Below are 56071 nucleotides of genomic sequence, written 5' to 3' on the forward strand. Positions count from 1 at the left end.
CGCAGCGCCTTATGTGGTCGGCGAACACACCGTGATCAGTGGCGCGAGTATTGGACTTGTCAGCAGTGCATCAAGGCTGGCGACGGTGGACGAATACCTGCGCGCCGCAGACACCGCAATGTACCAGGCCAAAAGCCAGTCATCGGGCGTGTGCGTGTTTCAACAAAAGGTGCCAGAGACGACTTCCTGCGCGGCTGATCAGCAGCGACCGAAATACGCACCATAGGGTCACCGCACAGCATTGGCGTGGCAAGCCTTCTCCACATCCAACCAGCCCGGCGGGTCATCGGCTTCGGAGTGCAGGTACTCCTGCCATTTGGAAGGATCGGCCTGGAAGCGCAGAGGGCCTTCAGGGGATACCAAGGCAAACAGGTGGCCATTCCCATGGAGGTTTTTCTTTCCTTTGTTGCATGAAGGCCTGGGCGGGCTTGCAAGCCAGCCCCAGCGCCTGCCCATCATTGTGGCCAAAGCGGCTGCCGTACCCCAACGTTTACGTCACTGTGGTGCTGCAGACGTTGGTGAACACGATTGACTTCGGAATGAACCCGCCGAAGCTGCTGCCGCACCGCGCGTCCACCCCCAGTGGACGCCTGACGAGCTGCGCGTAGAAAAGGGCTTGTCGCCCGACACCCTGGCACTGCTCAAGCAGCGCGGCCACAACATCGCGGTGAAGCCGTCGATGGGGCGGACGCAGACGATCCAGCTGCGGGGTGGAGCGCTGTATGGGTACTCGGATCCACGGAATCCGGATGGGAAGACGTTGGGGTATTGATGCTTAGAGAATGGCCTGCCTCGGCAGGTCACTACCCCGCCAGCAAAGGCCGCGCCCCTCACTGGGAGCGGCCATTTTCTTTGCAGCGCCTGTGCCAGTGTCATCGCCTCAACAGGCCAGCCCAAAAGCCATCACCATAGCGCACTGCGCAGAACGCGAACACCAGGCAAAAGCCCATGGTGATGGCCAGCATCGGCAAAAAGCCGGAGAGCTTCAAGCGAAAGACCATCCAGAAGCCCACGAGTGCACCAGCCAATGCGCCGCAGACGAAGCGCACCACGGTTTCAAGCGGGTCATGTTTTTTCTCGCCGCAGGACATTCGGATCACCCTCGCCCTTTAAAAGCATGGCCGTATTGCGACCACGCCTGAGCGGGTGGACTCGCACAAATCCGAGGAAATCAGGAGCTCATCAGTGCTCAGTTCTCAGCAAGAGGTAGGGACTGCTCTTTTCCTGCTCCAGCGCTTCGATGTAATCACTGCCACTGATCCTCCGTGTACGCAAGTAGTCAATCAGAAAAGGCTTGCTCGCCGCTGCGTCGCTCGCATCACGCAAAATTTTTACAGCAGCCAGCCCTTGGTCGACTGCGGGTCCAAACGACAAGGGGGTCAGATGGGTGAAGAGGTGGTTGTAATCGGTCGATACAGCGTCCGCAACGGCCAACGCGTGACGCAGTTCGTTGGTTCGAATTCTGCAGTCGATTCGCACACTGTTGCAGAGCATCAGCATCTGAGCCAGCTGCCAGAACACCTCGGGACTGATCGGTCCCTCAGCTTTGACCATGAACGCGATTTCACCCTCAAAGTATGCCGCTTGGTCAGCCAGCCCCGCAGCAACTTCAGAATACTCGGGCCGCGGGTCAGAGAGTGCTTGCGCTTGCTGCGCCCGCTGCAACAGGCTTTTCGTGAGATGCAATTGTTTACGCAAATCCCGGTGACTCAGGCTCTCAAACTCAGACCGTAGCGTTTCACCAAGGCGATCCATGCGAATTTCCAATGCATTGAATCGCTTGTGCATGTAGTAGAAGCCCGCTACGCTGACACCCACTCCTGCAAGAGAGACCCCAAGGGTGGCCACTTGCAGCAACTGCAGATTTTCCATCATGGCCTTCAGCTGGCTGATTTGAATGCCGGTATACATGCTGGCTCCAGCATTCACCACATCAGCCACCATTGACAAAGGTGCGAAAGGACCCGCAGCGAGACTGGATAGAACGGATTGCGCGGCCCCAGTCTCCTGAACATGTCGAACGATTTGTCCGGTCACCGAATCCTTCAGAAGAGTTCCATACCGTACCACCTCGCCAGACGCTAGCCGACCCAGCAGTTCTGCGGGTATCTCAAAGGGAATGGTGCTCAGCATGATTCTTTGACCTCCATCAGTTTTCGGGAAAGCTGCGACCCTTGGTCACAAAAGTGCATGGCAAACCCCTCGGGGCCCAACAACAAGGTCTGTACTCGCGCCTCGATCAAGCTCCTGTTGCCAGGCTTGAAGCCGATGCCATAGAGGCTCGCGCATTCTGAGTTCAGCATGCGCATGTGGATAGCCAGATCGGCCTTGCCAAACAAAGCCCACTTCCGTGCGCAGGCATTCAGATTGGCCTCCTCTTTTCGCAGAGCGGTGATCAACGGCATCCGAACTATCCGAACAAAGCTGTCCTGAAGCACCTCATTTGCCGGGCGCGTGATCAGCTTTCGGAACACGCTGGTATCCCTAAGCTCTGCATCCACTTGATAAAAAAATGCCTGTTGCAACTCGGTGATGATGTTCGTAACGTTGGCGTGGAAGTTGTCTCTCCAATCGAGCACTTCGCGCCTGAAGGCCATGTCAGGCAGCTTTCCAAAATCGACAAGGGATTCGATGGGATGCTCGCTCTGACCGAGTGCGTCAGGTGCAGCGGCGGTGTCCGGCAAATTCGCCGTTTCGTCTTTGCCCTCTTCGCTTGGGAAGAACGAACGGATGTCTCTTTGCAGGAAGGCAACTGTCTTGTCCCACCGTCCTTCAGGCTTCGCCAGGTTTTCGGGGGAGCGAGACAACGCCGCTTGGGTTGAAATATTATTCATTTGGGTTCGTCAATTGAGCTATGGTCAGTTCTTACTTCGTTCTGCATTCGCGGCAAGCAGCCAGATATTCCTCAAGTTCTCGCTCAAGGCTCTCTTGCCAAGGTGCGGGATTGACAATCCGAATGTGCGGTAGCCAATATCGAATGATCGGAAGAATTTGCGTTGGGTGTCCAACGGTAGTGCTGATCTGCAAAGACCCATCACTGCTTTCCAATTTGACTATTTGATTCGGCACTAACTGCCTGCGCTTGAAGTAACTGGCCACAGGGGCGGCGACTGAAAGCATGACCTCATGGCTGTCTTCGGAATGCCAAGCCCCCTCCTGTTTCGCGATGGTGATTTCCAAGGCCGGGTCTTTGTGGAAAGAGCTTTCGGTGACCAACACGTGCAGCATCTTGCCGATCCCAAAAGTCTTGTACTTTCCTTGGTCAACGGCTGCGAGGTACCAAATGCCTTTGAGATTGAGCAGGCGGTAGGGCGCAACGGCCTTGTAGGCCTTCGGCACTCCGGCCACCGCCATCTCGAAGTCGAGCAAGCGGGACTCCATCACTGCGGCTTCAAGCTGCCGAAAGATTGGCTGGCTCTCACTCAGATCTTCATAGTGATGGCCTTTGACAAGCCAAGGTACAGCAATCGCCTTGTCAAAGATACTTCTGAGAGATTCTGCCGACAGGGACGGGAAAAGTCCTTTCACCCCAGCCAGGGCCGCGAAGCGCTCGATGTCGTTGTAGTTGAGTTTTCCCAAGTAAGCTGGGCTGAGCTGGTACCGGCCCTGAATCTTGGTGAGAGGCAGGTATGCAAGTCGTACGCGCAGGTCGCGTTGGATGGTCCTTACATGGACACCGAACTCCTGTGCGAGATCCTCAGGATCAAGCTTTTCAGCCTGATTGAGCTTGATCAGTATCTGCGACAAACGATACGCGATCGTGTCATGTTGGCCGTTTGCCATTCCGCCCCATTCCTTGTTTTAGAAGCCACCTGATCCATTGCGGAAATTTTGCCTCGGTCTGCTGCCAACGTGCCGCGCACGATACACGAACAGCGCGTCTACCACCCGAATGAAATTTGCACTCTATGCCTTGCTGCGAAGCCGTGTCCAACTCCAGACCAAGACCGCCCCAACCACCAGAACAAGCAGCAGCTTCAATGCCAAGCTCAGAAAGCCCACAGTTGCTGACATCACGCCGAGTTTGATCAGCATCCAGGAAAGGGTAGCGCCCAAAGCAGCAATCCAAAACATTTGATGTCTCTATTGAAATTAAGGAGACCTCACTTTGAAACATCGTTTGGACAGGTGGTGTCGCAAATCTGGCAAGGCATTCAAATTCAGAAAATTGCTCGGAGTTTGGCAGCAAGATTCCGCTGCACCTCACAGGGGATCAGCTACGGGCATACCCTGATACGCCCAGCTCCCAACTTGCCTACATTTCTTGTATGCAAGATTTGCTTTCAAGACACAACTGAAGGAGACGGGGCATGCTGCGGTTTTTCAAATCCCTTTTTGGCCAGGTGATCCTGGCCCTCATAGCCGGCGTGGTGGTGGGCCTGGTGTGGCCCGATACCGCCGTGGCCCTGAAGCCCCTGGGCGACGGGTTCATCAAGCTGATCAAGATGCTGATCCCACTGATCGTGTTCTGCGTGGTGGTGCATGGCATCGCGGGCACGGGGGACCTGAAGCGGGTGGGCCGGGTGGGCATCAAGGCGCTGGTCTACTTCGAGGTGGTGACCAGCATTGCGCTGGTGCTGGGCCTGGTGCTGGCCTTTGTGTTCGAGCCTGGGGTGGGCATGAACATCGATCCCAAGGCGCTGGACCCCAAGGCCATGGGCGCCTATGTGGAGAACGCGGGCAAGCTCACGGGGGGCGGGTTCACGGACTTTCTGCTCAAGCTGATACCCAACACGGCGGTCAGCGCGTTTGCCAATGGCGACGTGCTGCAGGTGCTGCTGTTCTCCATCGTGTTCGGCTGCGCGCTGGCGATGCTGGGTGAGCGCGGGGCGCGGGTCACGGTGCTGATCGAGGACCTCTCGCACGTACTGTTCAAGACCATGGGCATCATCATCAAGCTGGCGCCGCTGGGCGTGCTGGGTGCGATTGCTTTCACCGTGGGCAAGTACGGCATTGGCTCGCTCAAGCAGTTGGGCATGCTGGTGGTGCTGTTCTATGCGGCGGTGGCGATCTTCGTGGTGGTGGTGCTGGGCACCATCATGCGGGTGTCGGGCTTCAGTCTGTTCAAGCTGCTGCGCTACCTGCGCGAGGAGCTGGCGGTGGTGTTTGCCACCACCTCGTCGGACAGCGTGCTGCCGCAGATCATGGCCAAGCTCAAGCACATGGGCATTCGCGATTCGACGGTGGGGCTGGTGATCCCTACGGGGTATTCGTTCAACCTGGATGCGTTTTCGATCTACATCACGCTGGCGGCGGTGTTCATTGCGCAGGCGACCAACACGCCGATCTCGATGGCGGATCTGCTGACGATTCTGGCGATATCGCTGGTTACCTCGAAGGGCGCGCACGGGGTGCCGGGCTCGGCCATCGTGGTGCTGGCGGCCACGCTGCAGGCGATACCGGCCATCCCGGCCATCGGGCTGGTGCTGGTGCTGTCGGTGGACTGGTTCATGGGCATTGCCCGGGCCCTGGGCAACCTGATCGGCAACTGCGTGGCCACGGTGGCCGTGGCCGCGTGGGAGGGCGATATTGACCGCGAGCGCGCCCATGCGGTGCTGGACGGCAAGGCCGTCGAATCGCTCAAGGAGTGAGCGTGCAGCCGCGCCATCATTCCCTGAACCGCCGCCAGTTGGTGCTGACAGGCGCTGCCGCTACCGGCCTGGGCAGCCTGGGCTGGGGCAGTGCGGCCCTGGCACAGGGCAGCGCCGCACCGGCGGACCAGCTCGACCGCATCTTGCGTAGCAAGGTGCTGCGCGTGGCAGTGCCGCAGGATTTTCCGCCGTTCGGCTTTACGCGCAATGGTGTGCTGGACGGCTTCGACATTGCCGTGGCGCGCATGCTGGCGGCCGACCTGCGGGTGGCCCTGAAGACCTTGCCCGTGGCCAGCGGTGACCGCATGGCGGCACTGCTGGAAGACCGGGTGGACATCATCATCGCCAGCCTGGGCAAGACGGCCGAGCGCGAGCGCGATATCGATTTTTCTGCCGCGTATGCGCCGACCTACATTGGCGTCTTCGGCGAAGCCGCTGCCCCGGGCGCTGCAGATGCCGCCGCTGCGCTCAAGGGCCGGCGCGTGGGCGTGGTGCGCGGCAGCCTGGAGGAAGCCGAGCTCAAGGCCCAGGTGCCGCAGGCCACGCCCGTGCTGTTCGACAGCTCGGCCCCGCTGCTCGATGCCTATGTGCGCCACGCCGTCGACGCCTTTGCAGCCGGCAACGTGGTGGCCGAATCGATACCCGACACGGCCCTGCGCGAGCGCATTCGCCGCCTGGCCGTGCTGCGGCAAAGCCCCTGCCACATAGGGGTGCGCAAGCGCGAGCCGCGCCTGCTGGCCCGGGTGGATGCCTTTTTGGTGCAGGCCAGGTCGTCGCAGGCGCTGATGGTGAATGCCATGCAGTGGTTCAAGCACAGTCTGTCCCCCGACATGTTCCGCGACACCAAGGGCTGATACGGATTTGCCTTCAAACGTATAGCGTCGTTGGGTCGCCTTGCCGTGCCACAGCACTGTCTGCGGCTCCCCGCCTAGCTATCCGATTGAAGGCAAATCCGTATGCGCCCCCTCTTTCACCCGGCCTGAATCAAGGCACGCCTCCCATCCACCGCCAGAAGCACCCCCCATGATCACCTCGCTTCGCACCCGCATCCTGCTCATCACCACGGTCGCCGTCACTGCCGCCCTGGCGTTGACGGGGGCAGCCACCTATTCCATCGTGCGCTCGGCCACGCTGCAGACCATCGAGGACAACCTGGCGGCCATTGCCTCGGGCAACACGCTGGCCATCGAGAAATGGGTGGCCGCCAAGGCCATGGCCGTGCAGGCCACTGCCGCTGCGGTGGAGCCCGGCGACCCGCAGGGCATCGTGCTGCACATGAACAAGGCGGGCGGCTTCCCCGTCACCACGGCGGGCTGGCAGGACAAGCGCTGGGTGTCCAGCAGCGCCACCACGCCTCCCACCTACGACCCCACGGCACGCCCCTGGTACAAAAGCGCAGTGGCGGCCGGCAAGCTGGTGGTCACCAAGCCCTATGGCGATGCCTCAACGGGCGAACCCTTCGTGTCGTTCGCGGCGCCCATCGTGCGCGATGGGGCGGCGCAGGGCGCGGTGAGCGGGGCCGTGCCACTCAAGGGCGTGCAGGAGGTGGTGGCTGCCGTGCACCCCACGCCCAGCAGCCTGGGTATGGTGATCGACAAGGACGGGCTGGTGCTGGCCCACCCCGATGCGCAGCGCATGCTCAAGCCTGCGTCGGAGCTGTCGCCCGCCCTCACCCCCGCAGTGGTGGCGGCGCTGCCGGGCGCCGCCCATGCGCTGGAGGTGGACCTGGGGGGTGCGGCCAAGCTGCTGCGCGCCCTGCCCGTGCCGGGCACGGACTGGTTTTTGGTGGTGGCGCTGGACAAGGCCGAGGCCACGGCGGGGCTGGCCAGCGTGCTGCGCGCATCGGCCATTGCCACGGTGCTGCTGGCGCTGCTGGCGGCCGGGGCGTGCGCGCTGCTCACGGCGCAGTCGTTTCGGCGCCTGTCGCAGGTGCGCGATGCGATGGACGAGATCGGCTCCGGCGGCGGCGACCTGACCCACCGCCTGCCTGTGACCGGGCGCGACGAGGTGGCGCAGATCGCCTCGTCGTTCAACGCCTTCGTGGACAAGATCGGTGCGGTGCTGCTGGACGTGCGCCAGGGCGTGGAGTCGATGAAGACGGCCACCGACGAGATCAAGGCCGGCAACCACGACCTGTCGCACCGAACCGAGACCTCGGCCAGCAACCTGCAGGAGACATCTGCCTCGCTGTCGCAACTGACGGCCACCGTGCAGCAGTCGGCCGATGCCGCCGCGCAGGCGGCGCAGCTGGCGCGCGCGGCCAGTGCCGCCGCCACGCGCGGTGGCGAGGTGGTGGCCGGCGCGGTGAGCACCATGGACGAGATCTCCAGCGCATCCGCCCGCATTGGCGAGATCATCGGCGTGATCGACTCCATCGCCTTTCAGACCAACATTCTGGCGCTGAACGCTGCGGTGGAGGCAGCGCGCGCCGGCGAGAACGGCCGGGGCTTTGCCGTGGTGGCCAGCGAGGTGCGCAGCCTGGCGCACCGCAGCGCCACGGCGGCGCAGGAGGTGCGCGCGCTGATCAACACCTCGGGCGCCAGCGTGGCCACGGGCACGCAGCGTGTGCGCGCGGCAGGCCAGACCATGGACGAGATCGTGCACAGCATCCAGCGCGTGGCGCAGATCGTGGGCGAAATCAATGGATCCATGACCGAGCAGAGTGCCGGCATCGGCCAGATCAACCAGGCGGTTGCAGAGATGGACCGCGCGACACAGCAAAATGCAGCCTTGGTCGAAGAATCCACCGCCGCATCGGCAGTGCTCAACGACCAGGCCCACCACCTGTCGCGCACGGTGGCGGGCTTCACCCTCGAAGCCTCCCCCGCGCCCAACCGGGCCCGCCTGCCGGCCTCGCCCTACTGACGACCACCACGCCCATGAGCATCAGCCAGACCCAGATCGCACAACAGGTGGTGGAATCCATCCTGGCCCAGAAGCTCGCCCCCGGCGAGCGCCTGGGCGAGCAGGAGCTGGCCGACCTGTTCGGCGTGAGCCGCACCCTGGTGCGCGAGGCGCTGATGCAGTTGCAGGCGCGCGGTTTTGTGGAGGTGCGCCCGCGCCGGGGCTGGTACGTGGTGGAGCCCACGGTGGAGGACGCGCGCGACGCGTTCTCGGCTCGGCGCATCATCGAGTCGGGCATATTGGCCGACGCGGGGCGGCCGCTGCAGTCGGTGACGCCGCGGCTGCGCGCCCACATTGCCGAGGAGCAACTGGCCATCGAAGGGGCGGACGCGGCGACGCGCGCCTTTTTGCTGGCCGACTTTCACGTCTGCCTGGCCGAGAGCATGGGCCACCGCAGCCTGAGCGACATACTGCGCGACCTGACGGCTCGCACCACGCTGGCGGCATCGCTCTACCAGTCGCGGCACGAGGCCAGCCAGTCGTGCGCCGAGCACGAGTCCATCGTCGAGGCGCTGGAAGCCGGCGACACGGCCCTGGCGCGCGAGCGGCTGCTGGCGCACATCGGCCATGTGGAAGCGGCCCTGAACCCAGGGCAGCCGCTGGTACGCGACCGGCTGCGCGATTCGCTGACACCGCTGGCGGGCCCTCGGGCTGGCACGGACGGCTGAACCGCCCTCTCGCCTTTTCCCCTTCTCTCATTGCCGCCCCGGCCGTCAAGGCCCGGGCGGCTTTGTTTTGGGCGCTGCGAAACACCCACGGGTAAACCCCAGGCATTTCCCGTTCAGACGGTGTTTTATTGCATCCATTTTTTGTATACAAATATAGGGTGCAACTTTCAACCAGGCCGCAGATGTCTGGAACCCGTCCTTTTCCACACGAGGAGACACCCGTGAACACAGCCGTCAGCAGCACCCCTCTGGCCGGGGGCACAGCGCCCGCCGGGCCGCACCATGACAACGCCCTGATCAAGCCGGGCTACGACCCGCGCCTGACTAATGAAGACCTGGCGCCCCTGAAGCGCCAGACCTGGGGGCAGTACAACATTTTCGCGTTCTGGATGTCCGACGTGCACAGCGTGGGCGGCTACATCACGGCGGGCAGCCTGTTCGCGCTGGGCCTGTCGAGCTGGCAGGTGCTGGTGGCGCTGCTGGTGGGCATCGTCATCGTGCAGTTCTTCTGCAACCTGGTGGCCAAGCCCAGCCAGGTGACGGGCACGCCCTACCCGGTGATCTGCCGGGCATCGTTCGGGGTGCTGGGGGCGAACATACCGGCCATCATCCGAGGGTTGATCGCGGTGGCGTGGTACGGCATACAGACCTATCTGGCGTCGGGGGCCTTCTTGCTGCTGGCGCTGCACTTCTTTCCGAACCTGGCGCCGTATGCCGATGTGGCGCAGCACGGGTTTGCAGGGCTGTCGAGCCTGGGGTGGCTGGCGTTCATGGTGATGTGGGTGCTGCAGGCGCTGGTGTTCTGGCACGGCATGGAGGCGATCCGCAAGTTCATCGACTGGGCGGGCCCGGCGGTGTATGTGGTGATGGCCGTGCTGTGCGGCTGGCTGGTATGGAAGGCGGGTTGGAAGAACATCGACCTGAACCTGGGGGGCGTGAAGTTTCAGGGCTGGGATGCGCTGCCGGTGATGCTCTCGGCGATTGCGCTGGTGGTGAGCTATTTCAGCGGGCCGATGCTCAACTTTGGCGACTTCTCGCGCTACGGCAAGAGCTTTGATGCAGTGAAGAAGGGCAACTTCTGGGGCCTGCCCATCAACTTCGTGTTCTTCTCGCTGCTGACGGTGGTGACCACGGCGGCCACGCTGCCGGTGTTTGGCGAGCTGATCACCGACCCGGTGCACACCGTGAGCAAGATCGACAGCACCACGGCGGTGGTGCTGGGCGCGCTGACCTTCATGATCGCCACGGTGGGCATCAACATCGTGGCCAACTTCGTGTCGCCAGCGTTCGACTTTTCGAACGTGGCGCCGCAGCACATCAGCTGGCGCACGGGCGGCATGATCGCCGCGGTGGGCTCGATCTTCATCACGCCGTGGAACCTGTACGCCAACCCCGAGGTGATCCACTACACGCTGGACGTGCTGGGCTCGTTCATCGGGCCGCTGTTCGGCATCCTGATTGCCGACTACTACTTCGTGCGGCGCCAGCAGGTGCTGGTGGACGAGCTGTACACCATGAACAGCCGCGGCGCCTACTGGTACAGCAAGGGCTACAACCCGCGCGCGATCTGGACGCTGATCCCATCGGCCCTTGTGCCCATCCTGTGCGTGATGGTGCCCGTGCTGCGGCCGGCCGCCAACTACGCCTGGTTCATCGGCATGGGCCTGGGCTTCGTCATCTACCTTGCATTGAACCGAAAGAGCTGAGCCCGTGCGCATCAAGATCATCAACCCCAACACCACCTGGAGCATGACCGAGAAGATCGGTGCCTGCGCGCGCGCCGTGGCGCGGCCGGGCACCGAGGTGGTGGCGGTGAGCCCCGCCATGGGCCCGGCCTCCATCGAGAGCCATTACGACGAGGCGCTGGCCGTGCCCGGCCTGCTGCAGGAGATTGCAGCGGGCGAGCGCGAGGGGATGGACGGCTATGTGATCGCCTGCTTTGGCGACCCGGGCCTGAAGCCCGCGCGCGAGCTGGCGCGCGGCCCGGTGGTGGGCATTGCCGAGGCGGCCATGCACCTGGCCAGCATGGTGGGCTCTCGCTTTTCAGTGGTGACCACGCTGGGCCGCACCATGGGCCAGGCCTGGCACCTGGCCGAGATCTACGGCATGCAGCGCTTTTGCGCCAACGTGCGCGCCTGCGAGCTGCCGGTGCTGGAGCTGGAGGTGCCGGGCTCGAACGCGCGCGAACGCATCACCGACGAATGCCGCCGCGCGCTGGCCGAGGACGGCTGCGACACCCTGGTGCTGGGCTGCGCGGGCATGGCCGATCTGTGCGAGCACATCAGCCACACGCTGGGCGTGCCGGTGATCGACGGCGTGGCGGCTGCCACGTCGATGGTCGAATCATTGGTGCTGCTGGGCCTGCGCACGAGCAAGCACGGCGAGCTGGCGCGGCCGCTGCCCAAGGCCATGGCCGGGGCATTGGCGGGGTTTGCGCTGGCGCCCATGGCGGCGGTGCCGCCAGCCCGCATATCCCGCGCCGCCTGAGGCCTGCTGCACTGCAGCCCGGCCAATCAGGCCACAATCGGCCACCATGCCCCGCGCCCGTACGAGCCCCACAGCCCTTCCCGCCGACCTGACGCCTGCTGCCGAACCAGCGCCCGAAGCGGCAGCGGCGGACGGGCGCCTGGCCTCCACCGAGAGCATTGCGCAGGACCTGGCCACCGCCATCGTCGAAAAGCGCCTGCCCCCGGGCACCTGGCTGCGCGAGGAGGCGCTGGGCCGCGTGTACACCGTGAGCCGCACCAAGATACGTGCGGCGCTGGTGATGCTGTCCAAGGACAAGCTGATCGAGATCATCCCCGACAAGGGCGCCTTTGTGAGCCGGCCCAGCGTGCAGGAGGCGCGCGAGGTGTTCAGCGTGCGCCGCGTGCTCGAGGCCGAGGTGGTGCGCCTGTTCATCGCCAGCGCCACGCCGGCCGACTACCAGATGCTGGAGCAGCACATCCGCTTTGAGCGGGCGGCGCTGCGAGAGAGCACGACCACCGGCCGGGTGCGCGAGAAGCTGCTGGGCGACTTTCACGTGGTGCTGGCCGAGGCGGCCGGCAACCAGACCCTGGCGCAGCTGGTGCGCGACCTGGTAGCCCGCAGCTCGCTGATCGCCATGCTGTACGACTCGTCGAACGACCCGCACTGCTCGTCCGAGGAGCATGCCGACTTTCTGGCGCTGTGCAAAGGCGGCAACGTGCAGGCCGCCGTAGCCAGCATGACGGAGCACCTGCAGCGCATCGAGGCGAATCTGGCGCTGGACACCGGGCGGCCGGACCGGCAGCTCGACCTCGTCAAGGCCTTGCTGGCCTGATCTTCCCCCAACGACTGCAGAGTCTGCGACTTCCTCGGGCAGCGCAAAGCCGAGTCTTTGCGATGGTGCGTGCGCTGATTTGAGATGGGCTGCTAGGCGCAAAGCGCAGCCATAGTGGAGCTATGGCGAGCATTTGCAACAACGCAGACCGCTCAACGCAGCGTGCGCGGTGCGCAATGGGCTTGGCTTTGCGCTGCCCTAGGGTTTACCGGGATAAGGTTGCCGCCATATCGTGTATACACTTTTTGTATGGATGGCTGTACACGTTATGGCGTGCGCCGTCCGCATTCCAACGACACCCGACAGACCGACCCACCCGAAGGAGCTTTGCCATGCAACCGTCCGTGCACCCTGTGGATGAACAACTGCCCATAGCGCGCCTGGGGGCGCTGGGGCTGCAGCATGTGCTGGTGATGTATGCCGGGGCGGTGGCGGTGCCGCTGATCGTGGGCCGGGCGCTGAACCTCACGCCCGACCAGGTGGCCAAGCTGATTTCGGCCGATCTGTTCGTCTGTGGCCTGGTCACGCTGATCCAGGCGCTGGGCGCCACACGCTGGTTCGGCATCCAGCTGCCGGTGATGATGGGGGTGACCTTTGCCTCGGTGGCGCCGATGGTGTCCATGGCGCAGAGCACCAGCGGCACGGCGGGGGCGGGGCTGATCTTTGGCTCGGTGATCGGGGCGGGGGTGATATCGATCCTCATCGCGCCCATGGTCAGCCGCATGCTGCGGTTTTTTCCGCCGGTGGTCACGGGCACCATCATCGCGGTCATCGGCATCAGCCTGATGCGCGTGGGCATCAACTGGATCTTTGGCAACCCCGTGGGGCCCACAGCGCCCAACGTGGTGAACCCCGACCACATCAAATGGCTGACCGAGGCGCAGTCGGCCGCCGGGGCGCCCGGCTCGTCGCTGCCGCCCGTGCCCAAGGGCTTTGCGGTGGTGCCCACGGTGCCCAACCCGCGCTATGCAGACCTGACGGGCGTGGGCATTTCGGCGCTGGTGCTGGTGTCCATCTTGCTGATCGCCAAGTTTGCCAAGGGCTTCATCGCCAACATCTCGGTGCTGCTGGGCATTGTGATCGGGGCGGTGGCCGCTGCCGCCATGGGCATGATGTCGTTCGAGAAGGTGGGCAAGGCCGACTGGTTCGACCTGGTGCTTCCGTTCGAGATCGCGTTGCCGGTGTTCGACCCCATCCTGATTTTGACCATGACGCTGGTGATGGTGGTGGTGATGATCGAGTCGACCGGCATGTTTTTGGCGCTGGGCGAGATGACCGACCGCAAGATCGACCAGGCCGCCCTGACGCGGGGCCTGCGCACCGATGGCCTGGGCACGTTGCTGGGCGGTGTGTTCAACACCTTCCCGTACACCAGCTTCTCGCAGAACGTGGGGCTGGTGGCGGTGACGGGCGTGAAGAGCCGCTTTGTCTGCGTGGCTGGCGGCGTGATCCTGATCATCCTGGGCGTGCTGCCCAAGATGGCGGCGCTGGTGGAGTCGCTGCCCACCATGGTGCTGGGCGGTGCGGGGCTGGTGATGTTCGGCATGGTGGCGGCCACGGGCATCCGCATCCTGGGCGGGGTGGATTTCAAGACCAACCGCTTCAACGCGATGATCGTCGCCGTATCCATCGGCGTGGGCATGATCCCGCTGATCGCGCCGAGCTTTCGACAGTGGATGCCGCATGCCATCCATCCGCTGATCGAATCGGGCATTTTGCTGGCCTCAATCACGGCCGTGGCGCTGAATGTATTTTTCAACGGCGCCAGCAAGGACACCAGCGCTGCCGTGAACGCAGCGCGCCAGGCAGAAGCCCACTGATCCGGCTCGCCCCAATCAACCAAGCCCCCGGCTGACCACCGGGGGCTTTTTTGTTTCCAGGGCCCGGTGTGGACCGCTTTGCAAGAGAAACCCATGCAACACCGATGGAAAAGGGGGACAGTCCGCCGGCGAACATTTTCCCTCTGGGGCGGGTTGTGCTTCGGCCACACAAGTTCGCAACTTGCACCCATGCAACCTGACGTACAGTGCGGTACGTTACATTGATCCTTTGCAAGGAATCCAATGCGCACAAAATTCAGCAAAATGTTGGCGGCCACCGGTCTTGTGACGCTCGACCCGGAGGAGGACACCACCCGGTACACGCCCACCGAGGCCTACCCCGAGCCCGAGGCGGAGCCCGAACCTGCGCCCGCGCCCGCCGCGCAGCAGCAACCCGCGCTGGCGCCCGAGCAGAGTGTGGTGGCCGAGCAAAAGGATTTTGCCGACCTGTACCGAGAGGCCAACGTGCCCACCGTGTCCTACAGCGCCGAAAAGCTGCTCAAGCTGATGGCGGGGCTGGAAAGCATGCCGATGGAGGTGCGCAAGCAGGCCATCAAGGCCATGGACGACGCCGACGAGACCTGGACGGTGGACGATTCCGTGCTGGACGCGCAACGCAAGGTCAAGGCGCTGGCCATCGCCAAGCAAAAGATTGCGCAGCAAGTGGCTTCCGCACTGCAAAATGCGGACCGCGAGATCGCTGCCATCCAGGCCGAAGAACAGGACAAGAGCGCCCAGGTGCGCAAGCAGATTGCCGAGCTGACAGAGCTGCTGGACCGGGGCGTGGCGCGCGCCGCGCAGCAGACGGCCGATGTGCGAGCGGCGGCCAGGACAAATCAGGAGGCCGGGGAGAGGGAATCCGCCCGGCTGGATGCAGAAATGAACCGCCTGGGGCAGATCGTGATCACGTTCTCGGGCCAATCACAGGTTCAAAAATAAAGTAGGAGTTGGCAATGCAATTGACTGGCATGGGTAAGGCGCTGATCGCGGTCATCGTCGTGGGGGCTGCGGGATCCGTCCTGTGGAACATGGGCGGCAAGATGTGGGTGCAGGACAAGCTGGGCAACACCGAGGCGTCGGCCCCGGCCGGCAGCAGCAGCCCGCAGGGCAGCACAACCGCGCCCGCGGTGGTGGCCGGCAACACGCCGTCTGCCCCCGCCGTGGCGGCGCCCAAGGGCGGTGCGCTGGGCTCGGCCGGCAACCCGCTCAAGGTCAGCATCGTGAGCTTTCACGGCTATGCGCCGGCCCTGGTGGCCAACGGCAACAGCCTGAAGACGCAGCCAGGCTCGATCTTCCAGAAGGCCGGGGTGAACGTGGAGTTCATCATCCAGGACGATATCCCGACGCTGACCACCATCTTCGAGAGCAACACGGCGCAGTGCGCCTGGCGCACCTCGGACTTCTGGGCGCAGGAGCAGCCCAACCTGATCAACACCAAGCTCGATGGCCGCGCCATCATGATCGTGGACAACACCCAGGGTGCCGACGCCGTGATCGCCCGCGACCCGGACATCAAGCGCATCGAGGACCTGGTGGGCAAGAAGGTGGCGCTGCTCAAGTACACGCCTTCGCACGGCCTGTTCATCAACGCCATCAACAACTCGAGCCTGAGCGCCAAGCAAAAGGCCAACGTGCTCGACCGCGTGGTCTACATCAACGCCGACGAGGGCACACCCGGCGTGCGCGCCGCGTTCGCTGCCGGCAGCGTGGACGCCGCCGTGCTGTGGGACCCGGACCTGTCGCTGGCCGTCAAGGCCACCCCTGGCGCGCGCGTGGTGTACTCCACCAAGGTGGCCACCAATCTGATCTACGACGTGATGGTCTGCAACCAGAAAATGCTGCAGGACCCTGCCAGCCAGCAGGCCTTCCAGGGCTTCGTCAAGGGCTGGATGGACGGCGTGACCGCCGCCCGCGCCAACCCGGCCGGCGCCGCCGAAGCGCTGGTGCGCACCGAGCCCTTCTTCGACCAACTGGCCAAGAAGGAGGGGATGCCCTTCATCTCGAGCCTGTTCTCCAACCTGGTATGGACGGGGCTGGACGACAACGCCCGCATTCTGGGCCTGGCGGGCGACACCAACCACTACGAGCGCGTGTACCGCGAGTTCGACGCGATCTACCGCGCCGCCGGCTCGCTGGCCAACCCGAATTCGCCCGTGGTCTCGCCGCAGAACTCGTTCGACTACCGCTTCATCAACGCCCTGCTCAAGGACAACCAGGCCGCGCGCGCCGCCGCCGCCAAGCCCGAGTTCACCTTCGACACGGCCGGCATGCAAAAGGCCGAAACTCGCCCCGCCGCGCTGACCAAGCCGGTGAGCGTGAACTTCCCCGTGGGCCAGGCCGAGTTGACCAAGAAGGCGCAGGAAGTGATCGACACCCAGGTGGTGCCCTTCATCAACAGCAATGGCTCGGCGTATTTCGAGATTTCGGGCAACACCGATTCGACCGGCAGTGCGCAGGCCAACCAGCGCCTGTCGAAGGCGCGGGCCGATGCGGTGACCAAGTACGTGGTGACGCAGTGGGAGATTCCGGCCGCGCGCTTCAAGGTGGTGGGCAATGGCTCGAACAACCCCATCTGCAATGAAGGCAACCCCGCCGCGCTGGAAGTGGACCTGGACACCTGCCGCCAGATGAACCGCGCCACCCGCATCGCCGTGCTGGCACGCTGAGGGGCCGGCGATGGCCCAATTCTGGAACCCCAGCCATCCGATCTCGCCCCAGACCCAGCGCATGCTGGGCGTGGGCGCCGTGGTGGTGGTGCTGGTGGCCTGGGCGCTGGTGAGCGCATCGGGCCTGGTCAACTCGAACCGGTTGCCTGCACCGTGGGAGGTGGCCATGGCCTTCTCACGCCTGGCGTGGGACCCCGTGCGCCAGGAGAGCCTGCTGCTGACCTCGGTGCTGTGGTCGGGCGGGCGGCTGGTGGTGGCGGGCATTCTGGTGATCCTGATCGGTTTGCCCATCGGCATTCTGATGGGGGCATCGCCGCGCATCAACGCCACGCTGTCGCCGCTGATCGACCCGTTCCGCTCGGCGCCCATCGTGGCGCTGCTGCCCATCATGGTGATGTGGTTCGGCATTGGCGAGGAGATGAAGATCGTCTTCCTGTTCTCGGGCGCGGTGGTCTACCTGATACCGCTGGTGCGCGACGCGATCCGCTCGGTGCCGCAGTCGTACTGGATCAGCGCACGCGACCTGGGCGCCACGCCGTGGGAATGCATCCGCCGCGCGGTGATCCCGATGGCCATGCCGCGCATCGTGGACGGCATCATCATCGCCATCTCGGTGATGTGGACCTACATCACCGTGGCCGAGTACGTGAACGCCAAGGAGGGCCTGGGCCAGTTGATCCAGAACGCGCGCCGCTTCTCGGCCATGGACCAGGTGTTCGCGGGCATCATCACCATCATTGCGCTGGCGCTGATCACGCACCGCCTGATGACCTGGGCCAAGCGAAAAATGTTCCCCTGGGAACAGAGCGTTTGACGGCCAAGGCATGCACCCCCAATAAGAACTGATACAACAAAGCCAAGCATGACATCGACCCCGAGCGCTGCAAGCATTTCCATCCACATGAGCGGCATCGTGCAGGAGTACCCTGCCGCCAACGGCAAGGGCGTGCTGCGCGTGATTGACGGCATCGACCTGCAACTGGAGAACCCCAGCATCAACATGCTGCTGGGCCCCTCGGGCTGCGGCAAGTCCACGCTGATGCGCATGATGGGCGGGGTGCGCCCGTTCAACGTGAAGACGCCGACCCAGGGCCGGGTGGATATCGACGGCCAGGAGTGCCTGGACCAGCACGACGATGCGGTGACGGTGTTCCAGCAGTACGCCAACCGCCCCGACCTGACGGTGTGGGACAACGTGGCCTTTCCGTTCACGCTCAAGCTGTGGAAAGGGCGCATCAGCCAGGCCGAGGTGAAGGAGCGGGTGGACACCATGCTCGCCGCCGTGGGCCTGGCCGACAAGAAGGCCATGCGCCCGGCGCAACTGTCTGGCGGGCAGAACCAGCGCGTGGCGCTGGCGCGTGCCCTGGTGCTGCGCCCGCGCATCTTGCTGATGGACGAGCCCTTTGGCGCGCTGGACCCGCAGACCCGCGAGGAGATGCAGCGCCTGCTGCTGTCGCTGTGCAAGGCCAACCCGTGCCTGGTGGTCTTCGTCACGCACGACGTGAGCGAGGCCCTGGCCCTGGGCGACCGGGTGATCGTGCTCTCGCCCCAGCCCGCGAAGATTGCCGATGACTTTGCCATCCACGCCGAGCACCCGCGCTCGGAGGCCTGGTCACGCTCCACCGAGACCCTGCGCATGCAGGACCGCATCCTCACGTCGCTGCGCGACGCGAAGGGCCATGGCCAGATCACGCTGAGCGTATGAAATTCGACCCGGGCGAACGGGAAGAACCCCCGTACATCCAGGAGTTTTTGACCAGCAAGTGGAACGTCACGGCATCGCTGGGCGCTGCTGCGCTGGCGGTGCTGATGTCCTTCCCCTACGGGCTGCCTGGCTTCGTCTTCGTGGGCACGGCGTATGCGGCCGTCGAAGGCCTGGCCCTGCTGTACGTGCCGGGCATGTCGACCTTCCGCTACGCGGTGCGCCGCAAGTACGCCACGCTGCGCTACCAGGCGCAGGTGGACAGCCTGCTCAAGGAACTGGGCGACCGCAATGAATGCGACCCCAGCTCCAAGCGCATGCGCGTGTACCTGCAGACGCTGGACCGCATTGACGCGCTGGAGCGCATGGTCAAGAGCCAGACCTGCGCGCTGAGCGTGGAGGACATCGACCGCCTGAAGGACGTGACGCGCGACTACCTGGCGCGCTGGCTGGCCATCGTGAGCGCCAACGAGCGCCAGAGCCAGCTGAGCAAGAAGGAGATCGCCGACCGCCTGCGCAGCGTGGAAGAGCAGCTGGAAGCGACCACCGGCGAGCGCGAACGCCGCCAGTTGCTGCAGGCACGCAAGGACTACCAGCGGCTGATGGAAAGCAGCAGCCGCCTGAGCAGCCGCATGTTCGCCATCGAGGCGGCCATGGTCTCCATGCCAGACATCATCGAGGAGGTCTTCCAGCAAGCCGTGTCGATGCCCATGGCCACCGATGCATCGGCCCGGCTGCGCGAGAGCGTGGACCGCCTGGCGATCGAAGAGAACCTGGAGGCCGACATCAGCGAAGAGCTGGACACCATCGGCGTCCATGTGCCGAGCCCCGCCGTGGCAAAAGCCGCTGCCGCTCCCCTGCCCCGCCCCACGGCACAAGCCATGAAATGACCCCTTCCATGACGACCACCACCGTACAGAAATCGCACCTGCAGACCCTCGTCGATTTCGACGAGTACACGCGCCTGATGGAGGCCACGCTCAAGGCCGCCATCGTCTCCGGCGAGCCGGGCCGGCTGGTGCGCTTCTTCGCGCGCTACATCGCCTGGAACGGCTACTTCGGCTGCAGCGTGGCGTCGCTGGCGGGCAAGATCGGCTGCGCGCGCCATTTGTTCACCGACCCGGCCGAGCCCTTTTTGCCGGCGGCCGACCGCAACGTGCTGGTGGCCAGCTACATCTTCGACGCGGCGCGCGACGAGTTCGACGACCACTCCACCCGCGCGCGCGACCCGCACCGCAGCCTGGCGCAGGCCTTCCTCAAGGGCATCGTGCAGACCACCATGCCGGGGGCCGACATGGCCACGCTGAACGCGCTGGCAGCCGAGCCGGCCTGGCTCAAGGCGCTCAACCAGGGCGTGATGCGTGGCTACGGCGGCGGGCAGGACGATTCGCTCGCATCCATCTTCCACGCCATGGGCTACCACCTGGGCAGCGAGCTGCTGGCCGACCGCGAGTTCACCGTGATCGGCGCCACCTTGCGCGAGGCCGGCGGCGGCCTGGCCGAGCGCCTGTTCCACGCCGAGGTGGACATCGGCGGCACGAAGCACAAGGCCCTGTCCTGGGTGGGCATCCACTCGGGCGAGGGCGGCGCCGTGGAGGCCGACCACTTCGAGTGGGCCACCCAGGGCGTGAACGCCGCCTTCGACTTCATCGACCCCGCGCAGCGCGCGGCCATGCTGGCACAGGTCGAGCAGGGCTTTGCCGCGTTCGCCCAGGACCACCGCATCTTCTTCGACAACGTCAACAACAGCTAAGCAAGGAACCTGCACCATGGCTTCTTCCAACTTCCTCGGCCGCCTGAGCAACCTGTTCACGGGCTTTCTCTCGCTGTTCGTCTCGGGCATCGAGAAAAACAACCCCGAGATCGCGTACGAGAACTCGATCAACAGCATGAAGGCCAACTACGACCGCCTGAAGAAGGCGGCGGGCGCCATCATTCGCCAGCGTGACGACGTGACCACACGCCTGCACAACGCCAAGCAAAAGCAGGCCCAGCTCGAAGCCAACCTGCAGCAGGCCATGGACACCAACCAGGACGACCTGGCGGTGAGCATCCTGCAGATGAAGAACGACAACGACCAGTCGGTGACCGAGCTCACGGCCGAGGCCGAGACGGCCATGGCCGAGGCCGAGAAGATCAAGGACGCCCTCCTCGAGATGAAGAGCGAGATCAAGCGCGTGGAGGACGAGCGCGACCGCAACCTGGCCAAGTTGGCCGGCGCCAAGGCCAAGATCCAGATCCACAGCCAGCTCGAAGGCCTGTCGGTGGACGCCGAGATCCGCGCGCTGGACAACGTGCGCGGCCACATCGCCAACGTCATCTCCGAAGCCAACCTGGGCGACGAGCTGCGCGGCGCCGACCTGGACGTGCGCATGAAGGGCCTGCAAAAGGGTGCCTCGCGCGCCACGGCCGAAGCGCAGCTGGCGCAGCTCAAGGCCGCCCGCGCCCAAGGCGCTGGCGCCAAGCAGATGTAAAGCGCTCTTCAGCCGCCACCGCAGTCCACCGCGCGCTGCCCTGGGGCGGCGCGCCCGCCACGCCCAAGGAATCCTGTGAGCACACCCTCCTCCCCCGCCACGACCGCGACGCCCGCCACGCCGGCCTGGGTCGACACCGTGCGCCGGCGCTACCTGAGTGGCGATGCCTCGGTCTTCGTGCTGTACCGCAACATCTACGACCGCATCCTGCTCGATGGCAAGTTCGTCGAACTGGAGCAGTACCTGTTCCGCTCGCTGCTGGAGGGCAAGAAAAAACGCGTGCTCTCGCACAGCATCGCCTCGGGCACGCAGGCGCTGGCGGGCCGTGCGTTCGACGCCGAGGCCGAGCCGCTGGAAGGCATCGAGGCCGCGCTGATGCATGAGAGCGGTACGGCGGTGGTGATCCACTACGCGGGCTCGCTGTTCCCGGCGGGCGACCCGTCGATGATGACCATGCAGGACCGGCAGGCGATTGCCAAGCTGCACCGCTGGTCACTCAACCCACAGATCGGCGACAGCGACAACGTGGTGTTTTTGCTGGTGGAATCGCTGGCCGAGCTGAACGCGCAGATCCTGTCGAACCCGCGCATCGCCACCGTCGAGATACCGATGCCCGGCCAGGCCGAGCGCGAAACCACCATCCGCATGGCCGACAGCTCGCTCGATGCCGGTCAGGTCACGCGGCTGGCGCAGCAGGCCTCGGGCCTGCGCCTGGTACAGCTGTTCGGCCTGCTGGGCAACGACGCCAATGCGCAAGCCCCCAACGATGCCGAGCGCGAGGCCCTGATCAAGGAGCTGATCGCTGGCACTGAGGACGCCGAGGCGCGCGCCAAGCAGTTGACCAAGCTGACCAGCGGGCAGACCAACGAGCAGATACGCCACCTGCTGCAGCCGGGCAGCAAGGCGCCAGCCAAGGGCAACGCCTTCGAGGAGATCGCGGCGCTGCTGCGCACGCGCAAGCGCGAGCTGGTGACGCAGGAGTGCTTTGGCCTGATCGAGTTCGTCGAGCCGAAATTCGGTCTCGAAGGCGTGGGCGGCATGACCATGGTGAAGGCCGAGCTGGCGGCCATTGCCGCCGCCATCCGCTCGGGCAACGTGGCGCGCATCCCCATGGGCATTCTGGTGGTGGGGCCCATGGGCTCGGGCAAGACCTTCGTGACCAAGGCCTTCGTGCGCGAGGCCGGCATACCGGCGGTGATGCTCAAGAACATCCGCTCCAAGTGGGTGGGCGCGACCGAGAGCAACCTGGAGAAGGTGCTGGCCATGGTGAAGGCCATGGGGCCCATCGCGCTGATCATCGACGAGGGCGACCGCAGCCTGGGCGGCGAAGGCGACGAGGACGGCGGCACCTCGTCGCGCGTCACGGCGCGGCTCAAGGAGTTCATGTCGGACACCGACAACCGGGGCCAGGTGCTGTTCATCATGATGACCAACCGGCCCGACAAGCTTGATGCCGACATGAAGCGGCCCGGCCGCTTCGACACCAAGATACCGCTGTTCTTCCCCGAGAACGGGGCCGAGCGCGCGAACATCGTGCGCGTGATCCTGAAGCGCTTTGGCAAGGCGATCGAAGAGCCGCCGCAGGACGATGACGAAGATGATGGCGCCGGCGCAGGCTGGATGGAGGCCGCGCTGGAAGACACCGAGTTCTCGAACGCCGAACTCGAAGCGCTGACGCTGCTGTCCATCGACTTGGCCGAGCGCGCCGATGGCCGACTGACGCGCGAGGTGTTTTTGCAGGCTGCGGTGGACTACATGCCCACGCGCGACACGCTGATGATCGAGTACATGGAGCTTTTGGCCATCTCCGAGGCATCGCGCCGCAGCCTGCTGCCCGAGAAGTTCAAGCACCGCACCACCGACGAACTGCACGCCGAAATGAAGCGCGTGCGCAGCCAGTTGCGCCTATGAGCAGCGACAGCGACCATGTCCACACCCTCGCCAAGGAGCAGGTGCGCAAGGCCCTGACCGCCGCGAAGAACGACAAGCGCTGGGGCTGGCAGGAGGTGTCGGAGCTGCTCACCGAGCTGGGCATCGAGCAAACCCCGAACAACCTCACCACGCGCCAGAGCCGGGGTGCGTTCAAGGCGTCTGACTTTCTGCTGCTGCTGCGCAGCATGGGCGTGACGCACCTGGACCTGAGCACCCTGGAAATCCCCGGCCTGGCGCCGGCCACCCGCAAGGTGGAGGCCAACAAAAAGGCACGGCTGTCCAAACCTGGATAAGCCTATTGGCTTTCTGAAAAGGAAGACAATCCGATTTTTGCCATGCACCGGGGCCCACCGCCCCCGCCTCGCCTCATCTGCCCCACCCGGGCAAGGTCAGGCTCCTCCCCGAAGCCATCGCACCCATGGAATCAGGGTTGGAACCCATGCAATCAACGCATTAACCCTCACTCCCATAGCTCCCGCCATGGAGTAAGCTTATTTTTGGCATTTGCTGAGAATCTCCTGCAGGATTTCCGTATGACACAGAACCTTTCCGCTGCTGAAGCGGCACTGCGCGACGCCGCTCGCGAATACCACCGCAACCCCAGCCGGGGCAAGATCGCGGTCACCCCCACCAAGCCCCTGTCCAACCAGCGCGACCTGTCGCTGGCTTACTCGCCGGGCGTGGCCTACCCCTGCCTCGACATCGAGGCCGACCCGTCCAAGGCCTTCGACTACACCTCGCGCGGCAACCTGGTGGGCGTGATCACCAACGGCACGGCCGTGCTGGGCCTCGGGGACATCGGCCCGCTGGCGAGCAAGCCGGTGATGGAGGGCAAGGGCTGCCTGTTCAAGAAGTTCGCTGGCGTGGACGTGTTCGACATCGAGCTGGCCGAGCGCGACCCGGACAAGCTGGTCGAGATCATCGCGGCGCTGGAGCCCACGCTGGGCGGCATCAACCTCGAGGACATCAAGGCGCCCGAGTGCTTCTACATCGAAAAGAAGCTGTCGGACCGGCTGAACATCCCGGTCTTCCACGACGACCAGCATGGCACGGCCATCATCTCCAGCGCTGCGCTGCTCAACGGCCTGGAGCTGGTGGGCAAGGAGATCGGCGCGGTGAAGATCGCCGTGTCGGGCGCGGGTGCTGCTGCCATTGCCTGCGTGGACGTGATGGTGGGCCTGGGTGTGAAGCGCGAGAACGTCTTCATGGTGGACTCCAAGGGCGTGATCTACGAAGGCCGCCCCGGCGGGCTCGACGCCTCCAAGCAGCGCTATGCGCAAAAGACCGAGGCCCGCACCCTGGCCGACGTGGTCGACGGTGCCGACGTGTTCCTGGGCTGCTCGGCCCCTGGCGTGCTGACGGCCGAGATGGTCAAGACCATGGGCAGCAAGCCCATCATCCTGGCGCTGGCCAACCCCGAGCCCGAGATCCGCCCCGAGCTGGCCAAGGCCGTGCGCCCCGACTGCATCATCGCCACGGGCCGCTCGGACTACCCCAACCAGGTCAACAACGTCCTGTGCTTCCCCTACATCTTCCGCGGCGCGCTGGACTGCGGCGCCACCAAGATCACCGAGGCCATGAAGCTGGCCTGCGTGCGCGAGATCGCCGACCTGGCCAAGGCCGAAATGAGCGACGAGGTGGCCGCCGCCTATGCGGGCAAGGAGCTGTCTTTCGGGCCTGACTACCTGATCCCCACGCCGTTCGACGCACGCCTGATCCTGCGCATCGCACCTGCCGTGGCCAAGGCTGCCGAAGAATCGGGTGTGGCCGCGCGCCCCATCACCGACTACGCGGCTTACCGCGAGAGCCTGACGCGCTTCGTCTACCAGACCAGCATGTTCATGCGCCCCGTGTTCGCGGCCGCCAAGGCCAACCCGCAGCGCGTGGCCTATGCCGAAGGCGAAGACGACCGCGTGCTGCGCGCCGCCCAGGTGGCCGTGGACGAAGGCCTGGCCAAGCCCATCCTGATCGGGCGCCCGGCCGTGATCGCCACGCGCATCGCCAAGGCCGGCCTGCGCCTGCAGCCAGGCAAGGACGTGGAGATCTGCGACCCCGAGGACGACCCGCGCTTTCGCCAATACTGGGAGACCTACCACCAGCTCATGGGCCGCCGTGGCGCCACGCCCGAGGCGTCCAAGGCCGCCGTGCGCCGCTCCAACACGCTGATCGCGGCGCTGATGGTCAAGCTCGGCGATGCCGACGCGATGATCTGCGGCATGGTGGGCAAGTTCGACAGCCACCTGGAGCACATCCGCGACATCATCGGCGTGAAGAAGGGCGCACCCGGCTTTGCCACGGTGAACGCGCTGATGCTGCCCGAGCACACGCTGTTCATCGCCGACACCTACATCAACGAAGACCCTGACGCCGAGCACCTGGCCGCGATTGCCCAGATGGCCGCAGACGAGGTGCAGCGCTTTGGCCTGCCACCCAAGGTGGCCTTTCTGTCGCACTCCAACTACGGCTCGTCCAACCGCCCGTCGGCGCGCAAGATGCGCCTGGCGCGCGACCTGTTCGCGCAGGCCGCGCCGCACATCGAGTGCGATGGCGAGATGCACGGTGATGCCGCTCTGTCCGAAAGCGTGCGCCACAGCAGCCTGCTGGAGACCACGCTGCAGGGTTCGGCCAACGTGCTGATCTGCCCCAACCTGGACGCCGCGAACATTCTGTTCAACGTGCTCAAGACCACCAGCGGCCAGGGCACGACCATCGGCCCCATCCTGCTGGGTGCGGCGGCTTCGGCCCATGTACTGACCCCCTCGGCCACCGTGCGCCGCGTGGTCAACATGACCGCGCTGGCTGCGGCCAACGCGGGCTCGCGCACGGCGAAGTAGACGACGGTCCCCCGCGCGAAGCAGCCCCAAGGCCCAGGCCCTGGGGCTTTTTTTTGGCTAACGGATGGACACGTCCACGTAGCCGGCGACGGGCGGCAGGTGCTCCACCAGCCAGTCGGGGTCGAGCTGCAGGGCCTTGGTCACCTCGGCCGGCAGGCTGGCGATGGTGTCGGCGGGCGACTTGGGTTCTTCCAGCCCGATCTCGGCCAGCAAGGTGGCCACGTGCAGGATGCCGCCCAGGCGGCAGAAGGGTACGGAGGCCACGGGGTCTTCGGCCGTCTCCAGCGCCCGCACGATGGTGTCCGGAAAGCGCCAGCGGCGCGCCAGCTCTCCCGTCACCTGCGCCTCGGTGAAGCCCAGCAGCGAGCGCTCACGCTCCCAGCGCCCGCCCGCATGGTGCGGCAACTGCTCGATGGCGGGAATCTGCTCGGGCATCTTCTGCGCGATGATGAGCTCGCCCAGGCGCACCAGAAAGCCGGCCAGCCACGACTCCTGCACGTCCGAGCCCAGGGTGCGCGCCAGCCACTGCGCGTAGCCGGCGGTAGCCATGCTCTCCTTCCAGAACGCTTCGGCGTCCACGCCCGAAGCGTCCTTGAACACGCCGGACATGCACGACGCCAGGGCCAGGGTGCGCACCTGGTTCAGGCCCACCATGGTGATGGCATCGTCGAGCGATGCCACCTGGCGCGGCAGGCCGAAACGCGCGCTGTTGGCCAGGCGGATCAGCTTGGCCGTGAGGGCCGGGTCCTTGGAGATCGCCGCGCGCACCTTCTCGAAGGGGATGTCGTCATCCTTCATGGTGGCGATCAGCTCGCGCGCCACGTCAGGCATGGTGGGCAGTTGTACGTTCTCGAAGAAATCCTGGATATTTGCCATGAGGGGCCTCCCAAAGCCGTTCGCTAAGAATGGACTTTCGTTGTACCACTGGCGCGCCCATGTGGCGTGCGCGTTTGCACCAATGCGCGCGCTGGCGCGGGCTGCCGACGATGCCCGCTGCCGGCGTGCACCATTTCGGGAAAGCCTGTAGGGCCACATGCACCAATCTGGCGAACAATAGGCCACACCCCGGCCCCGCGCCCCTGAAAGCGGGCATCGTTTTTGCTGTTTGCTCTGCATCGCACACCAGCGGTGCACACCGGCCGCCAGCGCGTTTCGCCTATTTTTATTTCTCTGCCACTCTCGACAGGAACCCTCCCCATGAACAAACGCTCCCTCCTGCAAGCCGCCGTGCTGCTGGTCGCCGCCGGCAGCTTCTCCCTGGCCCATGCGCAGGCCACCACGCCCATCAAGTTCCAGCTCGACTGGCGCTTCGAGGGCCCGGCCGCCCTGTTCCTGCAGCCCGTGGCCAAGGGCTACTTCAAGGCGGCGGGCCTGGATGTGGCGGTGGATGCCGGCAACGGTTCGGGCGGCGCCGTGCAGCGCGTGGCCTCGGGCACCTACGACATGGGCTTTGCCGACCTGGCTGCGGTGATGGAGTTCCACGCCAACAACCCCGACGCGCAGAACAAGCCCGTGGCGGTGATGATGGTCTACAACAACACCCCGGCCTCGGTCATGGCGCTCAAGAAGAGCGGCATCACCAAGCCGGCCGACCTGGCGGGCAAGAAGCTCGGTGCCCCGGTGTTCGACGCCGGCCGCCGCGCCTTCCCGATCTTCCAGAAGGCCAACAGCGTGGGCAACGTGCAGTGGACGGCCATGGACCCGCCGTTGCGCGAGACCATGCTGGTGCGCGGCGACGTGGACGCCATCACCGGCTTCACCTTCACCTCGCTGCTGAACCTGGAGGCGCGCGGCGCCAAGGCCGCCGACGTGGTGGTGCTGCCCTATGCCGACTTCGGCGTGAAGCTCTACGGCAACGTGATCATCGCCTCGCCCAAGCTCATCAAGGAGAACCCCGGGGCGATCAAGGCTTTCCTCAAGGCCTTCACCAAGGGCGCCAAGGAAGTCATGGCCAACCCGGCCGCCGCCATCGAGCACGTGAAGGCCCGCGACGGCATCGTCAACGTGCCGCTGGAAACGCGCCGCCTGCAGCTGGCAATCGACACCGTGATCAACAGCCCCGACGCACGCAGCGAAGGCTTCGGCAAGGCCGTTCCCGGCCGCCTGTCGCTGATGGCCTCGCAGGTGTCCGATGCCTTCAACACCAAGACCCGCGTGAAGGCCGACGATGTGTGGAACGACAGCTTCCTGCCCCCTGCAGCCGAGCTGAACATCCTTCCCAAGAAGTGACCCCGCGGCCAGCGGCGAGCCGCTGGCCGATGCATTCCCTCCGACCCGCCCGCCCTGCCGCCTTTGACGGGCTGGCGGGCCCAGCCCTACAAGAACACCATCCAATGACGGCTGCCGATTCCTATTTCGTGGACTTCCGTGACGTCTGGCTCGCCTACAACGACGAGCTGCGCGCGCAGAACCACTTTGCCGTCGAGGCCATCGACCTGCAGATCCGCCAGGGCGAGTTCATCGCCATCGTCGGGCCTTCGGGTTGCGGCAAGTCGACCTTCATGAAACTGGCCACGGGCCTGAAGATGCCGTCGATGGGCAAGATCCTGATCGACGGCAAGCCCGTGACCGGGCCGCTGAAGATCTCGGGCATGGCCTTCCAGGCGCCTTCGCTGCTGCCCTGGCGCACCACGGTGGACAACGTGCTGCTGCCGCTGGAGATCGTGGAGCCCTACCGCAGCCACTTCAAGCAAAAGCGCAAGGAATACGAAGAGCGTGCGCGCAAGCTGCTGCAGAAGGTGGGCCTGGGCGGCTACGAGGACAAATTCCCCTGGCAGCTGTCAGGCGGCATGCAGCAGCGCGCCAGCATCTGCCGCGCGCTGATCCACGAACCCAAGATGCTGCTGCTGGACGAGCCCTTCGGCGCGCTCGACGCGTTCACGCGCGAAGAGCTGTGGTGCATTCTGCGCGACCTGTGGACCGAGCAGAAATTCAACGTCATCCTGGTGACGCACGACCTGCGTGAATCGGTCTTCCTGGCCGACACGGTGTACGTGATGAGCAAGAGCCCCGGCCGCTTCGTGGTGCGCCGCGAGATCGAGCTGCCGCGCCCGCGCGACCTGGAGCTGACCTACACCAAGGAGTTCAGCGACATCGTGCACGAGCTGCGCGGCCATATCGGCGCCATACGCCAGGGTGCAGGCAAGCCTGCCGCCCCCATCCCGCAATAGGCCCCCTTCCCCATGCACAACAAGAACCTCGAACGCTGGTCGCCCTGGATCCTGCTGGCGGCCACCATCATCCTGTGGCAGATCATCTGCTCGGCCTTCAACGTCTCGGAATTCATCTTCCCCAGCCCCTGGGCCATCGCCACGCAGCTGGTGGAGTTCGCCAGCGTCATCGCCGGCCATGCCTGGCGCACCTACTGGGTCACCATGGCGGGCTTTGGCATCGCCATCGTGGTGGGCGTGCTGCTGGGCTTCGTGATTGGCTCCTCGCGCCTGGCGTATGCCGCCGTGTACCCGTTGATGACGGCCTTCAACGCCCTGCCCAAGGCAGCCTTCGTGCCCATCCTGGTGGTGTGGTTCGGCATCGGCGTGGGGCCTGCCATCCTCACGGCCTTTCTGATCAGCTTCTTTCCGATCATGGTGAACATCGCCACCGGCCTGGCCACGCTGGAGCCCGAACTGGAAGACGTGCTGCGCGTGCTGGGCGCCAAGCGGTGGGACGTGCTCACCAAGGTGGGCCTGCCGCGCTCCATGCCCTACTTCTTCGGCTCGCTCAAGGTGGCCATCACCCTGGCCTTCGTGGGCACCACCGTCTCGGAGATGACCGCTGCCAACGAGGGCATTGGCTACCTGCTGATCAGCGCCGGCTCGTCCATGCAAATGGGCTTGGCCTTCGCCGGCCTGATGGTGGTGGGCGCCATGGCCATGGTGATGTACGAACTGTTCAGCTGGATCGAAAAGCGCACCACCGGCTGGGCCCACCGGGGCTCGCAGGGTGAGTAACCTGACTGCGTTGGGTGAAGCCCAGGCGGCCACACTGCTGCGCCGGGCCAACGCCGTGGCGCAGCGCGCCATGGACATGGGCCGCCACCCCTTCGGCGCCCTGCTGGTTGCGCCCGATGGCCAGACCGTGCTGGCCGAGCAGGGCAACATCGATACCGTGAACCATGCCGAGAGCACGCTGGCGCGCACGGCAGCGGCCAACTACCCCGGCGCCTACCTGGCGCAGTGCATGCTGGTCACGACTTTCGAGCCCTGCGCCATGTGCGCCGGCACCATCTACTGGGCCGGCATCGGCCGCGTGCTCTACGGTGCCGAGGAATCCGCCCTCAAGGCGCTGACCGGCGACCACCCCGAGAACCCGACACTGGACCTGCCCTGCCGCTCGGTCTTCGCCGCCGGCCAGCGCGCCACCGAGGTAGTGGGGCCGGTGCCTGCGCTTGAAGAAGAGATCACGGCGCTGCACCGGGACTTCTGGCGCTGACAATCGTGCGACCCTGACGGCGACTGCGAAAAGACGCTGTCGCTATACTCGCCGCCCTGTCGACCACAGGATCTTTCGCATGCGCCTGGACTTCTTTTTCCGCCCCCTGGCGCTCGCTCTGGCCGTGGCCGGCCTGACCGCATGCGGCGGCGGTACCGCCCCGAGCCAGCCGGCAGCTGCCGCGCCAGCGCCTGCCATCCAGGCCACCGGCCCGGCCCCCATCAAGGTCGGCATCGCCCTGGGCGGTGGCGCGGCCAAGGGCTTTGCCCACATTGGCGTGATCAAGATGCTGGAGGCCAATGGCTTCGCGCCCGCCTACATTGCCGGCACCAGCGCGGGCGCCGTGGTGGGCGCGCTGTATGCCAGCGGCATGAACGCCTTCGAGATGCAGGAGAAGGCCGTGGCCCTCGACGAGGCCAAGATCCGCGACCTGCAGTTCTCCACCGGCGGGCTGGTGCTGGGCAAGAAGCTCGAGGATTACGTGAACGAGCAGGTCGGCCGCAAGAGCCTGGAGCAGATGGCCAAGCCCTTCGTGGTGGTCGCCACGCGCCTGGAAGACGGCGAACGCACCGTGTTCTCCCGCGGCAACACCGGCCAGGCGGTGCGCGCATCGAGCAGCGTGCCCGGCGTGTTCCAGCCCGTGACCATCGGCAAGTACCACTTCGTGGACGGCGGCATCGTCAGCCCCGTGCCTGTGGATGCGGCGCGCCAGCTGGGCGCCGACGTGGTGGTGGCGGTGGACATATCGAACAAGGCGCGCGGCAAGTCGCCCGGCGACATGCTGGGCACGCTGGGCCAGTCCATTGCCATCATGGGCCAGAAGCTGGGCGAGGCCGAGCTGGCTCGCGCCGACGTGGTCATCCGCCCGCTGGTGCTGGACATCGGCGCGGCGGACTTCAGCCAGCGCGCCAGCGCCATTCTCGAAGGCGAAAAGGCCGCGCTGGCCGCCATGCCGCAGCTGCGCGAACGCATCGCCCAGCTGCAGGCCGAGCGCGCCCGCGCCGCGCAGCAGGCCCGCCAGCAGGTGATCGAGGCCGAGCACAAGGCCTGCCTGGACAACCGCTCGCGCCTGCAGCGGCTGGCCGGCATGGCGGGGATGGGCGAGGGCTGCACAGCGCCCAAATAGGCCAGCCCGCCCTCCGCCACCGCACATGCCGTGGCACAGAAGTTGCACTTCACTCCGCAAGAGTAGAAGCGTTCACCGCCATGGGCCGCGCCTGCACCGCCACGGTGCCGCGCACGGCCCGGGCGTCCGGAAATTGCTCTTGAAGACCGCTGCCCATGCCCCGCATGGGCGCCGGCTGTGTCTTCAAGCGCGCGGGTGCACCGGCTTCGTTCATCGCTCTCCTGCACCCGCCTTGCTGGCACCGCCGGTGGTTCCGACCCACCTGTGACGGAGTGCCCTCATGATGAAACGTCGTTCCCTGCTTCAAGCCGCTGGCGCCGCCGCCTTTGTCGGCGCCGCTTCTCCCCTGGCCTTTGCCCAGGGCAACCTGCAGAAGTTCAAGTTCAACCTGGGCTGGAAGATCGAGGCCTCGGGTGCGGGCTTTCTGCTCGCGCACCAGCGCGGCTACTACAAGGATGCGGGGCTGGACGTGGCCATCGACACCGGCAACGGGTCGGCGTCGGCCATCAGCCTGGTGGCGGGCGGGGCGTACGACGTGGCATCGGCCGACCTGTCGACCATGATCGAGTTCAACACCGCCAACCCGAGCGCCAAGCTGGCCGCCGTGGCGATCCAGTACGACCTGAACCCCAACGCGGTGATGGTGCGCAAGGACGGCCCCATCAAGAAGCCCACCGACCTGGCGGGCAAGACCATCCTCGGGCAGCCGTTCAATGCGTCGCGCAAGCTGTTTCCGGTGTTCGCCAAGGCCCAGGGCTTCGACACGGGCGGCGTGAAGTGGGAGAACGTGGCGCCCGACATCGGCGACACGCGCTTCGTCAAGGGCGACTTCGACGCGGCGGCCTATTTCTTCTTCACCGGGCTGCTCAACCTCAAGGCGCGCGGCATGGGGCCCGAGCAGCTCACGGTGTTCCGCTTCTCGGACTTCGGCATGCAGTCGTACGGCAACGGCCTGGTGGCCAGCCCCAGGACCATGCAGGAGTCGCCCGATGCGATGAAGGCCTTTGTGAAGGCCACCACGCGCGGCTGGATCGAGGCGATTGCCGACCCGAAAGCGGGGGCCGCTGCCATCAAGGCGCGCGAGCCGCTGGCCAACGAGGCCATCGAGCTCGAACGCCTGCAGCTCATCGTGGACGGCACCATGAAGACGGCCGAGACCCGCGCCAACGGCTGGGGCGCCGCCACCCCGGCGCGCCTGCAGGCCACCATCGACGAGACGGTGGCTGCCTTCGGCCTCAAATCGAGCCTGGCCGTGGCCGACATCTGGACCGAGCGCTTTTTGCCCACGGCGGCAGACCGCAAGCTCAAGGGCTGACCGAGGCATTGCCATGGGCATCCCCCTCATCGACCTCACCGGGGCGCTGCACACCGGCGCCCCGCGCGGCGCCGAAGTGGCTGCCGAGCTGCGCCAGGCCTGCATAGGCCCCGGCTTCTTCTACGTAGTGAACCACGGCGTGCCGCAGGAACTCATCGCACGCCAGTTCGCGCTGGTGCAGCAGTTTTTCGACCTGCCCCTGGCCGAGAAGGAAGCCATCTCACTGCACCGCTCGCCATCGATGCGTGGCTACGAAAGCCTGGGCGGGCAGACGCTGGATGCCGGTGCGCGCCCCGACCTCAAGGAGAGCTTCTACTGCGGGCTCGACTACGCGGCCGACCACCCCTACGTGCAGCGCGGCTACCACTCGTACGGCAGCAACCAGTGGCCCGCGCAGTTGCCTGCACTCGGCGACCAGTGCCGCAGCTACATCGCCGCCATGCAGCAACTGGCGCTGCGGCTCATGCAGCTGATGGCGCTGTCGCTGGACCTGCCCGAGGACTACTTCGACCATACGCACGCCAACCCCATGCTCACGCTGCGGCTGCTGCGCTACCCGCCGCACCCCGAGAGAGCGGATGCGCTGACCTTTGGCGCTGGCGAGCACACCGACTGGGGCGCCATCACATTGCTCGCGCAGGACCGCCATGGCGGGCTGGAAGTGAAGCTGCCCGGCGGCGAGTGGGCGGCTGCCACGCCGGTCGAGGGTGCGCTGGTCGTCAACCTGGGCGACATGATTCCGCGATGGACCAATGGGCTGTACCGCTCCAACCCGCACCGCGTGCGCAACATGCACAGCGGCGGTGCGCCGCGCCATTCCATCCCCTTTTTCTACACGCCCGACTACGAAGCGCGCGTGGCCCCGGTCGCCACCTGTGTGCCCGAGGGCGAGGCACCGCGTTTCGAGCCCTGCACGGTGGGCGAGCACCTGCAGGCCATGTACCGCAAGACCTATGGCCTGGCGGACAGCAAGGCTGCGGCGGTGATGGCATGAAGCTCTGGTTCAACCTGTTCTGCCGCGACATCGAGACCCAGTTGCAGTTCTACCAGGCGCTGCTGCACCTGCCCGAGGCCGCGGGCACGCGCTCGCCCATCTACCGTGCGGTGGAGACGGAGCACTTCCAGCTCGGTTTCAACGCGCACGGGGCCTATGCCCTGCTCGGGCTGGCCGATCGCGAGCGGTCCGCTGGGTCGGCCGACCCGGTCACGGGCTATGCCACCTTCATGCTTGACTCGCCCGATGCCGTCACTGCGGCCAGCGCCATGGCCGTGCAACTGGGTGGGCGCATGGTCAAGCCCCCCTATGCCACCTACTACGGCCAGTGGCAGGCGGTGCTGGCCGACCCTGAGGACCATGTGTTCCGGCTCAGCGCCTTCGGCCTGCCCGACGGCACGCTCGCACGGGCACCTTGAAGCACGCCTGCACGGGGCTTGCACAGTGGGCGTGGTACAACGGTCCGAGTGCCACGGACTGGAGCCCCCATGCCTTCGACTGGATTCCTTCTACCGCCCGATGTGCAGGCCCTGCTCGACGCGGGCCGTACCATCGACGCCATCAAGCAACTGCGCGTGGTGCAAGGCCTGGGGCTCAAGGAAGCCAAGGACCTCATCGACGCGCACCAGCAGGGGCACCATGCGGCGCCCCCGGCGCATTCCACGGGCTTTGCATCGGACGCGAGCAGCCACGTTCCCGACTCCGTTCGCCAGGCACTGGCCGCCGGCAACAAAATCGAAGCCATTCGCCTGCTGCGCGCGCATGCAGGCATTGGCCTCAAGGAGGCCAAGGACCGGGTCGATGCACTGGCCGCATCCACCGGCAGCGGCAACCCGCACGGCTTGTCCCCCGGGGAACAGCCGCGCGGCGGCAGCCAGGGCGTTGTCTGGATCGTGGCGGCGCTGGTGGTCGCCGTGGCCGCCTTTTACCTGCTGCGCCCCTGAGACTGGCCGACCCGCTCAATACGCCTTGAAGTTCGCGGCCACGCGCTGGTTCAAATAGTCGCCGGCCGCAATCGCCGGGTACTTGCGGCCCGGGCCTTCGATGGTGGCGTCGCGGTTGGCCTGCGCGAAGAAGGCAATGCTGTAGCGCGGCCCCATGTACTCGCCGGGCAGCGGGTTCTTCACGCGGTGGAAGTTCGATGGCAACTGGTCATCGCTCCAGCGCATCAGCATGTCGCCGATGTTGCAGGTGATGGCCTCTTCGTCGGGCGTCACCGAGGTCCAGGCCTGGCTGTCCATCTCCTTGCCGGGGCACACCTGCAGGCCGCCCTGCCCCTGGCGCTGGAACAGCAAGGTCAGGCAGTCGAAGTCGGTGTGCGCGCCGGCGCGCCACAGGCCCAGGTGGGCCTGCTGCTCGGGTGGCGTGGCAAAGTAGTGCAGCAGGCGCAGCGTGCTCTGGTAGCTGGCTTTCGAGGGGTCGTGCGCGTGGGCGAAGAAGTCCGGCGCGAAGCCGAGCTTGCGCGCAAAGCACGACAGCACCTGCATCGCCACCTGCCAGCACTGCCCCTCGAAGGCCAGCATGGTGGCCTGAAAGCCCGCCAGCTCCTCATCGGTGGGCCACAGGCCCTCCATGTGCGGGCGCGTGATCTGGTACGACTCCTTCTGGTCCGGCGTGCCGGTGGAGGGGCGCACCTGGGCGCGGCTCTCCCAGCCCACGTTGAGCGCCTTGCGCAGCGGGTACTGGGCTTTCACACTCTCGGGCAGGGCGAAGAAGCGCTCGGTCATTGCGAAAGCCTTGCGCACCTCGGCCAGGTCGATGCCGTGGCCCACCACCTGAAAGAAGCCGACATCGACCGCAGCGTCCCACAGTTCATCGGCGATGGCGTCCTGGCGGTGGGCGAAGTTGGAAAGGTCGATGCGGCGGATCTCGCGCGCGCCGGTCTCGGAGCCCAGGGCGCCCATGCGGGTTTCCTTGTCCAGCTCGGCGAGGGCGTAGGTGTCGGTGGCCGTAGTGCCAGTGGTGGCAGTGGTGGCAGTCGTCGTCATGGCAGTTCTCCTGAAGTGGGATGGATAGAAAAATCCACCCGCCCCCACGGCATCGAAAGACTGGCCTGCGCGCGCGGCACAACCGGTCTCTTGAAGCCTTGGCACGCCATACGCTGGCATGCCACTGGGGCGGGCTTCAAGAGCAATTTCCGGCCGCTGGCATGGCGGGACAACATCCCGACCCGCCGCGCAGTGAACGCTTCTACTCTTGCCCGCACAGTATGCAATAACGATGCCTGCGGGCATACGCCAAATGGGGGATCACCCCTGCCAAACGCCCGCTGCACGGGGCCTGGCGAAGCAATGCATGCTTGTCACACAATGTTCTTGGCATGCCAAATGCATAGCGGTGGCAACCCCCTGATGGAGACAACCCATGCATGCCCTGATGTCCGCCGCCCCCCATGAGCTCGACGACCCTGCGGTGATCGATGCCACTGACGGCACCTACCTGCGCCAGGCCATCGCCTGGTCGTGCACCGCACGCGCACGCGGCAACCGGCCCTTCGGCGCGGTGGTGATCGGTGCCGACGGCACCTTGCTGGCCGAGGCCTACTGCAACACCACCGAAACCGGCGATTGCACCGGCCATGCCGAGACCAACGCCGTGCGCCAGTTGAGCCCGCGCTTCAGCCGCGAGATGCTGGCCCAGGCCACCATCTACTCCTCGGCAGAGCCCTGCGTGATGTGCGCGGGCGCCATCTTCTGGTCGGGCATCGGCCGCGTGGTGTTCGGCATCGACGCGGTGCGCCTGCGCGAGTTTCGCGGCGAGCGGGCCGAGCAGCGCGACGCCGAGCTCTCGTGCCGCGACGTGTTCGCCGCCTCGCCACATTCCATCGAGTGCATCGGTCCGGCATTGATCGAAGAGGCCAGCGCACCCCATGTGGGCTTCTGGAAGTCGTGACCAGCGACAATCGCCCACCATGCCGACCAACGCCCCGCCCGTGAACGAAGCCGACATCGAGACCAGCAGCAATGTCGTCTCGGGCACCCTGCTCAGCCGCTCCAAGCAGGGGCGCGAGCGCATCATGGGCGCCATCCGCGAGGCGGCGATCGCCGAGTTCAGCCGCCACGGGTTCAAGGGTGCGTCCACCAAGGCGATTGCCGAGCGCGCGGGCCTGACCAAGCCGCAGCTGCACTACTACATCGCCAGCAAGGAAGAGCTGTACGAAGAGCTGCTGTACTCGGTGCTCAACGGCTGGTCGGGCGCCTTCCAGTTCGACAGCCAAAGCGACAACCCCAAGAAGGTGCTGAGCAGCTATGTGCGCAAGAAGCTCGACTACGCGCTGGACAACCCCGGCCTGTCGCGTATCTTCACCACCGAGGTGCTGGGCGGCGGCCGCAACCTGGGCAAGTACTGGCCCGTGGCCGTCAAATCGACCCAGCAGAAGGTGGAGCTGATCGACCGCTGGATCGCCGAGGGCCGCATGCGCCCGCTGGACGCGCGCCTCTTGCTCATGCAGATCTGGGGCATGACCCAGCACTACGCCGACTACGGCGTGCAGGTGCACATCATGCTGGGCCTGGCGCCCGACGAAGCCATCGACCGCGAGCCCATCGTGCGCCAGCTCACCACATTTGTGCTGCTGGGCTGCGGCCTCGCACCAGACTAAGGCAAGGCTGCACAGGTCCCTTGCGCGCGGCACACCTCGCTTTGGGCGGTCTGCGACGTTGCAAATGCTCGCCATAGCACGGGCTATGGCTGTGCTTTGCGCCTAGCAGCCCATCCCAAATCAAGGCGCGCCGCATCGCAAAGACCTGCGCAGCCTTGCCTCGCACACCCTGCATAGGCAAGCAGCAGAAGCCCCACAACAGTGCCTTGATCCAGGTCACCCTCTTGGCACAGCACTTGCAATAGTTTGACCAATCGATCAAATCAAGTGGTCAAACATGCAAAACCTAGCCACGGCAGCGCCGCTGCCCGCCACGGAACCGGCTTTTGAACTGGTGCTCGCGCGCAGCCACCTGCGGCTGCCCGTGCAGCCCGGCGAGAGCATGGCCGATGTGCTGCAGCTCGCCGGCATCGCCATCGACACGCTGTGCGAGCAGGGCGTGTGCGGCACCTGCGCCACCCGCTGGCTCGATGGCACACCCGACCACCGCGACAGCTGCCTGAGCCCCGAAGAACAAAGCACCCATGTGGCGGTGTGCTGCGCGCGCAGCCACGGCCCCACGCTCACGCTCGACCTCTGAAGAAGGACACCCTGCCATGCGCATCCTCGTGATCTATTGCCACCCGGTAGAGACCAGCTACAACGCCGCCTTGCACGACGAGGTGGTGCGCAACCTGCGCGCGGCCGGCCATGAGGTGGACGACTGCGACCTGTATGCCGAGGACTTCAACCCCGTGCTCAGCCGCGAGGAGCGCCTGGGCTACCACGAGGTGCCGAGCAACCGCCTGCCCGTGCAGGGCTATGTGGACCGGCTGCTCCAGGCCGAGGCCGTGGTGTTCTGCTTTCCCACCTGGTGCTTCGGCATGCCGGCCATGCTCAAGGGCTTTTTCGACCGGGTGCTGATGCCCGGCGTGGCCTTCGACATCAGCGACCCGCACAACGTCAAGCCCTCGCTCACGCACATCAAGCGCATCTCGGCCGTGGTGACCTATGGCCGCCCACGCTGGACGGCGCTGCTGATGGGCGACCCGCCGCGCAAGTCCGTCACGCGCTACATGCGCCTGCTCACGGGCGGCAAGGCGCGGGTGGACTACCACGCCTACTACCACATGAACGTGGCCACGCCGCCGCGGCTGGAGGCCTTCAAGGCCCGCGTGGGCCAGGCCATGGCGCGCTTTGCATAAGGGGAACAGCATGCACGCATCCAACGCCCCCGACCACATCCTCAACGCCCGCCTGCCGCGCTGGCTGCTGCCCCAAGCCTGGCCCGCCAGCGCCGGCCAGCCCGCCCTGGCCGACCTGCACCTGGCCCAGGGCCGCATCCAGGCCATGGTGCCGCACGACCCCGCGCGCCCCCTGCCTGCAGGCACCACCTGGGACCTGGCCGGCGCGCTGGTGCTGCCCGGCCTGGTGGACGCGCACACCCATCTGGACAAGGCCTTCACCCTGCCGCGCATGGGCACCGTCAAGCCCGGCCTGCTGGGCGCCATCGAGGCCATGATGGTCGACCGCCAGGGCTGGAGCGAGGCCGACATACGCCAGCGCGCCAGCCGCGCCCTGCAATGGGCCTACGAGGCCGGCACGGTGCAGGTGCGCACCCACTGCGACTGGTGGGAGCCCGAGGCCCAGCCCCTGGCCTGGGGTGTGCTGCGCGAGCTGGCGCAGGAATGGGCCGGCCGCATCACGCTGGAGCGCGTGGGCCTGATCCCCCTGCACCTGTATACCGAGCGCACCACTGCCATGCAGCTGGCCGCCACCGTGGCCGCCAGCGGCCCGGGCGCACTGCTGGGCGGCTTCGTGCACTCGACCAACTGGAACCCGCAGGCCCTGCGTCACCTGTTCGAGGCCGCGCAGCACCACGGCCTGAACGTGGACCTGCATGTGGACGAAGAGCTGCACCCCGGCGCCCTGGGCCTGGCAACCACGGCCGCGCTGCTCAAGGAGTTGCGCTTCGAAGGCCATGTGGTCTGCGGCCACACCTGCGCCCTGGCCGCGCAGGACGAGGCGACCGCGCTGGCCACGCTCGACGCCGTGGCGGCGAGCCCCATCACCCTGGTCACCTTGCCCATCACCAACCTGCTGCTGCAGGACGCCACCACCGGCCGTACGCCGCGCCAGCGCGGCCTGACGCTGGTGAAGGAGGCGCATGCGCGCGGCATCCCCGTGCTGGTGGCCAGCGACAACGTGCAGGACCCGTTCTGCCCCGTGGGCAGCTTCGACCCGCTGGAGGCCCTGGCCACCGGCGTGCTGGCCGCGCAGCTCGACGCGCCGTTCGACCGCTGGTCCGAAGCGCTGTGCCGCGCCGACTGGCTGCGCCGCGGGCAGGATGCGCTGCCGCTGCAAACGGGCAGCGCCGCCGACCTGATCGTCTTTCAGCAGGCCGACCGCTGGGGCTTTCCCTCGCGCACCCAGCCCCGCGTAGTGCTGCGCAACGGCTGCGTCACCAGCGGCCACGCCAGCGCCGCCTGGCACGTTGCGGATACCACCCCAGCCCTTTCGGCCGGCGCCAGCCCCGCCCCATCCACCCCCATCCCTGCACGGAGCCTTGCATGAGCGACAACGCACCCAACACCCCAGGCATCGCCCAGCCCCTGGCCCGCTACGCCGCCTGGCGCCGCGCGGGCGACCTGGTGTTCCTCTCCGGGATCATCGCCGTCGACCCCGCGGCCAGCCGCATCGTGCGCGGCTATGCCGACATCCCCGACGAGGCGGCCACGCTGGTCGGCCGCACGGGCGAGTTCAGCAGCGACACCAAGGAGGGCCCCATCCTCGCGCAGAGCTGGTATGTGCTCGACCGCATCCGCCAGACCATCGAGGCCGCGGGTGGGCAGATGTCGGACGTGTTCAAACTGGTGCAGTACTTCAAGAACCTGGACCACTTTCCCCAGTACAGCCGCGTGCGCAAGCTGTTCTTCCCGGGCGAGCCCCCGGCCTCCACCGTGGTCGAGGTCAGCGGCATGCTGCCGACCCCGGACATCCTGATCGAGGTGGAAGCCACGGCGTACCTGCCGCTGCGCTAACCCCTCGCCCCCCAACACCCTCCTCACGAAAGCCCACCCATGCTGCACGGCTACAACCCGCCCCACCGCTACCTGCCCTACCTGAGCTGGACCGAAATCGTCGACCTGCCGGACAAGGAGAACACCGTCATCGTGCTGCCCACGGGCGCCACCGAGCAGCACGGCCCGCACCTGCCCTGCGCGGTGGACACGGTGATCAGCGCGGGCGTGGTGGGCCATGCCCTGGCGCGCCTGCCGGCCGAGGTGCCGGCCTTTGCCATGGCGCCCATCACCTACGGCAAATCGGAGGAGCACCTGCACTTCCCCGGCACCATCACCTTGAGCGGCGAGACCCTGCTGGCCACCATGAACGAGGTGGGCGAGTCGGTCTACCGCGCGGGCTTTCGCAAGCTGCTGTTCGTCAACGGCCACGGCGGCCAGCCGCAGGTGATGGAGATGTGCGCGCGCGAGCTGCGCCTGCGCCATGGCGACTTCATCGTGGTGCCCAGCTTCACCTGGCGCGTGCCGCACGTGGCGGGCAAGTACCTGTCGGACAAGGAAAAGCGCCTGGCCATGCACGCCGGCCATGCCGAAACGGCGCTGATGCTGGCCCTGGCCCCCGACACCGTGCACATGGAGCGCGCGGTGGTGAACTACCCGCCCGTGTTCGACTCGCCCCTGCTCTCGCCCGACGGCCGCCCCGCCTGTGCCTGGAGCGCGCGCGACTTCGGGCCCAGCGGCATCATCGGCGACCCGCTGCCCGCCACGGCCGAGCAGGGCCACGCCATCCTCGATTCGCTGGCCGTGAGCTGGGCCGCCGCCATCACCGAGCTGCACCACCTGCAGTGGGCCGCGCGCCCCGAGCCCACCTGGGGCCGCGCCAACCACACGGGCCATGTGGAGAACTCCACCGCTCTGGCCTGAAAACTGCGACGCAGCCGCACCCCCACACCACTTTTCGCCACCTGTTTCGTCCCTTCTCCCCACCTAACGGAGTACTGCCATGATGAAGACCGCCCCCCGCCTTTCCAAACTTGGTGCAGCCGCCCTGCTCGCTGTTGGTGCCGTCGGCACCATGTCGGGCACTGCGCACGCGCAGGAAAAGTTCACCTACATGACCAACTGGTACGCGCAGGCCGAGCACGGCGGCTTCTACCAAGCGGTGGCCACGGGCCTGTACAAAAAGTACGGCCTGGACGTGAGCATCAAGATGGGTGGCCCGCAGGTCAACATCGTGCAGATGATGGCGGCCGGCCAGGCCGAGTGCGTGATGGGATCGAGCGACCTGCAGATGATCCAGATGCGCGAGGGCGGCGTGCCCGTGACCACGGTGGCAGCGGTGTTCCAGAAAGACCCGCAGGTGCTCATCGCGCATGACGACGTGAAGAAGTTCGAGGACCTGAAGGGCAAGACCATCCTCATCGCCTCGTCGGCCCAGCGCGGCTACTGGCCCTGGCTGAAGGCCAAGTATGGCTTCACCGATTCGCAGACGCGGCCCTACACCTTCAACATCCAGCCCTTCGTGGCCGACAAGAACACCGCGCAGCAGGGCTACCTGACGTCGGAGCCGTTTGCCATCGCCAAGGCCGGCGTCAAGGCCAACACGCTGATGTTCAGCGACCAGGGCTACCCCGCCTACGCCACCACCGTGAGCTGCATGGACAAGACGCTCAAGGAGCGCAGCGCCGCCGTGGCCTCGTTCGTGAAGGCGTCGATGGAAGGCTGGAAGAGCTACCTGGCCGACCCCGCCCCCGGCAACGCCCTGATCAAGAAGGACAACCCCAACATGACCGACGAGCAACTGGCCTACAGCGTGGCCAAGCTCAAGGAGATGGGCATGGTCACGGGCGGTGACGCGGCCAGCATGGGCATCGGCACCATGACCGACGCACGCGCCAAGGCGAGCTACGACTTCCTGGTCGAGTCCAAGCTGATCGACCCCGCCAAGGTGAAGCTGGCCGACACGTACAGCACCAGCTTCGTCAAGGACCTCAAGGTTCTGCCCTAAGCCCACCCTGCCCTGAAACAGCGGCCGCGCCCTGATCCATGTGACAGGCCGGCCGCATCCATCGAAAGGCCACCCCATGCATTCCGCCGAGTCCACCCCTTCTGCCCCGACAACAGCCCACCGCCCCACGCCCGCCGTGCAGGTGCTGTCGGCCGAGAAGACCTACCCCAACGGCACGCAGGCCCTGCTGCCGGTGGACCTGACCATCGAAGAGGGCGAGTTCGTCACCTTGCTGGGCCCCTCGGGCTGCGGCAAGAGCACGCTGCTGAAGATGGTGGCCGGCCTGCTGGAGCCCACCGACGGACGCCTGCAGCTGTGGCACAAGCCCGTGGCGCAGCTCGACGAAAGCGGCAAGAAGATGGCCTTCGTCTTCCAGTCGCCCACGCTCATGCCCTGGGCCAGCGTGCAGACCAATGTGCGCCTGCCGCTGGACCTGGCCGGCGTGCCGCGCCAGGAGGCCGATGGCCGCGTGGCCGAGGCATTGGCGCTGGTGGGCCTGTCGAAGTTTGCGACCGCGCTGCCGCGGGCCCTGTCGGGCGGCATGCAGATGCGCGTGTCGATCGCGCGCGGCCTGGTGACCCAACCTGATTTGCTGCTGATGGACGAGCCCTTTGGCGCGCTGGACGAGATCACGCGCCACAAGCTCGACGCCGACCTGCTGGACCTGTGGCGCAAGAAGAAGCTCACCGTGATCTTCGTGACGCACTCGATCCACGAGGCGGTCTTTTTGTCGAGCCGCGTGGTGATGATGGCCGCGCGCCCCGGCCGCGTGGTGGAGGAGTTCACCATCGACGCGCCCTACCCGCGCACGGCCGACTTCATGGTGTCGCCCGAATTCAGCCGCTACGCCAAGCAGTTGCAGGACAGCCTGCTGCGTGCCAGCGCCAGTACCGAAGACGTCGAGGAGACCGCAGCATGAGCACGCCCTACCCTACTGCACCTGCAGCGCCCATCGCGGCGCCCGCCACCACAGAGCGCAGCACACCCACGCGAGCCCTAGCCAAGCCCGCCAAGCCGCGCATTCCCCTCATGGCCCAGCCGCGCGTGCAGCGCGTGGTCTACCCGCTGCTGGTGGGCCTGGTGCTCATCGCGCTGTGGCAGGGCCTGGTCACGGCGCTGGAGCTGCCGCCCTACCTGGTGCCGTCGCCCCTGCTCATGCTCAAGACGCTGTTCACCGACTGGGCGGCCCTGGGCGGCTCGCTCTGGGTCACCGTCAAAATCACGGTGCTGGCCTTTGGCGTGGCCACCGTGGCGGGCGTGCTGATCTCGTTTCTGTTCGTGCAGAGCAAGCGCATCGAGACGGCCCTGTTCCCCTACGCCGTGCTGCTGCAGGTCACGCCCATCGTGGCCGTGGCGCCGCTGATCATCATCTGGGTGAAGGACCCGACTGCGTCGATGGTGATCTGCGCCGCATTGGTGGCGCTGTTCCCCATCATCAGCAACACCACGCTGGGCCTGCGCAGCGTGGAGCCTGACCTGCAAAGCTACTTCCAGCTCAACCGCGCCACGCGCATGCAGACCCTGCTGCGCCTGCGCATACCGAGCGCGCTGCCCTACTTCTTCGGCGGGCTACGCATCTCCAGCGGGCTGGCGCTGATCGGCGCCGTGGTGGCCGAGTTCGTGGCCGGCACCGGCGGCCAGGGTGCGGGTTTGGCGTACCAGATTTTGCAGGCAGGGTTTCAGCTCAACATACCGCGCATGTTCGCCGCGCTGCTGCTGATATCGCTGACTGGCGTGGCGCTTTTCGCGCTGATGGCCTGGGGCACCCGCTTGGCCCTGGGCAGCTGGCACGCCAGCGAAAACTCGCACGACTGACCCCAGAACTCACTCGGACTGCATCCATTTTTTGACACCGCGCACGCGTGGTGGGGGCCGCGCTTTGCCCTCCACCCGCGACACCGACAGGAGAGACAGACATGACCACCACCACCGCCCACCAACTGCCCGAACAACTGCCCGGCCTGGACTGGATTGCCGACCCGCTGCGCGTGGGCCGCCTGTCGCAGGACTTTGCCTGGTTCAGCCCCGTGCTCAAGCGCGACCTGGCCGGCAAGCGCGGCGACGTGGCCGTGCGCCCGCGCACCGAGGACGAGATACGCCAGGTGGTGGCGGCCTGTGCCAAGGCGCAGATCCCCCTCACCGTGCGCGGCAGCGGCACCGGCAACTACGGGCAGAGCACGCCGCTGCATGGCGGGGTGATTTTGGACCTGTCGGGCTACAACGGCTTTGGCTGGGTGCGCGGCGGCGTGGGCCGGGCGCAGGCGGGCATCCGCCTGTCGGAGTTCGACGCGCAGGCCAAGCCCCAGGGGCAGGAACTGCGCTGGCTGCCGTCCACCTACCGCAGCGCGACGCTGGGCGGGCTGTTCGGCGGCGGGTTTGGCGGCGCAGGCTCCATCAACCACGGCCCGCTGGCCGCGCCTGGCAACGTGCTGGCCGTGCGCGCCATGACGGTGGAGCCCGAGCCCCAGGTCATCGAGCTGCGCGGCCCCGAGGCCATGCTGCTGCACCACACCTACGGCACCAACGGCATCGTGCTGGAGCTGGAGGTGGCGCTGACGCCCACGGTGGCGTGGACGGAGTGCATCGTCACCTTCACCGAATTCGATGCTGCGCTGGAGTTTGCCGACCGCTTTGGCGCCGCACCGGGGCTGGAGAAAAAGGAGGTGTGCTTTCTGGCCGCGCCCATACCCGACTACTTCACCAGTCTGGCCGAGCACCTGCCCAAGGGTTGCCACGCGGTGATGCTGCTGGTGGCCCCGCACTCCGAAGACGGCATGCGCGACATGGCCGCCAAATACGGCGGCAGCGTCAGCTACCGCAAGACCGCCGACGAGGTGGACAAGAGCCACAAGACCCTGCTCGAATACACCTGGAACCACACCACCCTGCACGCGCTGAAGGTGGACAAATCGCTCACCTACATCCAGAGCGGCTTTACCCCCGCCACGCGCATCGAGCAGGTGAAGGCGCTGGAAAAGGCCCTGGGCGGCGAGGTGATGATGCACCTGGAGTTCCTGCGCACCAAGGAAGGCGCCTTCAACTGCAGCGGGCTGCAGCTGATTCGCTACAGCACCGAAGAGCGGCTGAACCAGATCATGCAGATCTACCGCGACCATGGCGTGCAAATCAACAACCCGCATGTGTACATCGTGGAAGACGGCAAGCAGAACAACCTGGACCCTGCGGTGGTGGGCATCAAGCAGCGCTTTGATCCCCAGGGCCTGCTCAACCCCGGCAAGCTGCGCAGTTGGGTGCCACCGGTGGCCAAAGCCGCATAGCCCCTGGCGCAGCGGCTGCAGGCGGGGCAAAGGCATAATCAGCTATTCATTTAATAGCAGTTCCCATCCATGTCCTGGCACGCGCGCCTGCAGCTCGACTACACCGTTGAAGGCCCCACCACCCGCACCGTGGCGCGCTACCAGCACGACGGGCCGCTGCGCATTCTGCAAAGCCTGTACCCCGAGGGCGACGGCATCTGCCACAACGTGCTGGTGCATCCGCCCGGCGGCCTGGTGGGCGGCGATACGCTGGACATCACGGCCACCGTGGGCCCGGGCGCGCATGGCCTGGTCACCACACCGGGGGCCACGCGCTTTTACCGCTCCACCGGCCCGCTGGCTTTGCAGCGCAGCCACCTCACGCTGGCCGAAGGCGCGCGCCTGGAATGGCTGCCGCTGGAAGCCCTGTGCTACAGCGCCTGCAATGCCGAGAACCACCTCACCCTGAACCTGGCCCCCGGTGCCGAATGCATGGGCTGGGACGTGACCGCCCTGGGCCTGCCCCATGCCGACCAGCCTTTTGTGCAGGGCCGCTTCGTGCAGCACCTCACCGTGCCCGGCCTGTGGCTGGAGCGCGGCGTGATCGACGCGGCCGACGAGCGCCTGCTGCAAAGCCCCCTGGGCCTGGCCGGCCAGCGCTGCATGGCCAGCATGTTCTTTGCGGCTGGCACCGCGCTGGAGCGCAATCGGCGCGATGCGGCGCTGGACGCGGCGCGCGCGGTGATGGATGCGCACCCGACACTGACTGCGATGGCGGGCGCCACCAGCCCCAACGCGCAGATGGTGGTGGTGCGCGTACTGGCCCCGCAGGTGGAGCCGGCGATGGAGTTGCTAAAGGCCGTGCGCATGGCCTGGCGCCAGCAGATGTGGGCACTGCAAGGGGAGGCGCCGCGGATCTGGGCGATGTAGCCAGCAGCCCCCTCGCGATGGGCTGCGAAGCGGAGGCCGTACTTCCCCCGTTCCTGCTTGCAAGCCATGGAGAACGCGGCAGAATGCAGCCCACAGAGGGACGCGCATTGGCGGAGCCACGAATGCGCGAGGACTGCATACAACAACAGGGAAGAAGTCATGTTCATCGTCTGGGGGCGGAAGATTGTCCGTCGCAAATTGGGCTACGTCGCGGATTTTTGCCCCATATGCCGCAAGCCGGCGACTTTCGAGTTGCAGCGCATCGGTTCTGCCGGCCACATCTACTACATCAGCGCCGGGCAAGGCGCACTGGTGGGTTTCGAAAAGCAGTGCGCCAAATGCCACACCTCGCTCAACGCAGAACCCACCCACTACACCTCGGTCGCCGATAAAAAGCTGGCATTCCCGGAGCTCGTTGCCCAGACGTTTCCCAAGCTCCATGAGGCACTGAAGGCCCGGCTCGATCTGGAAGAGCAGATCCGGCTGGCACCTGCCACGATCTCGCCAGAGGACAGGCAGGCACTCATCCGCCACCCGTTTTTGCTGCTGTCGCCCAAAGTAGAGCAGCGTTATGCGGCCACCCACCTTGATCTTGAAACAGTGCTGGCTTTTGTCGGCGCGATCTTCCTGATGATCATTGGAGTGGCAGTCGCAAAGAAGGTGGCCTTGGATTACGAAGGGCCTGCCCTTCTGGTCTTTATCGTGGTCGGAATAGTGATGGTCGGCTGGCAACTGGCTCTGTCTGGTCGCCGCTACATGCGCAAGCACATCATTCCTGTGCTGGCGGGCTCACTCAAGCCGCTCAAACCCACCAGCAGGGAACTGCAGACGACCATCGATGAACTCAATCGGCTGGGGCACAAGATGGGGAGCAAGCTCAAGGCAGCCGATCTGTCCCGGCATTTGAGCCAACCGGCTCCTTGAGAAGCCCACGCACGCCACCAGCCGCGCCTTGTGCGGCAAGGCATGGCGCGTCACCACACAACACCAGTTTGCGCGATGGCCAACCTGCCTGAGGCTACTCCGGCAGCGGCAGCCCAGACCGCGGTTTGATTTCTTCCAGGCACACGCTCGACTTGACGAAGTTGACGCCTGGCAACGCCACCAGCCGCTCGGTGAGGAAGACGTTGAGCCCGTCCAGATCCCGCGCAATGACCTTGAGCACATAGTCAACATCGCCGGTGACCGAATGGCATTCGAGCACCTCGGGCATGCCAGCCAGTGTTTGCCGGAACAGCTTGAGGTCGCGCATGTGGCCTCGCTCCATGCCTATGTGCACAAACGCCGTCACATGCAGGCCCAGTGCGGCGGGTCGCAGGCGGGCTTCGTACCGGGCGATCACTCCGCCCTCTTCCAGCCGATGGTGGCGCCGGCTGCACTGCGCTGGCGACAGCCCTATCGCCTCGGCCAGCTCAAGGTTGGACATGCGCCCGTGCTCTTGCAGCAGGGCCAGGATGCGCACGTCGATGCGGTCGAGTTTGAGCATATGCAACAGGTTCTCATTGATGCGGTAAATCGTACAACAATCCCTCATTTTCCAAAGGCGCGCTCACGAATACGCAAACCCATTCCCTGCCAATACAAGAACAATTTGATCGTTGTTCGCAACAAAAAACTCTTGCGTCGCTTATCGGCGCAATGAGCTTTCCCTGCACCTTCTGCCCCTTTTGTGGAATCAACGATCATGAAACGCATACCCGAGCCCTTTCGCATCAAGACCATCGAGCGCATCGCGATGACGACGCGCGAGCACCGCGAACAGGCGCTGCTGCACGCAGGGCTCAACCCCTTTTTGCTGCGCAGCGACGACGTGTACATCGACCTGCTCACCGACAGCGGCAGCGGCGCCATGAGCGACCGCCAGTGGAGCGCGATGATGGCCGCCGACGAGGCCTATGCGGGCAGCCGCAGCTACTACCGGCTGGTGGACACCATCGACAAGGTCATCGGCTACCCGTACCTGGTGCCCGCGCACCAGGGGCGCGGAGCGGAGCAACTGCTCTACCCCGAGCTCGTGAAGCGGCGCGGCTCCGCGAAGCCGGTGTTCCTGTCGAACTTCCACTTCGACACCACCAAGGTGCATATCGAGCTGGCCGGGGCGCGCGCGCTCAATGCGCTCAACAAGGAAGCGCTCGATACCCGGGAGTACCACGACTGGAAGGGCAACTTCGACCTGGCCGAGCTGGCCCGGTTGATCGAGACCGAAGGGGCTGCCAATGTGGCGGCCCTCGTGGCCACCGTAACCTGCAACACCACCGGCGGCCAGCCCGTGGCGCTGGCCAACCTGCGGGCGGCCTCGCACATGGCGCGGCATGCGGGCATCCCCGTGGTGATCGACGCGACCCGCTTCGCCGAGAACGCCTGGTTCATCCAGCAACGCGAGGCGGAATACGCGCAGCACAGCATCCCGGACATCGTGCGCGAGATGATGGCCTGCGCCGACATCGCGGTCATGTCGTCCAAGAAGGACGGGCTGGTCAACATCGGAGGGTTCTGCGCGTTCCGCGACGACCAGGACCTGTTCCGCGCCGTGCAGGAGCGCTGCGTGGTGAGCGAAGGCTTCATCACCTATGGCGGCCTGGCGGGCCGCGACATGGAGGCGCTGGCGGTGGGCCTGGAAGAGGCGATGGACCCGGACTACCTGGCCTACCGCATCGGGCAGGTGGCGTACCTGGGCGAGCGACTGCGGGCAGAGGGCGTGCCCATCCAGTACCCCACCGGGGGGCATGCCGTGTTCGTGGATGCCGCCGCGCTGCTGCCGCACATACCCTCCGGACAGTTTCCCGCGCATGCACTGGCGTGTGAGCTGTACATCGAGTCCGGCGTGCGGGCCGTGGAAATCGGGTCGCTGCTGCTGGGGCGCGATCCGCTCACCGGCAAGCAGGAAAAAGCCCCGCTCGAATCGATGCGGCTGACCATCCCGCGCAGGGTCTATACCAACGACCACATGGACTACGTGGCAGACGCACTGGCCGCCGTGGCCCGGCGCGCGCACGCCATCCGAGGGATGGACTTCACCTACGAGCCTGAACTGCTGCGCAACTTCACCGCACGTTTTCGCTGGGCGCCCGAGAGCACAGGCTGAGGCTCGCTGCAACGCAGCACCAGCCTGGTGAAGGCTGCAGACAGCAAGCCCGTGCAAGCCTGGTGGGATGGCGTTAATCTTGCTGCTCGGATTGCACCCGCCGTGCCCCTGTGCCGGCCACAACATCCATCCGACGTGCGCATGCAAATACGCCACGGGTTGATCACAATCCTTTTGTTCAAGACCGTCTTCTTCAAAGCCCAGGCCCCACGCACCATGCCCACACAACCCAGCGCCGCCACGCGGTATTTCTCGGGCACGTATGCCGAAGCCCGCGCCAAGTTCCTCGATGCCGCCGCCCAGAGCGGCGCGGCCGTCGAATCCTTCGTGCACCCGGATCACCGCGGCGCGCTGGGCGAAGAGCTGGCCACCGACATGGCGCTGATCGGCGCCATCGATGCAAAAAAGATCCTGCTCGTCACCTCGGGCACGCACGGGCCCGAAGGCTTTTGCGGGTCGGGCACGCAAGTGGCCACGCTGCACGATGCCGACCTGCTGACGCGGCTGCAGCAAGCCGGCGTGGCGCTGCTGCTGGTGCATGCGGTCAACCCGCACGGGTTTTCGCACCTGCACCGCACGAACGAAGACAACATCGACCTGAACCGCAACCACATCGACTTCAGCGCGCCGCTGCCGTTGAACGCGGCGTATGCCGATGTGGAGCCGCTGATGCTGCCCGCCGCCTGGCCGCCCACGCCCGCCGACGACGCGGCTGTGGACGCCTACATTGCCCAGCACGGCATGGCCGCTTTTCGCAATGCCGTGTTCAAGGGCCAGTACACCTCACCCGACGGCTTGTTCTACGGCGGCACCGCGCCGTCGTGGAGCAACAAGACCATTCGCGCCATATTGCGCAAGTACGCTGCTGCCGCCACGCACCTGGGCTGGATCGACGTGCACACGGGCCTGGGCCCCTACGGCCACGGCGAAAAGATCTACCCCGGCCGCAACACGCCCGAAGACCTGGCCCTGGCCCAGTCATGGTGGGGCGCCGACGTGTTCTCGCCCTTCTCCGGCGACTCTGCCTCCGCAGACGTGTCGGGCCCGGTGGTCACCACCGCCTTCGACGAATGCCCGAACGCCCGCATCGCACCCATGGGCCTGGAGTTCGGCACCCTGCCCGAGGCGGACATGCTGCTGCGCCTGAGGGCGGACACCTGGCTGCGCAGCCACCCCGACGCACCGGCGGCGCAGCAGCGCGAGATCCGCACCCAACTGCGTGATGCGTTCTACTGCGACAACGAGGAATGGAAGGGCATGGTGCTGGGGCAGACACGGGTGGTGCTGTTGCAGACGATGCAGGGGTTGCGCAAAGGGTGACTGGGCTGGGCAATGTAGAACTCGGTTTCGCCTTGGCAGCCGTTTCACGACATTCAAGGCCGGTATCGCAGGCACTCATGCTCAGCCTGCGCACAAAGATTGATGAGCCTACCGACGTAGCCACGTCCGCCAGCACAGCCGACTTGGCGGCGTAAGGCGCACAATCACTTTCCCCTGGCCGTAGAAATTCTCTTCTTTACTCCAGTGTCACCAGTTGGATGTACTACGCCACTTGCAGTCGAGAACTTCTTCCGCGCGGTGCCAGAAGGCTTACGAGGCATCACCTGGACTATTTCCTGTTGCCACGCGTCCAAGAGCGCCAGAACAGCGTTATTGAGAACAACCAAGACGCCAATCAACGCCAGCAAAAAAAAGAGACGCCAAAATCCTGAAGGATAGTTTTCAGCAGCCTGAAGGATGGGTGGAATGGCAAAAGCTGCTGCGCTACCTGCGATCGTCACTGCATCAGTAGGAGTTTTAAAGAAGTTTGCCATCTCTAGTCCCTTGAACATGAGGCCAGATTGCAAAGCATCTACTTCAGGCTGAATAGGACTAAGGTTCGGACGAAATCCTCAGTAGGTTTTCATGTAGCTACACCTTTGGCCTACCCCCAGTACGTTGCCAGTTTGCAATCTGCGCAATCAGCTCCCTTGTCGTGGGACGCAGGGACGGGTAGCGCTGCTTGAGGAAGCGCTCGATTCGCTGCTTGGGAGTTCCCTCACCACCTGCCCTCGTTTCCTCCCACGCTCGCAAAGCGATGTGTAGGAGCTCTGGATAGTCCTCGCTATCGGGGTCAAAGTAGGGTGCTCGATAGACAGCCTCGTGATCATCTAGCAGACGATTCGAACGTGCCCACTCATACCACTCTGGTTGATACCCACGCGCGAGCGCCCAAGATATGAAGTGCTCGGGCGAGTACCGCTTTTCGGGATCATGGTCGCCTGAAAACCATTGGTCTGATAGAGCGCCAAGAATGTTGCTCCGATGTCGAAGCTCAATCGCTCTTCGCACCGTTGATGGTTCGTCACGCGATGCCTCGTAGGACCTTAGCTCCTGCTCCAACTTTTTCCGCTTCTCCTGATTCGCTTCTTCTTTAAGTTGAATTTTTATCTCTTCAATGTCCTCTGCCCAATCGCTCGGACTTGGAACGCTATAACGGTCATATATGCCGTTCAGATCAGATGCGGTTCGGATTGTGGGCTTGTCGATCTCAGCCCCCATTAAATTCTGGTACGTCCAGTCCACCAGTGCTGCGGTAGGGGACACTCCAGCAAGCAGAAGCAATGCGTCCCTGGGCAACCAAGTCTCAAACCCTAACCAGCGCGGCAAGTCAGAGTAGCTATATGGATTCTCGGCTGCCGCTTTCGTACCCAGCAAAGACAACTGTAAAGAGACTTCAAGCGGCAGTTCGTGGACACTGGCCTGAGCAGCCTCTATAGACAGCGCTTGAAACTTTTCGAGTTGAAGTTGATGCTCAGGTGATAGAACTGGTAGCGGGCTCAGTTCCACACGTCGCCTCTCATCTTCAGCAAGCTTTCTAAGAGCTGCCAAATCTGCATCTAACTTAAATTGTCTTCTTGGTGCCATATTTGGTCATTCCTTCAGTCCTCCTTCGGCTGGGACAAGGATATGACCTAGAACGACCTTTTGAAATATGGCAATTGCAGTCTATCGAGACAGGGGAGTTCGGTATTGACAACGATGAGGGTCGACTATCCCGCAAAGACCATTCGGTTAGCCCGCCGACTCTACAGGCTTCGGAGACAACTTCTCCGACAGCAGGTTCGCCGTATAACGCAGCCGGTCGATGTCGGCATCTGCCTGCACACCCCGGCTGAAGCAGCACAGGGTGCCGTAGACCTGGCCGTCAGCCAGGCGCACAGGGGTGCTCAGGTGAGTGCCGATGGTGAAGCCGGGGTCGGGCATCTTGCCCGCAGCGACCAGGGGCGCTGCGTCGTCGATCTTCTCGGGCAAGCGGCCTTCGACCACGTACTGGCACCAGCTTTCTTCGGCCGGGTCGGACATGCCGGGTTGCAGCAAGGGGAAGTCGGGCGAGTTGTCCACGGCCTTGAAAGTGCGGCGGCCATCGGCGATCTGGGAGACGAAAGCCACGTCCATGCCCAGGCGTTTGCGCAGCAGCTTCAACACCGCTGGAACCACTTCGGGAAGTTCGTGGTCGGCGGAGTCGCTGGTGGCGACCAGCATCTCGGAAATGGTGACGTCCAGGTCGTCGGGGTTGTAGTCGAGCATGTGCATACCAGCCAGTCTAAACCGCGACCGGGCAGGCGGCAGTAAGCGAACGTCTATTGCGTATCGAATCACATGTAACCCACACGATGGCGTTGGGTATGGGAAGAAGGCGGCCTGTTTGCCCGCCCTTCCCCTTGCGCCCGCTCGCCTGCCAACCCCGATCAGGCCCCAGTCATTGCAGCATCAAGCCGTCGTCGTCGCCACCGCAGGCACCTTCAACAACCCATCGGCCTTGAACATCGCCCGTATCCCGCGCACGGCCTGGCGGATGCGGGCCTCATTCTCGATGAGGGCGAAGCGCACGTACTCATCTCCCTGGTCCCCAAAGCCGATGCCTGGCGACACGCAGACCTTGGCCTTGTCGAGCAACTGGCGGGCGAACTCGAGCGAGCCCAGAGCGCGATACGGTTCGGGGAGGCGGGCCCAGATGTACATGCTGGCATTGGGGCAGTCCACGGCCCAGCCCGATTCGGTGAGGCCTTTGTACAGCACGTCGCGGCGGCGCTGGTACTGGGCGGCGATGTCTTTCACGCACTGCTGGTCGCCCTCCAGCGCGGCGATGGCCGCGACCTGCAGGGGGGTGAAGGTGCCGTAGTCGTGGTAGCTCTTGATGCGGGCGAGCGCGGCCACGAGGTCGGGGTTGCCGACCATGAAGCCCACGCGCCAGCCGGCCATGTTGTAGCTTTTGGAGAGGGTGAAGAACTCCACGGCCACGTCCTTGGCGCCGGGCACTTCCATGATGCTGGGAGCCCGGTAGCCGTCGTAGACGATGTCGGCGTAGGCCAGGTCGTGCACCACCAGGATGTCGTGCTTCTTGGCCAGGGCGATGACGCGCTCGAAGAACGACAGCTCCACGCACTGCGCAGTGGGGTTGCTGGGGAAGCCGAAGATCATCATCTTGGGCTTGGGGTAGCTGCCGCGGATGGCCTTTTCGAGCTCGGCAAAGAAGTCAACATCGGGCGCCACGGGCACGCTGCGGATGTCGGCGCCGGCAATAACCGCGCCGTAGATGTGGATGGGGTAGCTCGGGTCGGGCACGAGCACGGTGTCGCCCCGGTCCAGCGTGGCCAGCATGAGGTGGGCCAGCCCTTCCTTGGAGCCGATGGTGACGATGGCCTCGGTGTCGGGGTCGATGTCGACCGCATAGCGGTCCTTGTACCAGTGGCTGATGGCGCGGCGCAGGCGGGGTATGCCCTTGCTGGCGGAGTAGCCGTGGGTGTCGGGCCGCTGGGCCACTTCGGTGAGCTTGGCAACGATGTGCGGCGGGGTGGCGCCATCGGGGTTGCCCATGCTCATGTCGATGATGTCTTCGCCACGGCGGCGGGCAGCCAGCTTGAGCTCGGCCGTGATGTTGAAGACGTAGGGGGGTAGGCGATCGATGCGCGCAAAGCGGCGCTTGCCCTGAGAAGCAGACATGCTGGTGAACTTTCACGTAAGCGCCCGAAACCGTCCGAGCGACGTGGCTGGCAGAAAGGCCGGCCCGCATTCAATGTACATCAAACGCGGTGTTCGTTCCTCACATTGGGGCGGTGTCGCACCGCCGCTACGCTCAGGCTTTCAGGCCTGCGCTGGCGCGTGTGGTGGCCTTTTCGCTCGACATGGACCACGCGAAGATGCCCACGCCAAAGATGCCCAGCACCACGCCGACCCAGCCGGTGGAGGTCCACCCCAGGCCGGCCGCGATGGACATGCCGCCCAGCCACGCGCCCAGGGCGTTGGCGGCGTTGAAGGCCGAGTGGTTGAGCGCGGCGGCCAGGGTCTGCGCATGGCCCGCCACATCCATCAGGCGGATCTGCAGTGCGGGGCCGATGGCGACCAGCGTGCCCAGGAAGAAGGTGGAGAGCGCAGCCGTGACGGGATGGTGGGCTGCAGGCACGGACAGCGCCAGCACCACGATGGACCACAGCAGCACCTTGCCCACGGTGGGCATGAGGGCCTTGTCGGCCATGCGCGAGCCGACGATGTTGCCCACCACCATGCCCAGGCCGAACAGCGCGAGCACAAAGGGCATGAGCGCGGGCGGCATGCCGGCCACTTCGAGCAGGGTGGGCTTGATGTAGCTGAACACGGCGAACATGCCGCCGAAGCCGATGGCGCCGATGCCCAGGGTGAACCAGACCTGCTTGCGCGCCAGGGCGCCCAGCTCGCGCAGCGGGCTGGCGCCGTGCGATGCGGGCATGTCGGGCACCCACAGGCGCACCATGACCACGGCAGCCACGGCGATGAGCCCCACGAAGACAAAGGCCGCGCGCCAGCCGAAATGCTCGCCCAGCGCGGCGGCAATGGGCACGCCCACCAGCGTGGCGGTGGTCAGCCCCAGCATGACCCAGCCCACGGCGCGCGCGCGGCGCCCCGGGGGTGCCAGGGCGGCGGCCACGAGGGCCGCCACGCCGAAATAGGTGCCGTGTGGCAGGCCGGTGAACAGGCGCATTGCGCTGAGCGAGCCGTAGCCCGGCGCCAGGGCCGATGCGAAGTTGCCCAGCGCATACACCACCATCAGCGCCATGAGCAGCGCGCGCCGGCCCCAGTTGGCGCACAGCACGGCCAGCACGGGCGCACCCACCACCACGCCCAGCGCATAGGCGCTGATGACGTGGCCGGCCTGCGGAATGCTCACGTTGATGTCGCGCGCCACTTCGGGCAGCAGGCCCATGATGACGAATTCACCCGTGCCGATGGAAAAGCCGCCCACCCCCAGGGCCAGCACGGCGCGCACCAGGGTGCGGTCGTCGGTGGGGGTGTGGGCGATGGGCGACGACGTGGGGGACAGGGGCGCGGTCATGGCGGCAACAACTACAGGGCAGCACTGCACCGCACTCCATGGTGCAACGCAGGACATACGGGGGTGGAGAAGAAACTGAGT

Annotated in this window: 58 protein-coding genes and 1 pseudogene (1 of these 59 only partly in view); 44 read left to right on the forward strand and 15 right to left on the reverse strand. The window is 65.6% G+C overall.

The features are described 5' to 3' along the window. On the forward strand, positions 1-226 hold the end of the coding sequence (locus ASE28_RS03910; RefSeq protein WP_057264822.1) for a sensor domain-containing diguanylate cyclase. 1457 nt of this gene lie to the left of the window's left edge; the window shows 226 of its 1683 coding nt (coding positions 1458-1683); the start codon falls outside the window, past its left edge; the stop codon is at positions 224-226. A gap of 268 nt (positions 227-494) precedes the next feature. After that, positions 495-772: pseudogene (locus tag ASE28_RS31835) on the forward strand (gamma-glutamyltransferase); the annotation flags it as partial. Positions 773-872: 100 nt separating this feature from the next. On the opposite strand, the gene ASE28_RS32445 reads toward ASE28_RS31835, so the two are convergent. The 5 genes from ASE28_RS32445 to ASE28_RS31845 all read right to left on the reverse strand — a co-directional run bounded on the left by ASE28_RS32445 (position 873) and on the right by ASE28_RS31845 (position 4189). Further along, the gene (locus ASE28_RS32445) at positions 873-1091 is read right to left on the reverse strand and encodes a hypothetical protein (RefSeq protein WP_162262234.1); all 219 of its coding nucleotides are present in this window, start codon (positions 1089-1091) and stop codon (positions 873-875) included. A gap of 91 nt (positions 1092-1182) precedes the next feature. After that, entirely contained in the window at positions 1183-2133 is a 951-nt protein-coding gene (locus tag ASE28_RS03920; RefSeq protein ID WP_157421851.1) for a hypothetical protein, read from the reverse strand. Continuing rightward, a complete protein-coding gene (locus ASE28_RS03925) occupies positions 2127-2834 on the reverse strand; it encodes a hypothetical protein (protein WP_157421852.1) in 708 nt (235 codons plus the stop codon). The genes ASE28_RS03920 and ASE28_RS03925 overlap by 7 nt, the downstream gene beginning before the upstream one ends. Before the next feature lie 31 nt (positions 2835-2865). Continuing rightward, positions 2866-3783, reverse strand: a complete 918-nt coding sequence (locus ASE28_RS03930; RefSeq protein ID WP_057264829.1) for a YafY family protein — start codon at positions 3781-3783, stop codon at positions 2866-2868. Continuing rightward, entirely contained in the window at positions 3764-4189 is a 426-nt protein-coding gene (locus ASE28_RS31845) for a hypothetical protein (protein ID WP_157421853.1), read from the reverse strand. The genes ASE28_RS03930 and ASE28_RS31845 overlap by 20 nt, the downstream gene beginning before the upstream one ends. A gap of 121 nt (positions 4190-4310) precedes the next feature. Between ASE28_RS31845 and ASE28_RS03935 the strand changes: the two genes are divergently transcribed. From ASE28_RS03935 to ASE28_RS04020, 18 genes are all read left to right on the forward strand, one after another. Next, positions 4311-5591 (forward strand): C4-dicarboxylate transporter DctA, encoded by a 1281-nt coding sequence (locus ASE28_RS03935; RefSeq protein WP_057264830.1) that lies wholly within the window; start codon positions 4311-4313, stop codon positions 5589-5591. Positions 5592-5593: 2 nt separating this feature from the next. Further along, the gene (locus ASE28_RS03940) at positions 5594-6445 is read left to right on the forward strand and encodes a transporter substrate-binding domain-containing protein (RefSeq protein WP_057264832.1); all 852 of its coding nucleotides are present in this window, start codon (positions 5594-5596) and stop codon (positions 6443-6445) included. 169 nt (positions 6446-6614) lie between these two features. Further along, a complete protein-coding gene (locus ASE28_RS03945; RefSeq protein WP_057264834.1) occupies positions 6615-8456 on the forward strand; it encodes a methyl-accepting chemotaxis protein in 1842 nt (613 codons plus the stop codon). Between the two features lie 14 nt (positions 8457-8470). Then, the gene (locus tag ASE28_RS03950) at positions 8471-9163 is read left to right on the forward strand and encodes a GntR family transcriptional regulator (protein WP_057201440.1); all 693 of its coding nucleotides are present in this window, start codon (positions 8471-8473) and stop codon (positions 9161-9163) included. 221 nt (positions 9164-9384) lie between these two features. Then, complete coding sequence (locus tag ASE28_RS03955; protein ID WP_057201441.1) at positions 9385-10869, forward strand: NCS1 family nucleobase:cation symporter-1; 1485 nt, start codon at positions 9385-9387, stop codon at positions 10867-10869. Positions 10870-10873: 4 nt separating this feature from the next. Then, positions 10874-11650, forward strand: coding sequence for an aspartate/glutamate racemase family protein (locus ASE28_RS03960; protein WP_057201442.1), 777 nt, complete (start codon positions 10874-10876; stop codon positions 11648-11650). A 46-nt stretch (positions 11651-11696) separates the two neighbouring features. Then, the gene (locus ASE28_RS03965) at positions 11697-12464 is read left to right on the forward strand and encodes a GntR family transcriptional regulator (protein WP_057201443.1); all 768 of its coding nucleotides are present in this window, start codon (positions 11697-11699) and stop codon (positions 12462-12464) included. Between the two features lie 332 nt (positions 12465-12796). Further along, positions 12797-14284 carry a nucleobase:cation symporter-2 family protein gene (locus tag ASE28_RS03970; RefSeq protein WP_057201444.1) on the forward strand — a complete coding sequence of 496 codons (1488 nt, stop codon included), beginning with the start codon at positions 12797-12799 and terminating at the stop codon, positions 14282-14284. A 264-nt stretch (positions 14285-14548) separates the two neighbouring features. Continuing rightward, on the forward strand, positions 14549-15223 hold the full coding sequence (locus ASE28_RS03975) for a hypothetical protein (RefSeq protein ID WP_157421854.1): 675 nt from the start codon (positions 14549-14551) through the stop codon (positions 15221-15223). A 14-nt stretch (positions 15224-15237) separates the two neighbouring features. Further along, positions 15238-16950 (forward strand): phosphate ABC transporter substrate-binding/OmpA family protein, encoded by a 1713-nt coding sequence (locus ASE28_RS03980; RefSeq protein WP_057264838.1) that lies wholly within the window; start codon positions 15238-15240, stop codon positions 16948-16950. A 10-nt stretch (positions 16951-16960) separates the two neighbouring features. Next, a complete protein-coding gene (locus tag ASE28_RS03985; protein WP_057201447.1) occupies positions 16961-17764 on the forward strand; it encodes an ABC transporter permease in 804 nt (267 codons plus the stop codon). A gap of 48 nt (positions 17765-17812) precedes the next feature. Beyond that, entirely contained in the window at positions 17813-18655 is an 843-nt protein-coding gene (locus tag ASE28_RS03990; RefSeq protein WP_057264840.1) for an ABC transporter ATP-binding protein, read from the forward strand. Continuing rightward, a complete protein-coding gene (locus ASE28_RS03995) occupies positions 18652-19542 on the forward strand; it encodes a hypothetical protein (RefSeq protein WP_057264842.1) in 891 nt (296 codons plus the stop codon). The genes ASE28_RS03990 and ASE28_RS03995 overlap by 4 nt, the downstream gene beginning before the upstream one ends. A gap of 8 nt (positions 19543-19550) precedes the next feature. Continuing rightward, positions 19551-20405, forward strand: a complete 855-nt coding sequence (locus ASE28_RS04000; RefSeq protein WP_057264844.1) for a hypothetical protein — start codon at positions 19551-19553, stop codon at positions 20403-20405. Positions 20406-20421: 16 nt separating this feature from the next. After that, positions 20422-21126, forward strand: a complete 705-nt coding sequence (locus tag ASE28_RS04005) for a PspA/IM30 family protein (protein WP_007861927.1) — start codon at positions 20422-20424, stop codon at positions 21124-21126. Between the two features lie 75 nt (positions 21127-21201). Then, positions 21202-23037: an ATP-binding protein gene (locus ASE28_RS04010; protein ID WP_057264846.1), complete on the forward strand. Its 1836-nt coding sequence runs from the start codon at positions 21202-21204 to the stop codon at positions 23035-23037. Then, positions 23034-23351 carry a DUF6471 domain-containing protein gene (locus ASE28_RS04015; RefSeq protein WP_057201453.1) on the forward strand — a complete coding sequence of 106 codons (318 nt, stop codon included), beginning with the start codon at positions 23034-23036 and terminating at the stop codon, positions 23349-23351. The genes ASE28_RS04010 and ASE28_RS04015 overlap by 4 nt, the downstream gene beginning before the upstream one ends. Before the next feature lie 240 nt (positions 23352-23591). Continuing rightward, the gene (locus ASE28_RS04020; protein ID WP_057264848.1) at positions 23592-25892 is read left to right on the forward strand and encodes an NADP-dependent malic enzyme; all 2301 of its coding nucleotides are present in this window, start codon (positions 23592-23594) and stop codon (positions 25890-25892) included. Positions 25893-25949: 57 nt separating this feature from the next. Here the strand turns inward: ASE28_RS04020 and ASE28_RS04025 are convergent, their stop codons facing one another. Next, positions 25950-26768, reverse strand: coding sequence for an HDOD domain-containing protein (locus ASE28_RS04025; protein ID WP_057201455.1), 819 nt, complete (start codon positions 26766-26768; stop codon positions 25950-25952). A gap of 321 nt (positions 26769-27089) precedes the next feature. Here ASE28_RS04025 and ASE28_RS04030 point away from each other — a divergent pair, with 321 nt between their 5' ends. From ASE28_RS04030 to ASE28_RS04050, 5 genes are all read left to right on the forward strand, one after another. Further along, entirely contained in the window at positions 27090-28121 is a 1032-nt protein-coding gene (locus ASE28_RS04030) for an ABC transporter substrate-binding protein (RefSeq protein WP_057264850.1), read from the forward strand. A gap of 104 nt (positions 28122-28225) precedes the next feature. Next, positions 28226-29062, forward strand: a complete 837-nt coding sequence (locus ASE28_RS04035) for an ABC transporter ATP-binding protein (RefSeq protein WP_057264852.1) — start codon at positions 28226-28228, stop codon at positions 29060-29062. Between the two features lie 12 nt (positions 29063-29074). Further along, positions 29075-29842, forward strand: a complete 768-nt coding sequence (locus ASE28_RS04040; RefSeq protein ID WP_057264854.1) for an ABC transporter permease — start codon at positions 29075-29077, stop codon at positions 29840-29842. Next, the gene (locus ASE28_RS04045) at positions 29835-30323 is read left to right on the forward strand and encodes a nucleoside deaminase (protein ID WP_200963901.1); all 489 of its coding nucleotides are present in this window, start codon (positions 29835-29837) and stop codon (positions 30321-30323) included. Before ASE28_RS04040 ends, ASE28_RS04045 begins: the two co-directional genes overlap by 8 nt. A gap of 79 nt (positions 30324-30402) precedes the next feature. Next, positions 30403-31449: a patatin-like phospholipase family protein gene (locus tag ASE28_RS04050; protein WP_057264857.1), complete on the forward strand. Its 1047-nt coding sequence runs from the start codon at positions 30403-30405 to the stop codon at positions 31447-31449. Positions 31450-31498: 49 nt separating this feature from the next. Here the strand turns inward: ASE28_RS04050 and ASE28_RS31850 are convergent, their stop codons facing one another. Then, a complete protein-coding gene (locus ASE28_RS31850) occupies positions 31499-31663 on the reverse strand; it encodes a hypothetical protein (RefSeq protein WP_157421855.1) in 165 nt (54 codons plus the stop codon). 69 nt (positions 31664-31732) lie between these two features. On the opposite strand from ASE28_RS31850, the gene ASE28_RS04055 reads away from it, so the two are divergent. From ASE28_RS04055 to ASE28_RS04070, 4 genes are all read left to right on the forward strand, one after another. Then, positions 31733-32764 (forward strand): ABC transporter substrate-binding protein, encoded by a 1032-nt coding sequence (locus ASE28_RS04055; protein WP_057265001.1) that lies wholly within the window; start codon positions 31733-31735, stop codon positions 32762-32764. A gap of 13 nt (positions 32765-32777) precedes the next feature. Next, on the forward strand, positions 32778-33758 hold the full coding sequence (locus ASE28_RS04060) for an isopenicillin N synthase family oxygenase (RefSeq protein ID WP_057264859.1): 981 nt from the start codon (positions 32778-32780) through the stop codon (positions 33756-33758). Next, positions 33755-34177 (forward strand): glyoxalase/bleomycin resistance/extradiol dioxygenase family protein, encoded by a 423-nt coding sequence (locus ASE28_RS04065; protein WP_057264861.1) that lies wholly within the window; start codon positions 33755-33757, stop codon positions 34175-34177. Before ASE28_RS04060 ends, ASE28_RS04065 begins: the two co-directional genes overlap by 4 nt. Before the next feature lie 69 nt (positions 34178-34246). Next, positions 34247-34702 (forward strand): hypothetical protein, encoded by a 456-nt coding sequence (locus ASE28_RS04070; RefSeq protein WP_082607886.1) that lies wholly within the window; start codon positions 34247-34249, stop codon positions 34700-34702. 15 nt (positions 34703-34717) lie between these two features. On the opposite strand, the gene ASE28_RS04075 is transcribed toward ASE28_RS04070, so the two are convergent. After that, the gene (locus tag ASE28_RS04075; RefSeq protein ID WP_057264865.1) at positions 34718-35746 is read right to left on the reverse strand and encodes an isopenicillin N synthase family oxygenase; all 1029 of its coding nucleotides are present in this window, start codon (positions 35744-35746) and stop codon (positions 34718-34720) included. 376 nt (positions 35747-36122) lie between these two features. On the opposite strand from ASE28_RS04075, the gene ASE28_RS04080 reads away from it, so the two are divergent. The 13 genes from ASE28_RS04080 to ASE28_RS04140 all read left to right on the forward strand — a co-directional run bounded on the left by ASE28_RS04080 (position 36123) and on the right by ASE28_RS04140 (position 47477). Beyond that, positions 36123-36650, forward strand: coding sequence for a nucleoside deaminase (locus tag ASE28_RS04080; RefSeq protein ID WP_157421856.1), 528 nt, complete (start codon positions 36123-36125; stop codon positions 36648-36650). Positions 36651-36774: 124 nt separating this feature from the next. Beyond that, positions 36775-37359 (forward strand): TetR/AcrR family transcriptional regulator, encoded by a 585-nt coding sequence (locus tag ASE28_RS04085; protein WP_057265004.1) that lies wholly within the window; start codon positions 36775-36777, stop codon positions 37357-37359. 277 nt (positions 37360-37636) lie between these two features. Then, a complete protein-coding gene (locus tag ASE28_RS04090; RefSeq protein ID WP_057264868.1) occupies positions 37637-37939 on the forward strand; it encodes a 2Fe-2S iron-sulfur cluster binding domain-containing protein in 303 nt (100 codons plus the stop codon). Between the two features lie 16 nt (positions 37940-37955). Next, positions 37956-38543, forward strand: a complete 588-nt coding sequence (locus tag ASE28_RS04095) for an NAD(P)H-dependent oxidoreductase (protein WP_057201464.1) — start codon at positions 37956-37958, stop codon at positions 38541-38543. A gap of 10 nt (positions 38544-38553) precedes the next feature. After that, complete coding sequence (locus ASE28_RS04100; protein WP_057264870.1) at positions 38554-39912, forward strand: amidohydrolase family protein; 1359 nt, start codon at positions 38554-38556, stop codon at positions 39910-39912. Next, positions 39909-40379, forward strand: a complete 471-nt coding sequence (locus ASE28_RS04105) for a RidA family protein (RefSeq protein WP_057264872.1) — start codon at positions 39909-39911, stop codon at positions 40377-40379. The genes ASE28_RS04100 and ASE28_RS04105 overlap by 4 nt, the downstream gene beginning before the upstream one ends. Before the next feature lie 39 nt (positions 40380-40418). Next, the gene (locus ASE28_RS04110; protein ID WP_057264875.1) at positions 40419-41282 is read left to right on the forward strand and encodes a creatininase family protein; all 864 of its coding nucleotides are present in this window, start codon (positions 40419-40421) and stop codon (positions 41280-41282) included. A 79-nt stretch (positions 41283-41361) separates the two neighbouring features. Further along, positions 41362-42366 carry an ABC transporter substrate-binding protein gene (locus tag ASE28_RS04115; protein ID WP_057264877.1) on the forward strand — a complete coding sequence of 335 codons (1005 nt, stop codon included), beginning with the start codon at positions 41362-41364 and terminating at the stop codon, positions 42364-42366. A gap of 76 nt (positions 42367-42442) precedes the next feature. Next, positions 42443-43285: an ABC transporter ATP-binding protein gene (locus tag ASE28_RS04120; RefSeq protein WP_057264879.1), complete on the forward strand. Its 843-nt coding sequence runs from the start codon at positions 42443-42445 to the stop codon at positions 43283-43285. Next, positions 43282-44181: an ABC transporter permease gene (locus ASE28_RS04125; protein WP_369818113.1), complete on the forward strand. Its 900-nt coding sequence runs from the start codon at positions 43282-43284 to the stop codon at positions 44179-44181. Before ASE28_RS04120 ends, ASE28_RS04125 begins: the two co-directional genes overlap by 4 nt. Positions 44182-44282: 101 nt before the next feature. After that, positions 44283-45644, forward strand: coding sequence for an FAD-binding oxidoreductase (locus ASE28_RS04130; protein WP_057264881.1), 1362 nt, complete (start codon positions 44283-44285; stop codon positions 45642-45644). Between the two features lie 69 nt (positions 45645-45713). Next, on the forward strand, positions 45714-46553 hold the full coding sequence (locus ASE28_RS04135; RefSeq protein WP_057264883.1) for an urease accessory protein UreD: 840 nt from the start codon (positions 45714-45716) through the stop codon (positions 46551-46553). 159 nt (positions 46554-46712) lie between these two features. Next, positions 46713-47477, forward strand: a complete 765-nt coding sequence (locus ASE28_RS04140; RefSeq protein ID WP_157421857.1) for a hypothetical protein — start codon at positions 46713-46715, stop codon at positions 47475-47477. 94 nt (positions 47478-47571) lie between these two features. Here ASE28_RS04140 and ASE28_RS04145 read toward each other — a convergent pair whose 3' ends face one another. Together ASE28_RS04145 and ASE28_RS31855 are read right to left on the reverse strand one after the other, a co-directional pair. Further along, a complete protein-coding gene (locus ASE28_RS04145; protein WP_157421858.1) occupies positions 47572-48045 on the reverse strand; it encodes an Lrp/AsnC family transcriptional regulator in 474 nt (157 codons plus the stop codon). A 38-nt stretch (positions 48046-48083) separates the two neighbouring features. After that, a complete protein-coding gene (locus tag ASE28_RS31855) occupies positions 48084-48239 on the reverse strand; it encodes a hypothetical protein (RefSeq protein WP_157421859.1) in 156 nt (51 codons plus the stop codon). Between ASE28_RS31855 and ASE28_RS04150 the strand changes: the two genes are divergently transcribed. Further along, the gene (locus ASE28_RS04150; RefSeq protein WP_057264889.1) at positions 48238-49638 is read left to right on the forward strand and encodes a tryptophanase; all 1401 of its coding nucleotides are present in this window, start codon (positions 48238-48240) and stop codon (positions 49636-49638) included. The genes ASE28_RS31855 and ASE28_RS04150 overlap by 2 nt on opposite strands. Positions 49639-49854: 216 nt before the next feature. Next, positions 49855-50958, forward strand: coding sequence for a M14 family metallopeptidase (locus ASE28_RS04155; protein WP_057265008.1), 1104 nt, complete (start codon positions 49855-49857; stop codon positions 50956-50958). Positions 50959-51122: 164 nt separating this feature from the next. Here ASE28_RS04155 and ASE28_RS31860 read toward each other — a convergent pair whose 3' ends face one another. The 5 genes from ASE28_RS31860 to ASE28_RS04170 all read right to left on the reverse strand — a co-directional run bounded on the left by ASE28_RS31860 (position 51123) and on the right by ASE28_RS04170 (position 55990). Continuing rightward, positions 51123-51470 (reverse strand): hypothetical protein, encoded by a 348-nt coding sequence (locus tag ASE28_RS31860; RefSeq protein ID WP_157421860.1) that lies wholly within the window; start codon positions 51468-51470, stop codon positions 51123-51125. A 79-nt stretch (positions 51471-51549) separates the two neighbouring features. Further along, positions 51550-52545 carry a hypothetical protein gene (locus ASE28_RS31865; protein ID WP_157421861.1) on the reverse strand — a complete coding sequence of 332 codons (996 nt, stop codon included), beginning with the start codon at positions 52543-52545 and terminating at the stop codon, positions 51550-51552. A 147-nt stretch (positions 52546-52692) separates the two neighbouring features. After that, positions 52693-53214, reverse strand: a complete 522-nt coding sequence (locus tag ASE28_RS04160) for a GAF domain-containing protein (RefSeq protein WP_235516039.1) — start codon at positions 53212-53214, stop codon at positions 52693-52695. A 177-nt stretch (positions 53215-53391) separates the two neighbouring features. Further along, complete coding sequence (gene alaC, locus ASE28_RS04165) at positions 53392-54624, reverse strand: alanine transaminase (RefSeq protein ID WP_057264893.1); 1233 nt, start codon at positions 54622-54624, stop codon at positions 53392-53394. A gap of 133 nt (positions 54625-54757) precedes the next feature. Next, positions 54758-55990: an MFS transporter gene (locus ASE28_RS04170; RefSeq protein ID WP_057264895.1), complete on the reverse strand. Its 1233-nt coding sequence runs from the start codon at positions 55988-55990 to the stop codon at positions 54758-54760. Positions 55991-56071 lie beyond the last annotated feature (81 nt).

The sequence above is a fragment of the Acidovorax sp. Root219 genome, from assembly GCF_001428665.1.
Lineage (GTDB): Bacteria > Pseudomonadota > Gammaproteobacteria > Burkholderiales > Burkholderiaceae_C > Acidovorax.

What these genes read in the sequence shown, in the direction of transcription:
- ASE28_RS04085 (WP_057265004.1), top strand. Translation starts at nt 36,775, where the DNA reads ATGGGCGCCATCCGCGAGGCGGCGATCGCCGAGTTCAGCCGCCACGGG.
- ASE28_RS04105 (WP_057264872.1), top strand. Translation starts at nt 39,909, where the DNA reads ATGAGCGACAACGCACCCAACACCCCAGGCATCGCCCAGCCCCTGGCC.
- ASE28_RS04060 (WP_057264859.1), top strand. Translation starts at nt 32,778, where the DNA reads ATGGGCATCCCCCTCATCGACCTCACCGGGGCGCTGCACACCGGCGCC.
- ASE28_RS31860 (WP_157421860.1), bottom strand. Translation starts at nt 51,470, where the DNA reads ATGTTCAAGGGACTAGAGATGGCAAACTTCTTTAAAACTCCTACTGAT.
- ASE28_RS04050 (WP_057264857.1), top strand. Translation starts at nt 30,403, where the DNA reads ATGCGCCTGGACTTCTTTTTCCGCCCCCTGGCGCTCGCTCTGGCCGTG.
- ASE28_RS04115 (WP_057264877.1), top strand. Translation starts at nt 41,362, where the DNA reads ATGATGAAGACCGCCCCCCGCCTTTCCAAACTTGGTGCAGCCGCCCTG.
- ASE28_RS31850 (WP_157421855.1), bottom strand. Translation starts at nt 31,663, where the DNA reads ATGAACGAAGCCGGTGCACCCGCGCGCTTGAAGACACAGCCGGCGCCC.
- ASE28_RS31855 (WP_157421859.1), bottom strand. Translation starts at nt 48,239, where the DNA reads ATGATCGTTGATTCCACAAAAGGGGCAGAAGGTGCAGGGAAAGCTCAT.
- ASE28_RS32445 (WP_162262234.1), bottom strand. Translation starts at nt 1,091, where the DNA reads ATGTCCTGCGGCGAGAAAAAACATGACCCGCTTGAAACCGTGGTGCGC.
- ASE28_RS03965 (WP_057201443.1), top strand. Translation starts at nt 11,697, where the DNA reads ATGCCCCGCGCCCGTACGAGCCCCACAGCCCTTCCCGCCGACCTGACG.
- ASE28_RS04005 (WP_007861927.1), top strand. Translation starts at nt 20,422, where the DNA reads ATGGCTTCTTCCAACTTCCTCGGCCGCCTGAGCAACCTGTTCACGGGC.
- ASE28_RS04080 (WP_157421856.1), top strand. Translation starts at nt 36,123, where the DNA reads ATGCATGCCCTGATGTCCGCCGCCCCCCATGAGCTCGACGACCCTGCG.
- ASE28_RS03925 (WP_157421852.1), bottom strand. Translation starts at nt 2,834, where the DNA reads ATGAATAATATTTCAACCCAAGCGGCGTTGTCTCGCTCCCCCGAAAAC.
- ASE28_RS04040 (WP_057264854.1), top strand. Translation starts at nt 29,075, where the DNA reads ATGCACAACAAGAACCTCGAACGCTGGTCGCCCTGGATCCTGCTGGCG.
- ASE28_RS04095 (WP_057201464.1), top strand. Translation starts at nt 37,956, where the DNA reads ATGCGCATCCTCGTGATCTATTGCCACCCGGTAGAGACCAGCTACAAC.
- ASE28_RS03930 (WP_057264829.1), bottom strand. Translation starts at nt 3,783, where the DNA reads ATGGCAAACGGCCAACATGACACGATCGCGTATCGTTTGTCGCAGATA.
- ASE28_RS04125 (WP_369818113.1), top strand. Translation starts at nt 43,282, where the DNA reads ATGAGCACGCCCTACCCTACTGCACCTGCAGCGCCCATCGCGGCGCCC.
- ASE28_RS04170 (WP_057264895.1), bottom strand. Translation starts at nt 55,990, where the DNA reads ATGACCGCGCCCCTGTCCCCCACGTCGTCGCCCATCGCCCACACCCCC.
- ASE28_RS04030 (WP_057264850.1), top strand. Translation starts at nt 27,090, where the DNA reads ATGAACAAACGCTCCCTCCTGCAAGCCGCCGTGCTGCTGGTCGCCGCC.
- ASE28_RS04075 (WP_057264865.1), bottom strand. Translation starts at nt 35,746, where the DNA reads ATGACGACGACTGCCACCACTGCCACCACTGGCACTACGGCCACCGAC.
- ASE28_RS04065 (WP_057264861.1), top strand. Translation starts at nt 33,755, where the DNA reads ATGAAGCTCTGGTTCAACCTGTTCTGCCGCGACATCGAGACCCAGTTG.
- ASE28_RS04055 (WP_057265001.1), top strand. Translation starts at nt 31,733, where the DNA reads ATGAAACGTCGTTCCCTGCTTCAAGCCGCTGGCGCCGCCGCCTTTGTC.
- ASE28_RS03980 (WP_057264838.1), top strand. Translation starts at nt 15,238, where the DNA reads ATGCAATTGACTGGCATGGGTAAGGCGCTGATCGCGGTCATCGTCGTG.
- ASE28_RS03945 (WP_057264834.1), top strand. Translation starts at nt 6,615, where the DNA reads ATGATCACCTCGCTTCGCACCCGCATCCTGCTCATCACCACGGTCGCC.
- alaC (WP_057264893.1), bottom strand. Translation starts at nt 54,624, where the DNA reads ATGTCTGCTTCTCAGGGCAAGCGCCGCTTTGCGCGCATCGATCGCCTA.
- ASE28_RS31865 (WP_157421861.1), bottom strand. Translation starts at nt 52,545, where the DNA reads ATGGCACCAAGAAGACAATTTAAGTTAGATGCAGATTTGGCAGCTCTT.
- ASE28_RS03935 (WP_057264830.1), top strand. Translation starts at nt 4,311, where the DNA reads ATGCTGCGGTTTTTCAAATCCCTTTTTGGCCAGGTGATCCTGGCCCTC.
- ASE28_RS04130 (WP_057264881.1), top strand. Translation starts at nt 44,283, where the DNA reads ATGACCACCACCACCGCCCACCAACTGCCCGAACAACTGCCCGGCCTG.
- ASE28_RS03985 (WP_057201447.1), top strand. Translation starts at nt 16,961, where the DNA reads ATGGCCCAATTCTGGAACCCCAGCCATCCGATCTCGCCCCAGACCCAG.
- ASE28_RS03975 (WP_157421854.1), top strand. Translation starts at nt 14,549, where the DNA reads ATGTTGGCGGCCACCGGTCTTGTGACGCTCGACCCGGAGGAGGACACC.
- ASE28_RS04090 (WP_057264868.1), top strand. Translation starts at nt 37,637, where the DNA reads ATGCAAAACCTAGCCACGGCAGCGCCGCTGCCCGCCACGGAACCGGCT.
- ASE28_RS04035 (WP_057264852.1), top strand. Translation starts at nt 28,226, where the DNA reads ATGACGGCTGCCGATTCCTATTTCGTGGACTTCCGTGACGTCTGGCTC.
- ASE28_RS04150 (WP_057264889.1), top strand. Translation starts at nt 48,238, where the DNA reads ATGAAACGCATACCCGAGCCCTTTCGCATCAAGACCATCGAGCGCATC.
- ASE28_RS04110 (WP_057264875.1), top strand. Translation starts at nt 40,419, where the DNA reads ATGCTGCACGGCTACAACCCGCCCCACCGCTACCTGCCCTACCTGAGC.
- ASE28_RS04020 (WP_057264848.1), top strand. Translation starts at nt 23,592, where the DNA reads ATGACACAGAACCTTTCCGCTGCTGAAGCGGCACTGCGCGACGCCGCT.
- ASE28_RS04070 (WP_082607886.1), top strand. Translation starts at nt 34,247, where the DNA reads ATGCCTTCGACTGGATTCCTTCTACCGCCCGATGTGCAGGCCCTGCTC.
- ASE28_RS04155 (WP_057265008.1), top strand. Translation starts at nt 49,855, where the DNA reads ATGCCCACACAACCCAGCGCCGCCACGCGGTATTTCTCGGGCACGTAT.
- ASE28_RS04025 (WP_057201455.1), bottom strand. Translation starts at nt 26,768, where the DNA reads ATGGCAAATATCCAGGATTTCTTCGAGAACGTACAACTGCCCACCATG.
- ASE28_RS03995 (WP_057264842.1), top strand. Translation starts at nt 18,652, where the DNA reads ATGAAATTCGACCCGGGCGAACGGGAAGAACCCCCGTACATCCAGGAG.
- ASE28_RS04135 (WP_057264883.1), top strand. Translation starts at nt 45,714, where the DNA reads ATGTCCTGGCACGCGCGCCTGCAGCTCGACTACACCGTTGAAGGCCCC.
- ASE28_RS04160 (WP_235516039.1), bottom strand. Translation starts at nt 53,214, where the DNA reads ATGCACATGCTCGACTACAACCCCGACGACCTGGACGTCACCATTTCC.
- ASE28_RS03950 (WP_057201440.1), top strand. Translation starts at nt 8,471, where the DNA reads ATGAGCATCAGCCAGACCCAGATCGCACAACAGGTGGTGGAATCCATC.
- ASE28_RS03920 (WP_157421851.1), bottom strand. Translation starts at nt 2,133, where the DNA reads ATGCTGAGCACCATTCCCTTTGAGATACCCGCAGAACTGCTGGGTCGG.
- ASE28_RS04140 (WP_157421857.1), top strand. Translation starts at nt 46,713, where the DNA reads ATGTTCATCGTCTGGGGGCGGAAGATTGTCCGTCGCAAATTGGGCTAC.
- ASE28_RS04015 (WP_057201453.1), top strand. Translation starts at nt 23,034, where the DNA reads ATGAGCAGCGACAGCGACCATGTCCACACCCTCGCCAAGGAGCAGGTG.
- ASE28_RS04120 (WP_057264879.1), top strand. Translation starts at nt 42,443, where the DNA reads ATGCATTCCGCCGAGTCCACCCCTTCTGCCCCGACAACAGCCCACCGC.
- ASE28_RS03990 (WP_057264840.1), top strand. Translation starts at nt 17,813, where the DNA reads ATGACATCGACCCCGAGCGCTGCAAGCATTTCCATCCACATGAGCGGC.
- ASE28_RS03970 (WP_057201444.1), top strand. Translation starts at nt 12,797, where the DNA reads ATGCAACCGTCCGTGCACCCTGTGGATGAACAACTGCCCATAGCGCGC.
- ASE28_RS04100 (WP_057264870.1), top strand. Translation starts at nt 38,554, where the DNA reads ATGCACGCATCCAACGCCCCCGACCACATCCTCAACGCCCGCCTGCCG.
- ASE28_RS04000 (WP_057264844.1), top strand. Translation starts at nt 19,551, where the DNA reads ATGACGACCACCACCGTACAGAAATCGCACCTGCAGACCCTCGTCGAT.